54 protein-coding genes are annotated in these 54,054 nt (G+C 37.1%); 41 read left to right on the forward strand and 13 right to left on the reverse strand.

Annotation, left to right across the window (positions count from 1 at the left end; all coding sequences use genetic code 11):
- Positions 1 to 472 precede the first annotated feature (472 nt).
- Positions 473 to 1,624 carry a transposase gene (locus tag IEV09_RS11505; protein WP_229731716.1) on the reverse strand — a complete coding sequence of 384 codons (1,152 nt, stop codon included), beginning with the start codon at positions 1,622 to 1,624 and terminating at the stop codon, positions 473 to 475.
- A gap of 295 nt (positions 1,625 to 1,919) precedes the next feature.
- Here IEV09_RS11505 and IEV09_RS11510 point away from each other — a divergent pair, with 295 nt between their 5' ends.
- The 10 genes from IEV09_RS11510 (at position 1,920) to IEV09_RS11555 (ending at position 12,208) form a co-directional block, all read left to right on the forward strand.
- On the forward strand, positions 1,920 to 2,234 hold the full coding sequence (locus IEV09_RS11510) for a hypothetical protein (protein ID WP_188368460.1): 315 nt from the start codon (positions 1,920 to 1,922) through the stop codon (positions 2,232 to 2,234).
- A 405-nt stretch (positions 2,235 to 2,639) separates the two neighbouring features.
- Positions 2,640 to 3,623 (forward strand): hypothetical protein, encoded by a 984-nt coding sequence (locus IEV09_RS11515; RefSeq protein ID WP_188368461.1) that lies wholly within the window; start codon positions 2,640 to 2,642, stop codon positions 3,621 to 3,623.
- A complete protein-coding gene (locus IEV09_RS11520) occupies positions 3,610 to 4,269 on the forward strand; it encodes an ABC transporter ATP-binding protein (protein WP_188368462.1) in 660 nt (219 codons plus the stop codon). The genes IEV09_RS11515 and IEV09_RS11520 overlap by 14 nt, the downstream gene beginning before the upstream one ends.
- Positions 4,270 to 4,421: 152 nt before the next feature.
- A complete protein-coding gene (locus IEV09_RS12860; protein WP_188368508.1) occupies positions 4,422 to 4,712 on the forward strand; it encodes an ATP-binding cassette domain-containing protein in 291 nt (96 codons plus the stop codon).
- Positions 4,713 to 5,114: 402 nt separating this feature from the next.
- Positions 5,115 to 5,540 (forward strand): hypothetical protein, encoded by a 426-nt coding sequence (locus IEV09_RS11530; RefSeq protein WP_188368463.1) that lies wholly within the window; start codon positions 5,115 to 5,117, stop codon positions 5,538 to 5,540.
- Positions 5,530 to 6,267, forward strand: coding sequence for a putative glycosyltransferase family protein (locus IEV09_RS11535; protein WP_188368464.1), 738 nt, complete (start codon positions 5,530 to 5,532; stop codon positions 6,265 to 6,267). The genes IEV09_RS11530 and IEV09_RS11535 overlap by 11 nt, the downstream gene beginning before the upstream one ends.
- A 386-nt stretch (positions 6,268 to 6,653) precedes the next feature.
- Positions 6,654 to 7,208 (forward strand): hypothetical protein, encoded by a 555-nt coding sequence (locus IEV09_RS11540; protein ID WP_188368465.1) that lies wholly within the window; start codon positions 6,654 to 6,656, stop codon positions 7,206 to 7,208.
- Positions 7,209 to 7,374: 166 nt separating this feature from the next.
- Entirely contained in the window at positions 7,375 to 8,589 is a 1,215-nt protein-coding gene (locus IEV09_RS11545) for a metallophosphoesterase family protein (protein ID WP_188368466.1), read from the forward strand.
- Positions 8,564 to 11,221, forward strand: a complete 2,658-nt coding sequence (locus tag IEV09_RS11550) for an ATP-binding protein (protein ID WP_188368467.1) — start codon at positions 8,564 to 8,566, stop codon at positions 11,219 to 11,221. Before IEV09_RS11545 ends, IEV09_RS11550 begins: the two co-directional genes overlap by 26 nt.
- 42 nt (positions 11,222 to 11,263) lie before the next feature.
- Complete coding sequence (locus tag IEV09_RS11555; protein WP_188368468.1) at positions 11,264 to 12,208, forward strand: 3'-5' exoribonuclease YhaM family protein; 945 nt, start codon at positions 11,264 to 11,266, stop codon at positions 12,206 to 12,208.
- Positions 12,209 to 12,311: 103 nt separating this feature from the next.
- On the opposite strand, the gene IEV09_RS11560 is transcribed toward IEV09_RS11555, so the two are convergent.
- From IEV09_RS11560 to IEV09_RS11570, 3 genes are all read right to left on the reverse strand, one after another.
- Positions 12,312 to 13,310 (reverse strand): peptidylprolyl isomerase, encoded by a 999-nt coding sequence (locus IEV09_RS11560; RefSeq protein ID WP_188368469.1) that lies wholly within the window; start codon positions 13,308 to 13,310, stop codon positions 12,312 to 12,314.
- A gap of 121 nt (positions 13,311 to 13,431) precedes the next feature.
- The gene (locus IEV09_RS11565; protein ID WP_188368470.1) at positions 13,432 to 13,785 is read right to left on the reverse strand and encodes a YtxH domain-containing protein; all 354 of its coding nucleotides are present in this window, start codon (positions 13,783 to 13,785) and stop codon (positions 13,432 to 13,434) included.
- The gene (locus IEV09_RS11570) at positions 13,786 to 14,211 is read right to left on the reverse strand and encodes an HIT family protein (RefSeq protein ID WP_188368471.1); all 426 of its coding nucleotides are present in this window, start codon (positions 14,209 to 14,211) and stop codon (positions 13,786 to 13,788) included. It lies immediately after the preceding gene.
- A gap of 168 nt (positions 14,212 to 14,379) precedes the next feature.
- Between IEV09_RS11570 and IEV09_RS11575 the strand changes: the two genes are divergently transcribed.
- The 4 genes from IEV09_RS11575 (at position 14,380) to IEV09_RS11590 (ending at position 19,107) form a co-directional block, all read left to right on the forward strand.
- Complete coding sequence (locus tag IEV09_RS11575) at positions 14,380 to 15,186, forward strand: CppA N-terminal domain-containing protein (protein WP_188368472.1); 807 nt, start codon at positions 14,380 to 14,382, stop codon at positions 15,184 to 15,186.
- Between the two features lie 149 nt (positions 15,187 to 15,335).
- Positions 15,336 to 16,337, forward strand: coding sequence for a serine hydrolase domain-containing protein (locus IEV09_RS11580; protein WP_188368473.1), 1,002 nt, complete (start codon positions 15,336 to 15,338; stop codon positions 16,335 to 16,337).
- A 38-nt stretch (positions 16,338 to 16,375) separates the two neighbouring features.
- A complete protein-coding gene (gene manA, locus IEV09_RS11585) occupies positions 16,376 to 17,323 on the forward strand; it encodes a mannose-6-phosphate isomerase, class I (protein ID WP_245329692.1) in 948 nt (315 codons plus the stop codon).
- A 491-nt stretch (positions 17,324 to 17,814) separates the two neighbouring features.
- Entirely contained in the window at positions 17,815 to 19,107 is a 1,293-nt protein-coding gene (locus IEV09_RS11590) for a globin-coupled sensor protein (RefSeq protein WP_209651436.1), read from the forward strand.
- Positions 19,108 to 19,235: 128 nt separating this feature from the next.
- Here the strand turns inward: IEV09_RS11590 and IEV09_RS11595 are convergent, their stop codons facing one another.
- Positions 19,236 to 20,255, reverse strand: coding sequence for a LacI family DNA-binding transcriptional regulator (locus IEV09_RS11595; RefSeq protein ID WP_188368474.1), 1,020 nt, complete (start codon positions 20,253 to 20,255; stop codon positions 19,236 to 19,238).
- A 56-nt stretch (positions 20,256 to 20,311) separates the two neighbouring features.
- Positions 20,312 to 22,576, reverse strand: coding sequence for a maltose phosphorylase MdxK (mdxK, locus tag IEV09_RS11600; RefSeq protein WP_188368475.1), 2,265 nt, complete (start codon positions 22,574 to 22,576; stop codon positions 20,312 to 20,314).
- 157 nt (positions 22,577 to 22,733) lie between these two features.
- On the opposite strand from mdxK, the gene IEV09_RS11605 reads away from it, so the two are divergent.
- From IEV09_RS11605 to IEV09_RS11615, 3 genes are read left to right on the forward strand one after another with little or no spacing between them, the layout of a single operon-like run.
- Positions 22,734 to 23,612, forward strand: a complete 879-nt coding sequence (locus tag IEV09_RS11605; RefSeq protein WP_188368476.1) for a phosphotransferase family protein — start codon at positions 22,734 to 22,736, stop codon at positions 23,610 to 23,612.
- A 38-nt stretch (positions 23,613 to 23,650) separates the two neighbouring features.
- Positions 23,651 to 24,463 carry an endonuclease/exonuclease/phosphatase family protein gene (locus IEV09_RS11610; RefSeq protein ID WP_188368477.1) on the forward strand — a complete coding sequence of 271 codons (813 nt, stop codon included), beginning with the start codon at positions 23,651 to 23,653 and terminating at the stop codon, positions 24,461 to 24,463.
- 13 nt (positions 24,464 to 24,476) lie between these two features.
- Complete coding sequence (locus tag IEV09_RS11615; RefSeq protein ID WP_188368478.1) at positions 24,477 to 24,809, forward strand: DUF3221 domain-containing protein; 333 nt, start codon at positions 24,477 to 24,479, stop codon at positions 24,807 to 24,809.
- Between the two features lie 70 nt (positions 24,810 to 24,879).
- Here the strand turns inward: IEV09_RS11615 and IEV09_RS11620 are convergent, their stop codons facing one another.
- From IEV09_RS11620 to IEV09_RS11630, 3 genes are all read right to left on the reverse strand, one after another.
- Positions 24,880 to 25,545, reverse strand: a complete 666-nt coding sequence (locus IEV09_RS11620) for a type 1 glutamine amidotransferase (RefSeq protein WP_188368479.1) — start codon at positions 25,543 to 25,545, stop codon at positions 24,880 to 24,882.
- A gap of 1 nt (position 25,546) precedes the next feature.
- Positions 25,547 to 26,890, reverse strand: a complete 1,344-nt coding sequence (locus tag IEV09_RS11625) for a Mur ligase family protein (protein ID WP_188368480.1) — start codon at positions 26,888 to 26,890, stop codon at positions 25,547 to 25,549.
- A gap of 393 nt (positions 26,891 to 27,283) precedes the next feature.
- Positions 27,284 to 28,693: a TrkH family potassium uptake protein gene (locus tag IEV09_RS11630; RefSeq protein WP_188368481.1), complete on the reverse strand. Its 1,410-nt coding sequence runs from the start codon at positions 28,691 to 28,693 to the stop codon at positions 27,284 to 27,286.
- A 176-nt stretch (positions 28,694 to 28,869) separates the two neighbouring features.
- Between IEV09_RS11630 and lepB the strand changes: the two genes are divergently transcribed.
- The 10 genes from lepB to glyA all read left to right on the forward strand — a co-directional run bounded on the left by lepB (position 28,870) and on the right by glyA (position 36,595).
- The gene (gene lepB, locus IEV09_RS11635; RefSeq protein ID WP_188368482.1) at positions 28,870 to 29,439 is read left to right on the forward strand and encodes a signal peptidase I; all 570 of its coding nucleotides are present in this window, start codon (positions 28,870 to 28,872) and stop codon (positions 29,437 to 29,439) included.
- A 58-nt stretch (positions 29,440 to 29,497) separates the two neighbouring features.
- Positions 29,498 to 29,884, forward strand: coding sequence for an OsmC family protein (locus IEV09_RS11640; RefSeq protein WP_188368483.1), 387 nt, complete (start codon positions 29,498 to 29,500; stop codon positions 29,882 to 29,884).
- A gap of 12 nt (positions 29,885 to 29,896) precedes the next feature.
- Positions 29,897 to 30,463: a GNAT family N-acetyltransferase gene (locus IEV09_RS11645; RefSeq protein WP_188368484.1), complete on the forward strand. Its 567-nt coding sequence runs from the start codon at positions 29,897 to 29,899 to the stop codon at positions 30,461 to 30,463.
- 217 nt (positions 30,464 to 30,680) lie between these two features.
- Positions 30,681 to 31,151 carry a DUF2975 domain-containing protein gene (locus IEV09_RS11650; RefSeq protein WP_188368485.1) on the forward strand — a complete coding sequence of 157 codons (471 nt, stop codon included), beginning with the start codon at positions 30,681 to 30,683 and terminating at the stop codon, positions 31,149 to 31,151.
- Positions 31,152 to 31,165: 14 nt separating this feature from the next.
- Positions 31,166 to 31,378: a helix-turn-helix domain-containing protein gene (locus IEV09_RS11655; protein WP_188368486.1), complete on the forward strand. Its 213-nt coding sequence runs from the start codon at positions 31,166 to 31,168 to the stop codon at positions 31,376 to 31,378.
- Positions 31,379 to 31,477: 99 nt separating this feature from the next.
- Positions 31,478 to 32,056: a thymidine kinase gene (locus tag IEV09_RS11660; RefSeq protein ID WP_188368487.1), complete on the forward strand. Its 579-nt coding sequence runs from the start codon at positions 31,478 to 31,480 to the stop codon at positions 32,054 to 32,056.
- Positions 32,057 to 32,073: 17 nt separating this feature from the next.
- Positions 32,074 to 33,147, forward strand: coding sequence for a peptide chain release factor 1 (gene prfA, locus IEV09_RS11665; RefSeq protein WP_188368488.1), 1,074 nt, complete (start codon positions 32,074 to 32,076; stop codon positions 33,145 to 33,147).
- Positions 33,140 to 33,970, forward strand: a complete 831-nt coding sequence (gene prmC / locus IEV09_RS11670) for a peptide chain release factor N(5)-glutamine methyltransferase (protein ID WP_188368489.1) — start codon at positions 33,140 to 33,142, stop codon at positions 33,968 to 33,970. The genes prfA and prmC overlap by 8 nt, the downstream gene beginning before the upstream one ends.
- A gap of 203 nt (positions 33,971 to 34,173) precedes the next feature.
- Complete coding sequence (locus tag IEV09_RS11675) at positions 34,174 to 35,193, forward strand: L-threonylcarbamoyladenylate synthase (protein WP_188368490.1); 1,020 nt, start codon at positions 34,174 to 34,176, stop codon at positions 35,191 to 35,193.
- Between the two features lie 160 nt (positions 35,194 to 35,353).
- A complete protein-coding gene (glyA, locus tag IEV09_RS11680) occupies positions 35,354 to 36,595 on the forward strand; it encodes a serine hydroxymethyltransferase (RefSeq protein ID WP_188368491.1) in 1,242 nt (413 codons plus the stop codon).
- Between the two features lie 74 nt (positions 36,596 to 36,669).
- On the opposite strand, the gene IEV09_RS12865 is transcribed toward glyA, so the two are convergent.
- Positions 36,670 to 37,062: an HIT family protein gene (locus IEV09_RS12865; RefSeq protein WP_188368492.1), complete on the reverse strand. Its 393-nt coding sequence runs from the start codon at positions 37,060 to 37,062 to the stop codon at positions 36,670 to 36,672.
- 269 nt (positions 37,063 to 37,331) lie between these two features.
- On the opposite strand from IEV09_RS12865, the gene upp reads away from it, so the two are divergent.
- Entirely contained in the window at positions 37,332 to 37,961 is a 630-nt protein-coding gene (gene upp, locus IEV09_RS11690; protein WP_188368493.1) for a uracil phosphoribosyltransferase, read from the forward strand.
- A 76-nt stretch (positions 37,962 to 38,037) separates the two neighbouring features.
- On the opposite strand, the gene IEV09_RS11695 is transcribed toward upp, so the two are convergent.
- Positions 38,038 to 38,277, reverse strand: coding sequence for a hypothetical protein (locus tag IEV09_RS11695; protein WP_188368494.1), 240 nt, complete (start codon positions 38,275 to 38,277; stop codon positions 38,038 to 38,040).
- Positions 38,278 to 38,549: 272 nt separating this feature from the next.
- Here IEV09_RS11695 and IEV09_RS11700 point away from each other — a divergent pair, with 272 nt between their 5' ends.
- From IEV09_RS11700 to IEV09_RS11710, 3 genes are read left to right on the forward strand one after another with little or no spacing between them, the layout of a single operon-like run.
- Positions 38,550 to 39,734: an FtsW/RodA/SpoVE family cell cycle protein gene (locus IEV09_RS11700; RefSeq protein WP_188368495.1), complete on the forward strand. Its 1,185-nt coding sequence runs from the start codon at positions 38,550 to 38,552 to the stop codon at positions 39,732 to 39,734.
- Entirely contained in the window at positions 39,731 to 40,090 is a 360-nt protein-coding gene (locus IEV09_RS11705) for an arsenate reductase family protein (protein ID WP_188368496.1), read from the forward strand. Before IEV09_RS11700 ends, IEV09_RS11705 begins: the two co-directional genes overlap by 4 nt.
- Positions 40,087 to 40,425, forward strand: coding sequence for a glycine cleavage system H family protein (locus tag IEV09_RS11710; RefSeq protein ID WP_188368497.1), 339 nt, complete (start codon positions 40,087 to 40,089; stop codon positions 40,423 to 40,425). Before IEV09_RS11705 ends, IEV09_RS11710 begins: the two co-directional genes overlap by 4 nt.
- Before the next feature lie 127 nt (positions 40,426 to 40,552).
- On the opposite strand, the gene IEV09_RS11715 is transcribed toward IEV09_RS11710, so the two are convergent.
- Positions 40,553 to 41,143 (reverse strand): 50S ribosomal protein L25/general stress protein Ctc, encoded by a 591-nt coding sequence (locus IEV09_RS11715; RefSeq protein WP_188368498.1) that lies wholly within the window; start codon positions 41,141 to 41,143, stop codon positions 40,553 to 40,555.
- A gap of 350 nt (positions 41,144 to 41,493) precedes the next feature.
- On the opposite strand from IEV09_RS11715, the gene IEV09_RS11720 reads away from it, so the two are divergent.
- The 3 genes from IEV09_RS11720 to udk all read left to right on the forward strand — a co-directional run bounded on the left by IEV09_RS11720 (position 41,494) and on the right by udk (position 43,643).
- Positions 41,494 to 42,213, forward strand: coding sequence for a pseudouridine synthase (locus tag IEV09_RS11720; RefSeq protein WP_188368499.1), 720 nt, complete (start codon positions 41,494 to 41,496; stop codon positions 42,211 to 42,213).
- 30 nt (positions 42,214 to 42,243) lie between these two features.
- Entirely contained in the window at positions 42,244 to 42,927 is a 684-nt protein-coding gene (locus tag IEV09_RS11725) for a YjjG family noncanonical pyrimidine nucleotidase (protein WP_188368500.1), read from the forward strand.
- An 83-nt stretch (positions 42,928 to 43,010) separates the two neighbouring features.
- Positions 43,011 to 43,643 (forward strand): uridine kinase, encoded by a 633-nt coding sequence (gene udk / locus IEV09_RS11730; RefSeq protein WP_188368501.1) that lies wholly within the window; start codon positions 43,011 to 43,013, stop codon positions 43,641 to 43,643.
- Positions 43,644 to 43,860: 217 nt separating this feature from the next.
- On the opposite strand, the gene IEV09_RS11735 is transcribed toward udk, so the two are convergent.
- Positions 43,861 to 45,162: a Mef(A)/Tet(V) family efflux MFS transporter gene (locus tag IEV09_RS11735; RefSeq protein ID WP_188368502.1), complete on the reverse strand. Its 1,302-nt coding sequence runs from the start codon at positions 45,160 to 45,162 to the stop codon at positions 43,861 to 43,863.
- Positions 45,163 to 45,343: 181 nt separating this feature from the next.
- Between IEV09_RS11735 and IEV09_RS11740 the strand changes: the two genes are divergently transcribed.
- The 7 genes from IEV09_RS11740 to mutL all read left to right on the forward strand — a co-directional run bounded on the left by IEV09_RS11740 (position 45,344) and on the right by mutL (position 53,602).
- Positions 45,344 to 46,297, forward strand: a complete 954-nt coding sequence (locus IEV09_RS11740; RefSeq protein WP_188368503.1) for a Gfo/Idh/MocA family protein — start codon at positions 45,344 to 45,346, stop codon at positions 46,295 to 46,297.
- 108 nt (positions 46,298 to 46,405) lie between these two features.
- Complete coding sequence (locus IEV09_RS11745) at positions 46,406 to 47,182, forward strand: HAD family hydrolase (RefSeq protein WP_268234676.1); 777 nt, start codon at positions 46,406 to 46,408, stop codon at positions 47,180 to 47,182.
- A 23-nt stretch (positions 47,183 to 47,205) separates the two neighbouring features.
- On the forward strand, positions 47,206 to 47,628 hold the full coding sequence (mgsA, locus tag IEV09_RS11750; RefSeq protein ID WP_188368504.1) for a methylglyoxal synthase: 423 nt from the start codon (positions 47,206 to 47,208) through the stop codon (positions 47,626 to 47,628).
- A 277-nt stretch (positions 47,629 to 47,905) separates the two neighbouring features.
- Positions 47,906 to 48,703: a TIGR00282 family metallophosphoesterase gene (locus tag IEV09_RS11755; protein WP_188368505.1), complete on the forward strand. Its 798-nt coding sequence runs from the start codon at positions 47,906 to 47,908 to the stop codon at positions 48,701 to 48,703.
- 12 nt (positions 48,704 to 48,715) lie between these two features.
- Positions 48,716 to 49,084 (forward strand): YlbF family regulator, encoded by a 369-nt coding sequence (locus IEV09_RS11760; RefSeq protein ID WP_229731717.1) that lies wholly within the window; start codon positions 48,716 to 48,718, stop codon positions 49,082 to 49,084.
- 1 nt (position 49,085) lies between these two features.
- The gene (gene mutS, locus IEV09_RS11765; protein WP_188368506.1) at positions 49,086 to 51,632 is read left to right on the forward strand and encodes a DNA mismatch repair protein MutS; all 2,547 of its coding nucleotides are present in this window, start codon (positions 49,086 to 49,088) and stop codon (positions 51,630 to 51,632) included.
- A gap of 14 nt (positions 51,633 to 51,646) precedes the next feature.
- On the forward strand, positions 51,647 to 53,602 hold the full coding sequence (mutL, locus tag IEV09_RS11770) for a DNA mismatch repair endonuclease MutL (RefSeq protein WP_188368507.1): 1,956 nt from the start codon (positions 51,647 to 51,649) through the stop codon (positions 53,600 to 53,602).
- Positions 53,603 to 54,054: the final 452 nt, after the last annotated feature.

Genomic DNA, 54,054 nt, shown 5'->3' on the forward strand with positions numbered 1-54,054 from the left:
TCTCACGATAAGAGATTGCGTAATCTAAAATATTAGTTTTTGTTTTTAACACTGTCTACTTGACAGGGAGCACTTCATATTAGATTGGTGGGGTATTATTTTTCCTTCATAAACATAATCTTAAAAAAATTTTCTATTTCTATAAGACTGTTCATTAATTTTTCTAAAAAAGAAAAGTGTTATAAAACCCGTAAGAAAATTAGATGTTCCAGACATTGGGATTTAAGACAATACTAGAAAAACGAATCGAATTACACAAACTGTGATGGTTACGGATGGACATTGCAACTGACTATTAATGAGCGTAAAGTATGCTACTAATTAGTAAATCTATTTTTGTCACTTTCTGATATGTATATGTAACCCTTGATTACCACGAATTAACAATATCTGAACCAATTTCATAACTCTATTTTCAAAAAGATAAACACTCATCTAATTTCAAATCGTTCATTTTTTTGAAATTTCATGACTATTTCTTTTCGGCATTCCTCTTAGAAAGACGTTGATTGACAAAAGTTTTGACATTATAAGTAAGTTGAATCAGATGATAAAAGACAATGGCTTGGGCAGATTTGTAAAAGCGTGTGTCATTGAGCTGATAATTCTCCTTTAGGTAGGTATTGACTCGCTCAACGCTACTTCTTTTTTTATACTTGGTCTCCCAAGCTTTTGTTCCTCGAGCGGGGTGATTGTATTTTCTTTGATCATTCATCTGCTTGATTTTTATGACTTTTTGACAGAGACCTTCTCGTTGTAAAGGGCAGTTTTGACAGTGGATTTTGGGTTGAACATACTTAAGTGCACCGTAACGAGAGTCATAACTATCGTATTGATAGCTGTGTTCTAAAAGACAAATAGGTGCGTAATAAGCATCCACTTCCCCGTCATTTTTTGGGACAAATTTTAAAGGAATGATGGGTTCAAACCCTAAATCATGGACTTCTTGATAAAGTTCTTGGGCATCATAGCCTTTATCAAAAGAAAAGTAGGTTGGTTCCTTCTTCGTAGACAACAAAGGGACCGTTTGACGAATCGTTGGAATCGCCAAACTGACATCTGAGGCGAAGGCCGATGCGATAGCCATACAAAGAATATACTGGCTCTGGGTAGAAACAGCCAATGTTCCTTTATAGCCAAACCAAAAATTGTTCTTTCCTTTACTATTCTTTTTGACACCCCAAGCAGGATATGTCGGGATTAAAGTGCGAAGTTCTTCTCTTGTCATCGTGCGTTGTTCTTTCGTTGACGGTAATTTTGGATTCTTTGTTTTTACAGGTTTGGTTCGTGCTTCAATGGCCGTGACATCAATAGCCACGTTTTCTTCAAAAATGTCCAATTCATCATTGATTAACTGAATCAGCGATTGGTTCATTTGTTCGATAACCGAAAGATTGGCTGCCAAAACAGCCATCGCACGAGAGTAGGTAGCCTCAGAAGGAATTGTTTCAGAGTAAAGAAAACCAACATTTAATTTTAAGCGCAAGTCACTTTTTAAGCGGCTAATTAAAGCTTTTTGTGTCGGAATTTTTTCCATAATGCGAACTATTAAGGAACGCAGTAGTGCTTCATAATTAACTGTAATGGACGGTCCAACACGAGTTTCTTTTTGGAATAAGTTCAAAACGATTGTCCAATCGAGTGGGGAGAAGATTTTTTTATATTTCTCCTGAATATCCAATTTTTCTAAATAATCAATGTCAATAAGGTCGGTTGTTGTATAATGGACACAGGGAATCCCTCCTGTGAGTACTTGTCTGTCGTAGACAACCTAATTGTACCATATGGGGAGGTTCCTTTTTTTCGTCTTTTGAAAGAGTGGGTGTATCAACGGATTGAAGACCTAAATAATTATGAAAAGTGTATATACATCTTTTAGGAGATTTATATAGAAAATATTAATAAGGAGGAGAAACAGTATGAAAAAAGGTAAATTTGCATTATTGCTATTGGTAGCAAGTATGACTGTAACTACTATCGCCTTTGCAGCAACATATCAACATCCCGGAGGTAGAGGCTGGGCAAGAAATACAGAAAATTGGCATATGTTAAGCTATTTTGGAGAAGCGTATGCTCATAGTGGAGGTGTAACAAAAATTACTTATACTGATTCGAAGGGTGTAGTATTAGGAACGAGGACAGCACAAGGAAACGCCGACTATAAGTCTATTACAGTCTATGACTCTCTTAATCCCTTTGCTAATAAAACAGAATTTTATTGTTACTTCTATTAAGTTTTTCTGACTTATAAATCGTTTAATAGCATTGAGTGATTTCAATGCTATTAAATGATTTTTTATTAAATAATCTTATAATTAAATAGAGGAAAATAAAATGAAAAAAAACAACAAATTGTTATTAGCAATCCTCAGCATCTATACAGTAGTGTTATTCAGATTCCTCTTACACGGGGAAAGTTCAATCCAATCTATTTTGTTTCTTATATTTATAGCCTTAGTCAATCTCACTGTTTATTATATGCTGATTAAATCAAATGAAAAAGAAATTAAGGTGCATTTGATTGTAGGTAAGTCAATAAAAAAAGAACTCATGGATCAAGTCAGTGTTATTGGAAGCACACAGTTGTTAAGTCTCATTTTTTTAGAATTTATTATTTCGAATAGTACTGGAACAGTCGATTGGTTTATAGTGTTTTGGTTGTTATTTATTCTATTGAGTCTATTGGTGTTACAAATACTGATTCTATGGCTGTTCATAAGGAAGGTATTATGAAAAAAATAAATTTCATGATTTTTAAAAAAAGGTTTTATTTATTTTTCTTGTTATTTTTCACTGTATTTTTTATGAATTTATTTCTATGGAACGAAACCAAACAATTAATTCAGGAATTTCCTCGTCTAATGATGTTAAAGAGTAACATTTCAGATGAAATCTATGACATTTCTTATGTTCCACCATCTTACGATGATGGTCTAGTAAAAGATTATAACCCAGAATCGAAGGAAAATATCGATAATTTTTTAATAGAAAGTTTTTATGATACAGAGGGGAAAACAAAAATATATCTTGGAAAAGAAAAATATTTAAATTCTAGTAAGAAAGATAAAGAAAGTTTACTAACGCCTATTTCAGTAACTCAACTCAAAAATAAACTTAAGATAGAAGTACTGGATCCCGAATTTTTTTCAGATATTATTATATTTGATTTAAAACCAGAAGAGTTAGAAGTGATTAAGAAAAAAGCTAAAGAGTTAAATTTTGATATATATATTTATTCTTTACGAGAGTCTTTTCAAAATGTATGGAATTATTATTTCGGGAATTTCATTTTTGGTTTAGTATCATCGGTTATTTTCATGAGCTTTAGTCTATTCATTATTTACTTAATTATTACATCAGGTTTAAAAATATTTCAGCAAGAAATTCGCATTTTGCGAATTGTTGGATTATCAAAAATAAAAATAGAAAGAAACTTTAATATTTTGTTAATTTTTCCAATTATTTTAACATTACCATTGTTTTTTATTTTTGTTCAATCAATTGATATGATAATAACTGTATCTGACGTAGCTTATTTATTAGCAAGTAATACGATTTTAATTATATTTTCACATGTATTGATCAACAAAAAAATTAGGAGGAAAATGAATGCTGACTCTTAAAAATATCACTAAAACTTATAAAGATAAAAAAGTATTCCAAAATGCTAAATTTGAAGTGGAACCTGGAGAAATCGTCTTGCTTACTGGGAAATCAGGCATTGGAAAATCAACGTTACTAGATATAATCTCTGGTATTAAGAAATATGATTCAGGTACTTATTATTATCAAGGAATAGAAATCTTTCCACAAAATGATGAGAAAATGAGTGCTTTTAGAAATCAAGCTATTGGGTATATCCTGCAAGACTTTGCCTTAATTGAAGACTATACAGTTATGGAAAATATTTTATTACCGACACTTTATAATAATAAAATGGATAAAAAAATGGCTGAAAAAAAAGCGAGAGAGTTAGCCAGTCGTTTTGACCTAATCGGGCTATTTGGTAAAAAGGTGAAGAAACTTTCTGGTGGACAAAAACAACGAGTGGCGATTATTCGAAGCCTAATTCTTGATCCACAAATTATTTTAGCAGATGAACCCACAACTAACTTAGATAGTGAGAACTTCGAATTCATTATGGAGATATTTAAAGAATTAAAAGAGTCTAGAAAAATTGTTATTATAGCAACCCATGATTATCGTATCCATGAAATTGCTGATGTTGTTTATCAAGTAGAAAATTATAAATTGGTCAAAGATGTATAATTTTCTATCTGATAAATTCGGGTTCTGTTGCAAAGTTTTAAGTTCACTATCAATAAGGTAGAATAATAGAAAAAGGTAGGCTGTTCGATTTTCCGCCTACTAAAAACACTTCGAGTGTAGGAGAAGAGCACCAATTTTAGCATCATACTCAACTGTATTCTCAAGGAGCTAATTTATCAGAAGGACAAAAACAACTAATTTCATTTTGTAAAACCTTAGTATCAAATAAAAAAATTATGATTTTTGATGAAGATACATCACATCTTGACCAGGAGACCGAAGAAAAACTATTAGATTTTGCCTTTAACCATTTTAAAGAGCAGACTTTTATTTTTACTTCTCATAGTGGTAATGTCAGAAAGAAATGTGATAAAGAATTCAATATTAATTCTAATAAGATGACTTTATTAGAGAAAGGAAATAGTTATGAAATTATTAGGTAAACTATTCGTAACAATGCTGCTTCTGTTTTTATTTTCAGGTTGTGTAAAGATGCAAAGGATACAAATAAAGATAAGCCGAGTTCGTATGAGGGCTCTTATTTTAGTATAGAGTCTATTGTTGGGAAGATAAATAAAGAGGATTTCTCAATTAAAAACGGCGTATTAACTTCTAAAGAGATTACTGGAAGTATAAATGAACGCACGATGAAGTTAGTCTCTGATACAAAGAAATACAAGGTGAAATATTCAGAAGGTGAATTGACCCTTTTTGATAAGGAAGAAAAATCAGTTCTGATAGGATATAAACAAAATACTTCTAGTTTTAATCATATTGATAAGATATATGGCACGTATTTCCAATAAATCGTACCTAAATACCAGGATATCGTGCGAGAAAATGAAATGGAACTAAAAGAAGGGACGTATAAAAATACCAATATTAATTCTTTTGTGACGTCTATGACGATTGTCGGTGATGAATTAATGATTAATCATCGAGATGAAGGGGAAATAAAAAATATCACTATCCATTTGAAAGAAATTTTACTAGATGAACCACATTTTGGTTATGATGATGAAGAAGAAATAGACGCCAAAATAATTGAATCTTATTTAAGTGGGCAAACGATTACGGATCTGACCGCACTTACAGGGTTTAGTTTGAAATACACTTTAGATGATTTTGAGGAAGAAAATTTAATTTTACATTTTGCTAAAGCAAATGCTACGGATGAGTTATTTTCTGTGATCGGAATAACATTAGTTAGTGAATCCCTTTTAAAGAATGAAATAGTCGATGATACTTTTGAGAAGATTCATGATGAATAAAATTCTTTTCGATAAAAAATATCCTGCTGTTATTTTGTTGGTCGCGTTTATGTTTATTTCACCTCAAATAATAACCCAAAATATGGTCATAGGTTCCGATGCCATTTTTCATTTTAATCGTTTTTTTGACGTATCGGAGCAAATAAAAAATAGGAATTTTGAATATTTTATCTCTATTTATGGTTTTCAGCAGTCTGGTCGAATTGTTAATGCACTTTATGGTCCTTTCCTTGCTTATTTCCATGGATTACTAGTATTAATATCTAAAAATTGGTTCGTTTATCAAATTCTTTCAAATTTTATTCTATACAACTTAGCGGGATTTTCGATGTATAAATTTCTTGCTTCTGGGAATATTTCCCACAAAAAAAGTTTAATGGGATCATTGCCGTACATGTGTACTTTTTCCATTCTCTATTGGTCAACGAGGCAAGGGTTTTCTAGTTGGGGAGCGGCTGTAATGCCCTTGTGTCTCTCATTAATCTTTTACGTTCTTGAAGAAAAGAAAGTTCCGAAATTTAGATTAGGTATATCGGTCGCTCTTTTATTTCAAATACATACACTCTCAGCCTTCATGTTAGTTTTAATATTTATGCCAATTTTTATGTTTGCTTTTTGTAAAAGTAATCAGAAATTTTCTTTTTTTTTGCGCTATGATAGCAGAAATTGGTTTATTTGTTTTGTTAACGATGAATATTTGGTATGTGTTCATTCGAGTGACTGGTAAAAACCAATTAATTACACCATTCATCAATCAGACAATGAGCTTAAATACGGTGAATAGGAATAGTTTTTATTGGCTCGTAAACCCAGGATCGCTATTGATCATACTGATGATTGTTATGCTATTTTTTATAAAAAAATGGAAAGCACAGGATGTTGGTAGTAAAATTATGTTCATAACAATGACCATTTTCTTATTGTTATCGACAAGTATTGTTTCGTGGAATTTTTTGATTCAAAAACAATTCTTTTTAGCAGAAATAATTCAGTTCCCTTTTCGATTTTTACACCTGTAACGATTTTTGCGATTTATCTTTTTTTGAAAATTACAAATTTCAAAAAAATATCAGAGGTTTTTTTTATTTAGGGATATTACAAGTAATTATTCTCATGTTTGTTGCGCTGAGTACATGGAACAAACAGGAAGATTTTATTTTATCAGGATCTAAAACAGTTTTTAGAGAAAGCGACGTTGAAAAGATAAAACAATCATTCTACTCTCAGAACAAAGGCGAGGCTTTGGAGTTAGTCATGAAATCGACACCCGATTACTTGCCTCTCTACGATGATGATCGTTCTACGGGCTTTTATGAACTCTATAAACATAAAATAATTGATAATAATCCCAATTTTGAAAAATCAGTTATTGGAAGACAGTTAGTCGTTCAAAACATTCATTTAACTGAAGAAGTGATTGAATTTCCGGTTGTTATCTATACAGGTACTTCTATAACAACAATGGGAAATAAACTTACAAAAGAACAATATTCTTTAAGTACAATTGGAACGCCGCTAATTAATAAAAAATATATCCAGAATAATCAAATAGAGATTGCATTCAAACATAAATTTTCAGATATATTGATTTACCTAACCGTCATTTTTTGGTTTCTATTGATTGTCGTTTATCTTTATTGCAAGACAAAAAAGATAAACATATTTTAAATGGTCATCGAATAAGCGTTTCGATAACTATAAAAAATAAGCCCCATAAAAAATCGTTTTTGATTTTTTATGGGGCTTATTTTGACGTGATACGAACAAACTTTCGTATCTTGCTGACTTTTTGCCTTTCCAATGGTAAAATGAAAAGAAAAAGGGAGGTTTTCAAGTGCTACGTTTTTTACATTGTGCAGATTTGCATTTAGACCGTTCTTTTGAAGGCCTGCAGTTGATTCATGAGAATGTTACACATTTACCCGAAGTCAATGAACGAGTGTTAGAGAACATTGTGACATTGGCTTTAGCAGAAGAAGTTGATTTTGTCTTGTTGGCTGGTGATACTTTTCATCAAAACCGTCCCAGCTTAAAGACGCAACATCATTTTTTTACACAAATGAAACGTTTAGAAGAACGGGAAATACCGGTTTATTTAAGTTTTGGGAATCATGATTATTATGATGCGTCGCGTTATTGGTTTGATTTTCCTGAAAACGTCCATTTATTTAAAGAAGAAGCGGTTGAAACTTTTTTTGGAACGTCAGCATCAAATGAAGACTATGCCATTAGTGGTTTTAGTTATCGCGATAAGTGGCTGTCAGACGCCAAGGTAGCCGAATTTCCAACACGTCAAGCGAAGTATCATATTGGCATGTATCATGGTGAAATGGGCAGTGAGCGTTATGCACCTTTTACAGTTCAAGAGATGAAGCAAAAAGCCTATGATTATTGGGCGCTAGGGCACATTCATGTGGCGAGTGTTTTATCGATGGAACCACCGATTGTCTATCCTGGGACGCCGCAAGGACATACGAAAAAAGAACAAGAGACGCCAGGTGTCTTACTCGTGACTTTGAGTGAAGGAACGCCTATTTTTGAAGCGCATGCTGTCCAAGAGATTACTTGGGACGAGGTAACTTGTTCGCTCGCAAATGTCAAAAATCAGCGTACGGCTTTGGAGAAAATATTGGCACTATTTACAAAGTCTGAAAAAAAACTCATTAAAGTTCAATTGACACAAACGGATTCCTTGCCTAAAAATTGGTTGAATCCAAAAGAAAAAAGTGAATTATTGGCGTATTTAGCCAATGAACTGGCCCAACGAAATTTTGAGCAACGAATTTATCAATTAGAAGAAATCGGTCAAACAATCGATGAAAAAGTTGAATTACAAGCGAGTCAACTTTTGCGTGACCAATTGTTTCAACCGTATGAAGAGACAGAAATTTTTCAACAAGCAATCGAAGAATTATTACAACATACGATTGCAAGTAAAGTCATGGACGTGACGGATCTACAACAACAAGTTTTAAGAAGAAGTAAGCAAGAATTACAGGAAGAATATTATTGGAGAGCAGAAAATGAAAATCATTCGCGTAGAGATTAGTGGATTTGGTCATTTCCGTCAAAAAACAATTGAATTTTCTGAAGGAAATCAATTATTCTTTGGCGAAAATGAAGCAGGGAAATCAACGTTGTATCATTTTATTCAAACGATGCTCTTTGGTTTTTCACAAAAAAGTAAAAAAAAGCGAGATTACACGCCGACAGATGGAGCGGCTTTTGGTGGGAAGCTATGGCTTTCAATTGATGGTTATGAGGAAATCCGCATTGAACGTTTTCGTTCCATTCAACGGGGGAAAGCGGCGATTTATGTAGGAGAGCAAGAAGGCGATGAGCTTTGGTTACAAAAATTATTGGCACCTTTAACGCTAGAAACATTCCAAGAAGTCTTTACTTTTCAGCAAGAACAGCTGACTGAAATTGATCGTTTACAAGAAAAAGAGCTACACGGGGCGCTGATTTCACTAGGAATTAGCGGGAGCGTACAAGTCATGAATCAAATTCAACAATATGAGCGTAAAACCCAAGAATTGTACACACCAAGAGCTCAAAAGTTACCTTTAAATCAAAAACTGACGCAGTGGCAAAGGCTCAAAGAAAAGATTCAACAAAAGGAACAACAAGAAGAGCAAGTCCAGCGTGGGTACCAACAAATCGCCCAATATCAAACACAAGAGACACAAAGTCATGAACAACGTGTTGCGTTGCAAGAACAACGCCAACGGATTGAACAACAGCAATTAAATTGGCCGTTATACGAAGAATGGCAACAATTACAATTGATTGAAGAGCCACAAACATCGATTGAAAATAAACAAGAATTGCAAACTTTTTATCAAGAATACCAAAACATCAATGATGCCATTCATAAAAAAGAGACAGAACTTAGTCAATTAGAAAGCGACCCCGGTTCTGATCGTTACTTTTTTTATTTGGATCAAGAGGTGACTGTTCAACAAATTTTACGTGAGAAAGTTACGATGGTACGTCAATTTGATGAGTATCAACGCACGTCCCAAGTATTTAATGAATATCAAACAAAACAACAACAAATCCAGCAAAAACGTGGTTGGGGTCATCAAGCACCCCCTTTAAGTGATCCCAAAATTCTTGATGCGATTGATTCACTACAAATGCATGAAGAAGAGCAGGCGAATGCGACTTTACGCCAGAAATGGTTGAGCGAGCAATATGAGCAATTATTGGCAGAAATTCGTGAGATGGAGCAAAAACAACCGAATCTGTTTGCCAATCATAAGCAAAAGCAGCAACGGAGTTATGGTTTACTTGCAGGAGGCGTATTCTTTGCTGTCTTAAGCCTGTTATTATCGGGGAGTTTGCAATGGTTACTATTGGCTGTGGCCGTTGTCCTATTTGGTACAGGGATTTTCTTCCAAATCCAGCAAGCTAAAATCCGTCAAAACATCCCTTTATGGCAAGAGAAAATGTTTAAAAAAGAGCAACTGGATCTTGAGTTGACTCAGCAACAAACATTGGTTGATGGATTAAACCAAATAATTGTCCGTGAAAAACAACAGTTGCAAGCCGGCTTTGGTTCAGAGACGGATACATCGAAATGGCTGCAAATGGTAGAAGCCTATAATCAAGAGGTACATGATTATCGCTATTTACTAGAAGAATTAGCAAAATTAGAACCGAAACTACGTCAATTAAAAGAACAGTTGCGTCTTTTCGACCAACAATTTGAAATCTTTGAAGAATGGCTACCACTACAAGGGAAAAATGTCAGTGATAAATTAGAAATTTTAGAGACGTTTCACTTAAAAATGCAAGCGACAAAAATGAAACGCCTGCAACAATCGAGTACGATTTTAGTCCAACAGTTAAGCCAATTGAAAAAAAATCGAGAAGAGTTATTTGAGCAATATAAGAATCTGCTCTGGACGTTTGGTTTGACGCATCCGAATGAAATTCCTCTGTGGAGTAAGCAGTGGGATGAAAAAGCACGTGCGCAGGCGCGCAAAGCGGAACTTTCGCAACTATTAACGCCTTTATTTCCGAAGAAGACGACCAAACAAATGTTAGCTGAAGCATTAGAAGCGGTTATTGATCAGGAGCGTACATTGCAACAAGGCTTTAATGTTGATTTAGAAGAAAGAAAACGTCTAGAAGTTCAAATCGAACAACTTCAAAAAGATGGGACGCTCGATCAGTTGTATCAAGAAGAAACTCAGTTACGATCAGAAATAGAAGAAGCGATGATAGAATGGAGTAAAAACCGTTTACTCGGACAATTTTTAACTGATTTAGCAACAGAATTGTCCGAGCAACAATTGCCACAATTATTGCAACAAGCCTCTCACTATTTTTCGATTTTAACCAAAACACGTTATGAGCAAGTATTATTGGAAAATGGCGCACTTTTTGTTAGCGGCCATGATGAAATCCAATCGATTTATCAATTGTCGACAGGAACGAAAGACCAATTAATTATGGCGATTCGTTTTGCCTACTTAAATTTACAACGCCATCAAATTTTAGCACCAGTGATTATCGATGATGGATGGCTGCATTACGACGCGTTACGAAAAGAGCAACTCGCTCAGTTATTAGCAGAATTTGGTGAAGATTATCAAATCATCTGTTTGTCTTCTGACCAAGAAATGGTAAGCTATTATCAGGACTTCAATCAAGAAGTGAAAATGCTTAAATAAAGGATGTGAAGCACGTTTTTGTAACAACAAAAACGTCATTATATGAAAAAATTACGTGAATTAGCTGTTGATGAAGAATTTCAAATGTATACTTTAATTAAAAGTGCCGATGTTCGTATGGCCAAAAACGGTAAAACATTTATTGCTTTTACCTTTCAAGATACGTCAGGTACGATTGATGGCAAGTTTTGGGATGCTTCAGCAGAAGAAGTTGAGCGATTTGTAGCTGGCCGTGTCGTCGCATTATCAGGAAAAAGAGAAGTCTATCAAGGCAATCCGCAAGTAAAAATTACCCAACTACGCTTAGCAAAACCAGAAGAACCATCTGATCCAACGCAGTATATGGAACGGGCACCAATGAAAAAAGAAGACATGGAAACGGAGATTAATCAGACGTTGTTTGAAATTACGAATCCTCATTGGAATCGTATCGTACGCTTCTTATTAACGAAATATCAAAAAGAATTTTTTGACTATCCAGCAGCTAAACGCAATCACCATGCCTATGCAAGCGGCTTAGCCTTTCACACAACGAGCATGTTGCGCTTAGGGAAATCGATTGTTAAAGAGTATCCAGAGTTAAACGCGGCACTGCTTTATGCAGGAATTATTTTGCATGATTTAGGTAAAGTAATCGAGTTAAGTGGGGCGATGTCAACGGAGTACACATTGGCAGGGAATTTGGTTGGACACTTGGTTTTAGTTGACGAGGAGATTACTAAAGCTTGTCTATCGTTAAAAATTGACGACCAAAACGAAGACGTGATTATTTTACGTCATATGGTTTTAGCTCATCATGGGTTACTAGAATATGGTTCACCGATTCGTCCACGAATTATGGAAGCAGAGATTTTACATCAAATCGATAATTTAGATGCCTCAATGCAAATGATGTTAACTTCGATTCGCCAAGCAGAGCCAGGTGAATATACCGACCGAATTTTTGGAATGGATAACCGAAGTTTCTACGTACCAAAAGATATTTAATCATCATAAAAAAAGAAGCCTGCGAAAAGAAATTTTTGCAGGGCTTCTTTTTTGTCGAAAGAAAAAACGCCCAAGAAAATATCTTGAGCGAATCTTGTTAAACTTATTTAGATGTTGAATCTGTTGTTTCATCTGTTTTTTCTTTATCTTTTGCTGAGTCTTTTGTATCTTCTTTCTTATCTTCCGATGAATCACTTGCTTTTGGAGGATTTGCTGCATCAATAAATGGTGTTAAAAGTGTCGCAAACGCTTCGTCTTTGACTTTAACGTTGGCTTTGATTAACTCTTCACCAATTGCTTTATTAATGAATGCTTGGTCAGCCAATTTAGCAGTTGTTGCCGCTTCTTTGACTTCTTTTTCGAACTTGCTCATGTCGTTGCCTTTATCCTGGTTTTTAACCATTTTAACAACGTAATAAGTTGTTCCGTATTGAGAAGCAACTGGAATGGCTTCAGAAATTTCACCGTCTTTTAATTCAAAGGCAGCTGCTTTAACTTCAGCAGGCACAACGCTTGCATCAGTTGCAGAATCAAACGTTACTTTTCCGTTATCTTCTTTTGAAGAGTGTAAAGAATTTTCTTTGGCTAATTTACCAAAGTCAGCATCTTTTTCTTTCGCTTTTTTAATCATTTCTGCGGCATCTTCTTCAGATAATACAGAGATAATTTGCGCTTCAACTTCTGGGTGGAAAGCTTCCCAAGCCGCTTTTAAATCAGCATCCGTTAATTTAACATGTGAGCGTAGACCTTTATCGTAAGCCATACGGTCGCGAATTAATTTATCCGCTTCTTTGCGTGTTAAGTTGCTTTGTTTTAACGCTGCATCTAAATCGTCGCCAAATAATTCTTTTAATTCTTTTTCAACATCTTTGTCAGTAATTTCATCACCATAATGTTTAACGAAAACATTTGATAAAATTAAGTCAAAAACAATTTGTTGACTGCTTTGTTGCGTACGTGCAGTGTCGTAAAAATCAAGAGCGGTAATTGTGCCGCCTTTCATTGTTGCGATTTCTGTATTTTTTGGCTCATTCGAACATGCCGCTAAAGCTAAAATACTCATTGATGTTGCTAGGGCTAAAATAATTTTTTTCTTAGTCATGGATATTTGCACTCCCGTTATTTTAAATTCTTTAGATAATGAACAATTCTTACTATACCACACTCTTTTTTATAAAAGAACGCATTCAAAAAATCTTTTGCGAAAACTTCAAAGAAAATTCTTATTCTGTGGACTCTTCTTTAGAAAAAGAAGATAAATGAGCTTGAATCACGCTTAATTGTTCGTTAATACGAGCGATTCGTGGTTCTGCTTGGAATTCGAATGCGCGGACGGATTTTTCCATTGATTTTTGAAAATCAGGAATGAGCATTTTCGCTAAATCTTGGAGTTCATCTGCTTTTTCTATCACAGTTTGATAGTCTTTTTTAACGGATTGAACGTCATCTGACATCAAGTGAAGGGGCTCTGCGAATTCTTCACGTGTTTTTTGACCTTTTTGAGGAGCAAAGAGCAAACCGCCAAAACCACCAACAAGTCCGCCAAATAAGAGACCCTTAAAGAATCCTTTTGCCATCTATTTCACCTGCTTTGCAATTTTTTCAGCAATTTCAATCAATTCTTCGGGCGTTTGTTGACCCATATGGTTGCCAAAGTGCATCGAGAAATCATCTTCTTTTGTATAACGTGGGATGAGGTGGATATGTGAATGAAAGACTGTTTGATAAGCCAATTCTTTATTGTTATTAACAATGTTCAGTCCTTCCATTTCAGGAAACGCTGCTTCTAGCGCACGAGCAATTTTGGGTAAGCGTGAAAAAAGTTTTTCAGCTAAAAGATGATCATAACTAAAGATGTCTGGTACATGTGTTTTTGGAATGAGTAAAGTATGTCCAGGGGTCGCTTGCCCAATATCTAAAAAGGCATAGACGTCCTCATCTTCATAGATTTTATAGCTAGGAATTTCTTTGTTAATAATTTTACAGAAAATACAATTCTCCATTAAAAAAAACCTCCTTGAAAAAATTTGACTACTGATTACTATTGTATAGGATAAGTTGTTGAAATTGCAAAAAATATTCATATTTACCTGATTACTCTAGGTTTTTAGTTGCATAAAAGGGCGTTCCTAAGTACAATGATTTGAGAAGTATTAGAGAGGAAGTTTTGAATGTCTAGTTTTATGTTAGGAAGTACGGCACTTTTAGAAACGTTAACGATTCGAGTGAAGAATCGTAACAACATGATTCAGTTTTATCAAGGCATTTTAGGGTTTAAATTAAAGCAAGAAGAGAACGCACTAGCCATTATGGGGACAGTCGATAGCCATTTGGAACAACTGTGGTTAGAAGAAAGTCCACGTGCTCGTGAGCACTTTGGTGAAGTTAAAAAATTAGTAAATTACACAATTGAGATTAGTCATGTTGCAGAACTAGCGAGTATTTATCAACGTTTAGTACAAGCAAATCATGATATCTTATCAATTGATTTTACACCAGGAACAATTGACATTTGTCTAATGGATCCTGAGCAAAATCAGTTGATTTTAACGACTCCGCAAACAACGACTAAGATTGAAACCGTTGAAGCGCTGGGGGAGCAAGGAAAGTTAGAGACTGTCTTAAGTGCGAATACACGTGTGAAGGCCCTAACACTAAACGTTCCGAATAAAGAAGAAGCACGTATATTCTTTACTGACGTTCTAGGACTGACAGCCAGTCATTTACAAACGACTCATGAAAAAGCGTTATCGTTAGCCTTAGAAGAGTCTGACGAAGAAAATATCCTCACTCCAACACATGAAATTTTAGGCATTGATTTCTTGAAATTTACGATTTCAGAAGCTGATTTACTCGCTTTAGAAGCCCATCTAGTGGCACAAAATATCGAGTTTTTCATTGATAAAAAGAAAAGTATTTTAACCATTTATGATCCAGTCGGTGTTGAATGGTGGTTCACGAAAGAAAAAACGAAATAATTCTTTCGATTAAAATGAGCAATCAAAAATGCGTGTCAGATGAAGATAGACAACCATAGCAAGACAATCGGTAGAGCCTTTTTCTACCGATTTTTTTTACGGCTAAAAATGCCGTCTAAATGAGTCAAGAAAAGGAAGGGGGAAATCACATGTATCCCAAAACACAAAAATGCATTGAACTAAAACGACAAGCGGGTGTTTTCTCAGGTGTTGCGTATCAGTTCTTTGACGGTCAACAAGAGGAACAGCACATTATCGGAGAGGCAGCGATTGAACCAAAACTGGAGAAGCTGACAAAGGATCATCTCTTTGATGTGGCATCGTTAACGAAGGTGATTTGTACGACGAGTGTCATGCTTCGTTTGATGGAGCAAGGAGAGATAGCAGTCGATGCCTCACTCGCAACTTATTTACCTGGTTTTCAGGATGAACGGATTACGATTCGTCATTTATTAACGCATACATCGGATATCGTGACTTGGATTCCCAATCGTGATCAGCTCGATCAACAAGCATTACGTCAAGCCTATCTTCAGCTACAAGCTGGTGAGGGCTTGGGGCAAAGTGTGAAATACACCGATGCCGGTACGATTTTACTAGGGTTTTTAATTGAAGAATGGTATGGAGAAGATGTGACAACCGTTTTTGAACGTGAAGTTTTACAACCATTAAAAATGAAACAAAGTTATTTTCCACCACTCTCAAAACAATTAGCTGTTGTACCAACGGAGCGCTTGATGGATGGTACCCTTCTTAAGGGCATCACGCATGATCCAAAAGCAAGAGTGTTAGGTAAGCATGCAGGGAATGCTGGATTATTTAGTACAATCGATGACATCGCGTTATTCGTGCGAATGTATTTAGACAATACTGGCGATTATTTGAAACAGTCAACGATTGCCTTGCTACAAAGCGATCAGACACCCAATCGTCAAGGGACACGTTCACTAGGTTGGGATTTAAAAGGGGAGTGGCTCTTTCATACAGGTTACACCGGTACGTTTATTTTAATGAATGTCACTAGAAAAAAAGCCATGATTTTTCTATCGAATCGGGTTCATCCTAATGATTTTCGTGAAGCATATATCGAAGAGCGAGATGCAATAATTGCGACATATTTAGATGAAATCGCATTTGAAAACGTGTTATAATATAAAAGTAATCAGTTTTTATGAAGAGGAGATTAATTATGCAACCATTATTTATGAAACCAGTTTTCCAAGAAAAAATCTGGGGCGGTAGTCGTTTACGTACGGTTTTTGGCTTTGATATTCCAAACGATAAAATTGGAGAAGATTGGGCAATTAGCGCGCATCCAAATGGTGTAAGTGTGATTGAAAACGGTCCCTATAAAGGCCAAACACTCGACCAATTATGGAAAGAGCATCAAGAATTATTTGGTCATTCAACGGAAGATGTTTTCCCGTTATTAATAAAAATTTTAGATGCAGAAGAAGATTTATCTGTTCAAGTTCATCCAGATGACGTTTATGGCTTGAAAAATGAGGGTGAATTAGGAAAAACAGAATGCTGGTATATTATTGCAGCAGAACCAGGTGCTGAGATTATTTATGGACACAACGCACAAACACGTGAAGAATTAGAAGCAATGATTCGTGAAGGACGCTGGGATGATTTATTAACACGCGTGCCAGTTAAAAAAGGTGATTTCTTCTATGTACCAAGTGGTACGATTCATGCCATTGGTAAAGGGATCATGATTTTAGAAACACAACAAAGTTCAGATACAACTTACCGTGTGTATGACTACGATCGTAAAGATGATAGTGGACAACCACGTGAATTACATATCCAACAATCGGTTGATGTGACAACAGTACCTTCAAATCGACCAGAAGTCACCATTCAAGAAGTTAAAAAAGGCGATTCAGCCATTATTACATACGTTAAAACAGATTTCTTTAATGTTTACGAATGGCAAGTAAAAGGAAGCTTGAGCTTCACAAAAACAGCACCTTATACATTAGCAACGGTCATTACTGGTTTTGGTAAACTCGTTGTAAATGGTGAGACACATGAGTTAAATATGGGAACAAGTTTCATCTTACCAAATCAAATTGACAGCTGGGAAATTCAAGGAGATGTAACAATCATCGCCTCTGAACCAGGACAATAAACAAAATAAAAAGACCAGAGAAATGATAAAAAATTTCTCTGGTCTTTTATTGCAGACAAAGGCATTATCCTAAAGGATTGGATCCTATTTTTAATTTATTGTGTTATTTTTCGTTTTCGTTCGAATCTATTTTTGAGAATTAACACATCGAATAAACTTTTTTGGGGTTAAATTCAAGGAAGTTGATTGGATGTTTATTTTGGTGCGCTTAACTTTTGAATGTATCTAAAAATGAGTGGAAAGATTGTTAAATTAGTAATGATAGAAGTGTATTTTGGATGTTGAGTCTGAAATTCAGAAGATGTTCACTCAGTTATAAGTCAATTGGTAAACGAAAGATAACTGTGATTTCAGTTGTAAACGATAAGAATATTTAAAATAAAAGAATAAATGACGATATAATACTATGTTATAATATCAAGAATCTCTTGTATTTCACGGCAGTTGATTTTTGAATTTTTGGCAATAATTATTGAGTTAGGAGAATTTCATTGATTTGTAAAAAATGTAAAAAAACCAAAGAAAAGAAATTAAACAAAGATGTAAATGTTGAATGGAACATCCCAAAAGGAATTGATGCAGAACATCAAGTACAGATGATTGGTTTGACAAAAGAGGATCTTCGAATTATTCATAATTTACAACCATTTGTTAATGAACAAATTGATGATATTGTGAATCGATTTTATGAAAACTTAGAAAATGAGCCATCATTACTCGACCTCATCAACGATAACAGTTCGATTGAAAAATTGAGAAAAACGCTTAGAACGCACATTACTGAAATGTTCAACGGGGTGATTAATCAAGAGTATTTTGAAAGAAGAATTCGTATCGCACATATTCATGTTCAAGTCGGTCTTAAAACAAAGTGGTATTTATGTGCCTTTCAGGACCTTCTTCTTTCATTGATAGGTATTATCGAAGAAAATTTTGAAGATAAGGAAGAATACTTTTTGGCAATCAAAGCGGTATCCAAAATCTTAAACCTAGAACAACAATTAGTGCTTGAATCCTATGACATTGAAACGGAGCGCATTCGAAAAAAAGCAGAAGATCAAAAAATACTAGTAAGAAACAATGTCGCAACGGCATCTGAAAATCTGGCTACTATATCTGAAGAAACGAGTGCCTCTTTTCGTCAATTAATTGAACAATCAAATGAAGTGGTTTATCTTGTTAATAAAGAAACCGAATTGTCACTTCTTGCTGAAAAACGAGCGGAAGAAGGGAAAGAACAAATCAAAAAACAAAACGACAATATGGGAAATATCAACCATTCGGTGAATGATATTTCTTTTGATATAAAGATGTTAACGGAAATATCGAAACGAATGCAAGAAATTGTACAAATTATAACCAGCATTGCCAATCAAACGAATCTCTTAGCCCTTAATGCAGCAATCGAAGCCGCACGTGCAGGAGACGCTGGAAAAGGTTTCTCTGTTGTAGCTGGGGAAGTTCGTAAACTTTCTGAAGAGACGAAGCAGTCCGTTTCAAGCGTATCTAATTTAATCGCTGATACCAATTCTCAAACGGAAAAATTAATACTTTCCATCGAAAAAATAGGGGAAGCGGTAAAAGTTGGGGACGATAGCATGAAAGAAACAGATGAGTATTTTAAGCAGATTTTAGAAACGATGGATGAAACGAAATTCCAAAATAACAAAATTGAAAATGAACTTTCTTCTTTTGTGAGTGTGATTAATGAATTAGGAAGAGCGTTCGAGGAAGTCGCCTTGTCGGCAGAGAGTCTGACCAAGATTACAGATGAGATGAACTAGCAGATCGTCCGTTTTTTTTACATTGTTGGAGCATTTAAGTTCATTTTAGTAGAGTAGAAATAAGCCTGCCTTTTCAATGAAAAATAAACGACCAGAGAAATTATAAAAAATTTCTCTGGTCGTTTTGATTACTTAAATTTTTTATTCAAAACCGTTTCTCGTTGAATGAGTTCATGCGGTACGACAACCCGTAAGCTGCTGTGCATTTCTTGATTCGTTAGCTGCGCCATCAATTGCTGAGTAGCAATTGAACCAAGCGAGGCCACATCAATATCAATACTCGTTAAATAAGGATGTGTCAATGTCGTGAAAATGGAGTTGTTAAAACTGATTACCGATAAATCATCGGGGACTTTGTAGCCTAAAAGTTGGGCTAATTGAATAATTCGGACAGCAAATAAATCATCAATCACAACGAGTGCCGTGGCTTTGGTTTCTTGTAAGACTTCAAGAAATTCGGGATAATCTTGGGTTTCTTCAAAGGATACAACCGGAAATAAAGGTAAATTCGCCATCATTAACGCTTTTTGATAACCAAAATAACGTTCGAAATATAAATTTTCATGGGTTGTATTTGTAATAAATAGAATCCGTTGATGGCCTTTATCAATTAGATGATCCGTCGCTTGCTTACCAAGCAGTTGATTGTCATTATCAACATACACGATGCTTTCTTCTTGTGTGTAAGGCTGACCAATCAAGGTAAAGGGAATCTTTTTTTCGATAAGATAAGTAATGATTGGGTCGTATTTATCTGAATAAGTCAAAATAAAGCCATCGACTTGTTTTTGGCGATGCATCTGTTCGACATTGGCCAACAAAGTGTCAAAGTCACGAGCTGATGCAACAGCCACCGACATATTGAATTTTCGGGCTTCTTCATTGATGGTCTCAATTGTTTCTAAATAAAAAGGATTTCCTAAACGCTCTTTTGTATTTAAAGGCGGTAAAACAACACCAATTGCACTCGCTGTTTTTTTGCCTAGATTACGTGCTGCCAAATTGGGTGTATAACCTAATTCATCCATGACTTTTCGAACTTTACGTTTTGTTTCTTCTGAAATGCTTGGATGGTTGTTAATGACTCTTGAAACGGTAGAGGTTGCGACTCCTGCTTTTTTTGCGACATCTTTTACAGTGATGCTCATGTCTTTCCACTCCTTCCCCTAACGAAAATCATCGTATCATAAGACCACAGTCAATGCTAGCGCAGAGGCAGACGAATTTGATCGGTTAATGTGACATGTTCTTGATAAACCAGCATTTCAAGTGGTGCTCCTTTTAATAAGTCGAAAGTTACGGCTTCCGAATCGACTTTGACAAAGATTAAACGCCCGCGATAGTTAATATGAAAAGCATAAGTCTGCCAAGCTTTTGGTAAGAAAGGTGCGAAGCTTAATTGTTGATTCGCGGTTTTCATTTGGGCAAAGCCTTGAACGATGGCTAACCAACTACCTGTCATGGACGTAATGTGTAAGCCATCTTCCGTATCGTTATTGTAGTTGTCTAAGTCTAAACGCGCCGTACGCTCATACATTTCAAGCGCTTTGTCTTCCATCCCCAGCTCAGCGGCTAAAATCGCGTGGACACTTGGAGAAAGAGACGATTCATGAACAGTCATCGGTTCATAAAACTCAAAATTGGCTCTTTTTTCTTCCAAAGTAAATTGCTCGTTGAAGAAGTAAATCCCTTGTAATACATCGGCTTGTTTAATAAAGCAAGAGCGTAAAATATGATCCCACGACCAATTTTGATTGATTGGTAAGTGAATCGGATCAAGTTCGGACACAGGCATTAATTCTTTGTCTAAGAAGGTATCGTGTTGCACGAAGACACCTAATTCCTGATCGACAGGGAAGTACATGTTCTCGATAATGGCTTGCCACTGCGCCTGTTCGCTTTCACTAATTTGAATTGTTGCTTCATTTTTAAACTTGCGATAATTTTCAAGTGTATAACGCAAGACCCAAACGGCAATCGTGTTCGTATACCAATTGTTATTGACATTATTTTCATATTCATTCGGACCAGTCACGCCATGTAACATGTATTTTTGGTGACGTTTTGAAAAATGCACACGGTCCGCCCAAAAACGAGCAATTTCGGCTAAGACTTCTAAGCCTTCTTTTTGTAAGTACGTTTCATCACCGGTGTAGTTTGTATAATTGTAAATCGCATAAGCAATGGCACCGTTGCGATGAATTTCTTCAAAGGTAATTTCCCATTCGTTATGGCATTCAATCCCTGTGAAGGTAACCATCGGGTATAAGGCACCTTTTAACCCTTGTTGTTGCGCGTTGTGTTGTGCTTGTGGTAACTGATTGTGTCGGTATTTTAATAAGTTTTTAGTCACATTTGGTTCAGCAAGAGCTAAGTAAAGCGGGACTGCGTAGGCTTCGGTATCCCAATAAGTGGCGCCACCATATTTTTCACCGGTGAACCCTTTTGGACCAATGTTTAAACGCTCATCTTCGCCGTAATACGTTGCAAATAGTTGGAACAAGTTGAATCGAATTCCTTGTTGGGCAGCGTCATCGCCTTCGATTAAAACATCCGCCAGTTCCCAACGCTTCTTCCAAGCAAGAAGATGTTCCGCTTTTAAAGTCTGATAGTCGTTACCGAATGTTGCAAATAAGTCATTTAGTGTGGCTACTTGCTCAGCTTCAGGGATATCCCGGCTCGTTAGCACGATGACTTGTTTTTCAAGGGACATCTTTTGATTGGTCGTTAAATGAAAATCAAAGGTTTGTTCCGCCGTCAAAGGTGTGTGGCTCGTATCGCTGGCACTCAAATTGTGTTTCATTCCAGTCGTCACAACGAATTGTTCAATTTCAAATGGATTCGGGATAGTCTGTGCGGTGACATAACTGACCTCAGGTGTCGCTACTTGATTCCTTGCTTGCCAAAACATTTCGTCATAGTTGCTATCTTCGTTTTGAATCGTGTTGTCTAATTTCGATACCACACGAATCGTTGCTTCACCGGCTAATACCGTCGCATTCATTTGAATCATCGCCAATTCTTTTTTGACGATACTCAAGAAACGCTCAAAACGAAAAGCAACGGTTGCTCCGGCTACAGTGACGGTAAACTGACGCGTCAGTAAGCCTTTTTCCATATCTAGTTCCAAATAAAAATCTTCCGGTTTAAGTACGGCTAAATCGACGGGTTGATCGTTAATAAATACGTCCATTGCGATGAAATTTACCGCGTTAATGACTTTACCGAAATATTCGGGATAGCCATTTTTCCACCAACCAACACGTGTTTTATCGGGATACCAAACGCCGGCTAAATACGTACCAAGGTGATGATCGCCAGAGTAGTGTTCTTCAAAATTGCCACGCATACCCATATAACCATTACCAATACTCGTTAAAGATTCTTGTAATCGACGATTCTCGATGTCTAATGCCTTTGTCTTAATTTTCCACGGATCTACTTCGAATAAGCGCTGAATCGATTTCATAATGAGACCTCCAAATAATCATTTTTGTTAATCATATCATAAACGCAATCGGTTGCATAGTAAAGCATTATTGTTGCAAAAAGTCAAAGCGTGTTATACTTAAAAAGAATCGTTTAGGCCGTTCTGAAATGAAAAGTCAAAAAGGTGTGAAACCATCATGGAAGAGAAATTAAAAGATTACATCCAAACAATCAATCAAAATCAAATACTTGCGTCCGACGTGCTTAAGGCGAGGCCGTTAAGTGGTGGCACAGCAAGTAATGTCTGGTTATTAAGTGATAGCAGTCAGCGACAATATGTATTAAAACAAAATAGTCAGGTGAATGAAGAAGTCACCTATTTAGAGGTATATAAAAAGAGTCGCTACTTGCCCAAGGTCATATTTTTTGATCAAAGACAACAATTTTACGTTTATGAATATTTACCAGGAATCATTCAACCATTTATTGCGGATAAACAAACCATGTTACTGGAATTAGCCACAGATCTATGGTCCCATGCGGTTTTAGTGCCTCCGTCAAAATGGGGTTGGACCATCAGCCCAACCAGTAGTTGGACGGCATTTTTACTGGCAGAAATAGCGGATGCTAAAGAAACCAATTCGTCTATTTTGCCTACCGATTCTGATGGATTTGTTTTTCAACTTGCACAAAAGCAAAAGGGGCCAGCGCAAGCGTACTTACTACATGGCGATTGTGGCATACACAATCTCTTGCAAATCGATCAGCAAGTCGTATCAGTTATTGATCCAGAACCCTTATACGGGACTCGTTTATTTGAACTTGTTGCGACTTTTTGTTCATCGCCGGAGCAGCTAACAGAAAACACGTTAAAACCAGCTGTTGAATTATTGATAGGCACGTATGATCGTCAAACGGTCATTGAAGAAGTGTTAATCGGTTTGTATTTGCGTATCTATCGCTGTTATTGGCATCACCCAACCGACCTGTCTGATTATTTGATCGCATGGGCAGCTTGGTTTGAAAAATATCAAAGTTCTCAGAAAGAAAAAACATTTGGAATGAGTCATAAATAATCGATTGTTTCCTACAAAAAGAAAGGGTTAAGACATACATGAAAATTTTAACGTTAAATTGCCATAGTTGGTTAGAAGAAAATAAAGAGGAGAAGTTTCAACAACTCGTTGATAAAATTGTCGCAGAAGACTTTGACGTGATTGCGCTACAAGAAGTCAATCAAACACAAGGGGAAGAAGGCGGAATTTTAGACGAATGGTATTGTTTGAATAACGATACGTGGCCAATATTAAAAGATAATTTTGCGTTGGCATTATCTGAAGCCTTACAGATCGAAGACAAAGAGTATTATTGGACATGGGGATTTAGTCATTATTCGTATGGTCGTTTTGAAGAAGGATTGGCGTTGTTTTCAAAAGAGCCACTTTTAGCGAAGGTCACACAAGTTTCTAAGTGTAGTGATATCAACGATGCTCGTCGTCGCATTTTAGTCAGTGCCGTGACAGAAAAAGAAGGCCAATTACTAACGGTCGGAAGTATTCATCACTCGTGGTGGGCCGATGATGCCTTTAAGATTGAATGGGAAGGCTTGGAAAAAGCTTTTGAGGAAAATCAATATCCCTTGATTCTTGCGGGTGATTTTAATCAGATTGCGGGAACCATCGGACATGAACTGGTGTTAAACAGTCGCTTAAAATTAAAAGACAGTTTTCAAATTGCTGAAAATGTCATTGGTGAGGCAACAATTGAAGGACCGATTGACGGTTGGAACGATCATAACGGCTCTTTACGAATCGACTATGTTTTTGTCAGTGAGGGACTAAAAGTTAAAAATCATACCGTTGTCTTTGATGGGGGGAGAGAGCCGTTGGTCAGCGATCACTATGGGATTGTGGTTGAAGTCGAGTAAGGAGGACGTGTTGGTGAGTAAAATCAAACAACGAATTCTTGTGCTTGTTTTTATATTAATCGCTGGTTTTATTTTCCTTCAATTGCTATCGAATCGGCGTAATCGTGACATTGTGGGAACCGTAACGGAAATCCATCAGCAGCGTGTGACCGTTTTGACGGACGATTATCAGCAAGAAAATGGGGGACAATCCCAAGGTGATTTGGTCTTTACTTGGGAGCGAGCGGATGAATTTCAAATCGGTGATCGATTGAAAATCACAATCAAAGGTCCTGTATTAACCAGTTTTCCGGAACAAGCAACCGTCACAAAAATCGAAAAAATAAATGAAATCAAAGAGAAATAAAAAACACCCTCTGATAGCAAAGCTCTCACGTCTTGTGAGTCTTCGCTATTAGAGGGTGTTTTCGGTAAGTTTATGAATTGCCGTATTTCTTGTCTAATGCAAGCTTCAAGAGGCGGTGTGCCAGGTTGACGTTACGTGCCAGAATCGGTCCGTGGAAATAAGAACCATAAACGTTACGATAAATGACGCCTTCACCTTGGTCTTCACCGTTATTGCCGTTGCCTTCAAGGACGGTTCCTAAAGGCTGCTCGTTTTCACCTAGGAATGTTCGACCGTTATGGTTTTCAAAACCAACATACGTTTCATTGAAGCTTTCATTGAAAATTTTGACATCGCCGATGAAACGGTTATTGTCTTGACGAATCGTGTAATGATCAAGTGCACCAATACCTGAAATTTTATCGCCATCAGCCGTTTCGTAATAGTGACCGAGCAATTGATAACCGCCACAAATCGCTAATAAAACACCATCATTTTCGATGTATTTAATCAATTCATCACGTTTACTTTTTAAATCAGCGGAAACAATTTTTTGTTCATAATCTTGACCACCACCAAAAAAGACAAAATCATAATCTTCAGCTTGGAAAGGTTCATAAATGCTGACGATTGAAATATCAAACGCGACATCCATTTTTTTTGCAAGATAATTTAACACAAGTAAATTCCCGTTGTCACCATAAGTATTGAGTAAATTACCATAAAGGTGGGCAACACGTAGTTGGCGTTTTTCCATCTTAGTTGCCTCCTTTCAAAATACCTTGTTCGGTTAATTTTTGGCGTAATTGTAAAACAGCCGTATAAGTCGCTAAAATATAAACATTTTCGGTCGGTAGTTCAGCAATTTTTTGAATCACTTGATTCAATGAGTCAAGCTCCGTAATTTTTTCATCCGGAATACCGGCAACTTGTAAGCGGAAAGTCATATCTTGACGGCGATCGCCACCAGTTAAGACTTGTGGAATCTCACGTTGAGTTAAATTCTCATACGTGCCATCCCAAATCCAGCTAATATCGATGCCATCTGCATAATTGGCATTGAGTAAACAAACAAGTGAGAAATCTTCGGGTGATAAGTTCATTGTGTCGATGACTTGGTTGAGTCCGACTGGATTTTTTACTAAAACAAGGGTACATTTTTTGTCACCGATTTGGATGACTTCTTGACGGCCAAAAATCTTTTCATCATAACCAAGACCGTGTCGGATTTGATCAGCGGTTAAGCCGTAATGTTCGCCAACTGCAGCTGCGGTTAAGGCGTTGTAGACGTTATAAAGTCCACCAACTTCAATCTTATAATCGTCCGTACCAATCGTAAATTCAGATGAAACATTCGTCATTTCTCCAAGGTGCGTCAAGCGATAATCCAATTCTGGACGCTTGAAGTCACAATGAGGACAGTAATATTTACCTAAGTTGGCATAAGTAATCATTTGATAATGTAAAATATGTTGACACTGCGGACATAAAACGCCATCTGTGTTTGGATGTGCCATTTGTTCTTCATCAGGTAAATGATCAAATCCATAATAAATTCGTGGATTCGGTGTCGCTTTGGAATTAAAAATTGGAGAATCACCATTCGCCAAAATTAATGCTTCCGGTGCATGGGCGGCACCATCTAAAATCATTTGATAAGTCGTATAAATTTCGCCGTAACGATCCATTTGATCACGAAAAATATTCGTGAACACAAAAAGTTTCGGTTTAATATAAGTCGTTACTTTTGCAAGACTGGCTTCATCAATTTCTAGGACAGCAAATTTCTTTTGTCCTTTCTTTGTTTTGGCGCTTAAAAAAGTCGAAACAATCCCTTGTACCATGTTGGCCCCTGTCGGATTCGTTAAGACATTATCAAATTTTTGTTGTAAGATTTTAACAATCAAAGCGGTCGTTAATGTTTTACCATTTGTACCAGTTACGACAATCACTTCGTAATCTTTCGCTAAATGATCAAGAATTTTGGGGTCAAGTTCGAGCGCGATTTTCCCTGGATAACTTGAGCCGCCTTTAAAAAAGGTCTTTAAGACCCATTGAGCCGTTTTGCCGACAGATGCCGCAAAATAATGTCTGATATTCATTTGAAACCTCCAATTATTGGGAAAGGTTAAAAACCATCCAAATTCAACTAATCATACCATATTCAAGAGAAAAGATAAAAAAGCTTTTACAAATTTTTAATAAATCGGCAAGAAAGAAAAATCAAGAGGCCAGACATCTGTCAGAGCCTCTTGATGAACGGTATTTCTAAAGCTGACACTCGGAAATAAGTCGATCTGTGAAAAAATGAAAATCCCATTTTCTTCCCAGATGCGTTCTTATTTCTCGTGTCAAATCGCTTTATAAATAACCTTATGATGAACGGTATTTCTAAAGCTGACACTCGGTCATAAGCCAAAACCTCCCAAAAGTAAAGCGCACTTTCGGGAGGTTTCTTTTCTTATGACTCGTGTCAACCCGCTTTATAAATAACCTTAGCCGATAATAATTTTTTCTGTTGGGTACTCATATCCTAGGTCGCGAGTTTCTTTTGGTACGAATAACAGTAAGGTATAAAGCATGCCGATTCGGCCGATAAACATTAACATACCGATTACTAATTTCCCGAAATTTGAAAACTCTGGCGTAATGCCCAGTGACATTCCGGTTGTTCCAAAAGCGGAAGCGACTTCGACGACGATAGAAATCAAGGAGAAATTTTCAGTCGCGGTGAGTACGATAACGCTACTGAAGCACATCGCCAGTGAGAGCATAAAGACGATGACAGCTTTTTGAACATCATTGTTGTCGATTTGACGCCCAAAAACATTGACTCTTGATTCGCTTTTTAAAAAAGAAAACAAATACAAACCAATGATCATGACGGTCGTTGTTCGAACGCCACCCCCAACGGAACTGGGGCTGCATCCGATGAACATGAGTAGTGAGAAAATAAGTAAGGTTGTTGTTTGAAATTCACTGATGTCGTGAATTTGTAAACCGGCATTTCGTGTGGTTACGGAATAAAACATACTCGTCACAAGTGTTTCTGAAAAAGAACTTCCTTGAAACATGTGGTTTTTTTCAAGTGCAAAAATCGCTAATGTTCCACCGATAAACAAAATCACGAAAGACAGCACCGAAATTTTTGTAAAGAGTGAAAAACGAAAAGGCAGTTGATGCAAGGTTTTCTTTTTACATTTTTGTAAGAACCAGGAACGGAAATCCATAATAACTGGAAAACCAATCCCACCGATGAAAATTAAAAACATAATGGCGAATAAAAAAGCATAACTATCCGCGTAAGGTAAAATCGAATGACCAGTCACATCAAATCCAGAGTTTGTCACGGCTGAAATCGCTTGATAAAATCCATTAAATAATGCATCACTCCAACGACTATAAAAACCGTTTGTTTTAAAATAAATCCCAAAAATAATTCCACCAATGACTTGAAAACTAATTAGAATTAAAAAAGTCGTTCGAATGAGATTGACGATGCCACTCAGTCGCGGTTGATTCATATCGGTCATGATCAATTGTCGTTGTTTTAAAGAGATTCGTTTATTTGAAACGATAAAGAAAAAGGTTGAAATCATCATAATCCCAAGTCCACCAATTTGAAATAGGATCGAGAGTAAAACCACACCATTTTTATTGAAGACCTCATTGATTGGGAATGTTGACAGACCAGTCACGCTAATCGTGCTAACAGCCATAAATAAGAGGTCAATAAACGAAGCTTCACTTCCTGGTTGTCTAAAGATCGGTAAGTAGAAAAGTCCGAGAGCGACAATCGTCATGAGAATATAATAGCTGACGATAATTTGAATGGAAGACACGCGCTGATAAATGAATAACCGATTTTTTCTAAGAAACAACCGGATGTTTCGTTCCAAAGACATGAATGTTCCTCCTATAAAGAAATAATAAAACTAGTATAACAAATTTTGACATGGAAGTACTTGAAAGTCACAAGAACTAAAAATTTTATGAATAATAATTGATGGTTAAAGCTTAGAATCAAAAGCTATGTTATACTGATTTCAAATAAAAGATTACAAGTGAAGGAGGGAACAAATTGAAAAGCTTCGTAAAAAACTGGGGGCTCTTCCTACTCGTATTAGCAACGTTTATTATTTTACGAGTCTATTTTTTAACACCTGTTTCGGTGAAAGGTCACTCCATGGATCCCACCTTAAATGATGGTCAAAAATTATTAACACTTAAAACAGATGATGCGGATCGTTTCGATATTATTACGTTAAAGGAGCCAGATGATTTAAGTAAATTGGCTGTTAAAAGAGTCATTGCGCTACCTGGCGAAACTGTTGAAATGAAAGATGATCAATTAACGATTAATGGCGAAGTTGTATCAGAGCCATATTTAGAGGAGTATCTAACGCTGTTTAAAGCGGGTGATTTAGCTGAAACTTACGCTTACAATCCTGATTTTCAATCGATTGCAAGCAATGCTTCAAACTTCACTGATGATTTTGTTTTTACAGTACCTGAAGATGAATATTTTGTGCTAGGCGATAACCGTTTAGTTTCAAAAGACAGCCGCTATTTCGGTTTCGTTAAAGATTCGTATATTCAAGGGAAAGTCATCTGGCGCTATTGGCCATTAAATGAGATGGAAGTCTTCTAATTATCAGATACAGCATCAAATTGTAGCGTGCTAAATGAATCAAAGGAGCGATAAATAAATGGAAAAATTAACCATCAATGTCAAAGAAACGTCACATACATTACCAATTGAAAATGGCTCATGGATATTAAAACGAGAAGAAGGCTATTCACCGGTTCAAATGTTAGTAGCGGCTGTCGCCAGTTGTGGTGGCTACGTTTATGCCTCTGTATTACAAAATTCCAACATTCCTCATGAAATTGAGAAAATTGAAGTTAATTACTTACGTGATGAAAAACGTAAAACCAATCCTGTATCCGCGATTGATTTAGTGATCCATGCAAAAATTGATACAGCATTCCATGAAAAAGCGGAACGTTGCGTAAAGCTTATTTCACCTAACTGTCCCGTAATTCAATCGATTGACCCGCAAATTGTTGTGACAGAATCGGTTTTATTTATTTAAAGGAGAATGTTTATGCGTGGCAAACAAGTTTACTTAGCAGAACTGCGTCCAGGTGACAGTGAGTTGTTTACCGAATGGCAGTGGGATAAAACCTTTATGAAAGGCATTAGTGAGGATGTGTTTCATCCGTTCACTTTAGATGATTGGGAAAAAATGTTCAGTGACACGATGAGTAACGAAAATTTTTATTTTACGATTCGTCGGACAATTGATGACCAGTTGATTGGTTTTATTTCGCTAACAGATGTTTATTTCAAAAATCGTCATGGGGCGCTAGGAATTGGTATTCCACATGCAGATAATCGAGGGAAAGGCTATGGAACGGAAGCGGTCGAGTTATTGCTTCGGTTTGCTTTTGATCATTTGGGCTTACATAAAGTCCGCTTAAGTGTGCATGAATTCAATCAAAAAGCAATTAGGGTCTATCAAAAAATCGGCTTTGTTCAAGAAGGTGTGAATCGTGAAAGTGTCTACCAAAGCGGTAAATGGTATGATCAACTTGATTTTGGCTTGCTACAAACAGAGTGGCGTATTAATGAAAATAATAAAATTCGCCGTTTTGAACGCGAATTAGGTTAAGTAAAAAACGAGGTCATCACAAATCGATGGGCTCGTTTTTTTGATGATTTTAAGCGAATATCAAAAATTATTTGAGTCGATGCATCCTGTGTTGGTGTGTTCAAGTGTAGTGAAAAATTAAAAAGGGTTTAATTTTTATTGTTTTTCGATAAATATACATTGATAATCAATTCGTTTGATTCTATAATTACGACATTAAATAAAGAGGTGAACAATAATGAAATTAAAAACTTTTGTCTTTAAAGGCGTTCTTTTACTATTAACAATCATACTATTTTTTGTGACATTTTTGATTACAATCCAGATGGTAACAGGTGAGAAATTAGAGCTGACGTTAGCGATGAAGATTTTTTATGGGACCATTCTTTTGACGGATGTCTTTGCTCTGAGTGCGCTGAGCTCGGTCTATCGAATGGTTACGCTAATTGGTCATAAACAAGCCTTTTCGCATCAAATTTTACCGTTAGTCGCAAAATTAAACCGCCAACTATTACTAATGTCCCTATCTTTTTGTGGTATTTTACCTTTTGTCTATCAGATTGTGCAAAATGAAGATGCACCAGGTGTAATGATTCTTGGTTTGATGCTCGTAGCCATTCCGTTTTCACTGGTGGTCTTTGGAAAAATTGTCGAAGAATTATTTAAACAAGCGGTCAACTTAAAAAAAGAGCAAGATTTAACGATTTAAAGGAGGACGTTACCATGGCTATTTTAGTTAATTTAGATGTGATGTTAGCAAAAAGAAAAATGAGTGTAACCGAGCTATCTGAAAAGGTCGATATCACAATGGCCAATATCTCCATTTTAAAAAATGGAAAAGCGAAAGCGATCCGTTTTTCCACGTTGAATAAAATTTGTGAAGTGCTGGAATGTCAGCCGGGAGATTTGTTGGTTTATGAGGAAACGAGTGAATGATTCAAATGAAATCTTAAACTTATTTATCCTGTGAAAGAATTTACTGTAAAATTTTGACGTTTTCAAGTATAATACCAAAGGAGCAAGTGGAGGAGAAAGATGGCACAATTATTTTTTAAATACGGCGCAATGAACAGTGGGAAATCAATTGAAATTTTGAAGGTTGCCCACAATTACGAAGAACAAAATAAACCTGTCGTCTTGATGACGAGTGGCATTGATACACGTGCCGGTATTGGTAAAGTCGCGAGTCGCATTGGTATTGAAAAAGAAGCGTTACCGATTCATGAAGAAACGGATATTTTTAAGACCATTCAAGCACTTGATTACACACCTTATTGTGTGTTGATTGATGAATCGCAATTTTTAGCAAAACACCACGTATTATCTTTAATGAAAATCGTGGATGAACTAAATATTCCAGTCATGGCTTTTGGCTTGAAAAATGATTTCCGTAATGAATTGTTTGAAGGCTCACAATACTTGTTATTGTATGCCGATAAAATTGAAGAAATGAAAACCATTTGCTGGTTTTGTCATAAAAAAGCAATCATGAATTTGCGTTATGTCAATGATGTTCCTGTTTATGAAGGGGAACAAGTTCAAATTGGTGGAAATGAAGCGTATTTCCCAGTTTGTCGTCAACACTATTTTAATCCAAAAATGAAAATTCAATAGAGAAAAGGAGTCTTTCTATGTACGATCAATTACAGTCGGTTGAAGACCGCTATGAAGAACTAGGGGAATTATTAAGTGACCCAGAAGTTGTTTCCGATACGAAACGCTTTATGGAGTTATCCAAAGAAGAAGCGAGCACACGTGAAACAGTTGCTGTGTATCGCCGTTACAAAGTAGTCGTTGAAGGCATCAGCGAAACTGAAGAGTTACTAGGTGAAAGCTTAGATGCGGATATGGCAGAAATGGCCAAAGAAGAATTAAGCGACTTAAAGAAAGAAAAAGAAGCTTTAGAAGAGCAAATTAAGATTTTACTTTTACCAACAGATCCAAATGATGATAAAAACATCATTATGGAAATTCGTGGGGCAGCAGGTGGCGATGAAGCAGCCTTATTTGCCGGCGATTTATTTGAGATGTACCAACGTTACGCGGATGCTCAAGGTTGGAAAGTCGAAGTAATGGACGCCAACGTGACTGGAATTGGTGGTTATAAAGAAGTGATCATGATGATTACTGGTGAGAATGTCTTCTCGAAATTAAAATACGAAAGTGGCGCTCACCGTGTACAACGTGTGCCATCGACAGAATCACAAGGACGTATTCACACATCAACTGCGACGGTCGTTGTTTTACCAGAAGCCGAAGAAGTTGAAATTGATTTAGCGGAAAAAGATATCCGTACAGATATTTACCACGCATCCGGTGCCGGTGGACAGCACGTCAACAAAACGGCTTCAGCGGTTCGTTTAACGCACATTCCAACAGGGATTGCGGTAGCGATGCAAGATGAACGTTCGCAAATTAAAAACCGTGAAAAAGCGATGAAAGTTTTACGTGCCCGTGTGTATGACAAGATTCAACAAGAAGCGCGTAGTGAGTATGATGCGAACCGTAAATCAGCAGTGGGTACTGGGGATCGCTCAGAACGTATCCGTACATACAACTATCCACAAAACCGTGTAACCGATCACCGTATTGGTTTAACGATTCAAAAGTTGGATCAAATTTTAACTGGGAAACTCGATGAAGTGGTTGATGCGTTAATCATGTACGATCAAACGTCGAAATTAGATGAGTTACAAAATGGCTAAAACCTATCGAGAAGTCCTCTTTTGGGCTTCTTCTTTTTTAGAAGCATCGGGCGTTGATGGACAGCATATTTTATATGTCTTTTTGAGACGTAAAAAATGGAGCCAGACCGATTGGCTCTTAAACTGGAATAAAATGATGCCAGAAGAAGAAGAAGTACAACTCAAAGAAGATTTAGAACAATTGAAGAACCATTACCCACCTCAATATCTTTTAGGTTTTGAAGAATTTTACGGTCGCTTTTTTAAAGTGAGTGAAGAAACATTAATTCCACGGCCTGAAACAGAAGAGCTTGTAGCCCTTTGTCTCGAAAAAGGGACGAAAGAAGCAGCTTACGTGGTTGATGTCGGTACGGGGACGGGTGCGATTAGTCTAACCTTGAAACTTGAACGACCGAATTGGCACGTAGCAACAGTTGATTTATCAGCGGGAGCATTAGCGATTGCTAAAGAAAATGCTGACCAATTAGGCGCTAACGTTGATTTTTATTTAGGTGATACCTTGGGTCCAATCGAACAACCGATTGATATTCTGATTTCCAATCCACCGTATATCGGAGTGGAAGAATGGGAATCGATGGATGAGAGTGTCCGAACCTTTGAACCGAAAATGGCGTTATTCGCGGAAAATCAAGGCTTAGCGATTTACGAGCAGTTAGCTAAAGAAGCTCAACAAAAATTATCGTCTACTGGGAAAATCTTTTTAGAGATTGGTTATTTACAAGGAAAAGCGGTTCAAAGTCTCTTTCAAAGGTATTTTCCTGGAAAAAAGGTGAGCATTCACCAAGATTTAAGTGGTCAAGACCGGATGATTATGGTGGAATAGTTATCCACAGGATTGTGGATAACTAATATTTTTTTGGCCTTTAAATCTTAAGAAAACCTTGAGAAATCAATAAATAAAGCCTTTTAGTGAATTACCCACAGAGAAATCCACACTTGACAAAGAAGTTATCCACACACTGTGGGTAACTTTGGTGGAAATGTTGATAACTCACCAACAGTTAGGAAAAAGGATGTGCATAACTTGTGGAAACAAAAAGATTCAATCAACAAGAAATAACAGAAGCAGCAAAAATTTTACGTCAAGGTGGATTAGTTGCCTTCCCAAGCGAAACCGTTTATGGCTTAGGTGCAAATGCAACATTGGAAGATGCTGTTAAACAGGTTTTTATCGTTAAAGGGCGTCCAAGCGATAATCCCTTGATTGTTCATGTAGAGAATTTTGAGCAAGTCAAACAATACGTGGATGTTTTTCATCCACTGACTGAAACGATTGTTGAAAAATTTTGGCCAGGGCCTCTGACCTTGATTTTTAAAATTAAATCAGACGCGTTGCCTCGTGTCGTTTCGGCGGGATTATCGACGGTTTCTTTCCGAATGCCTGATCATCCATTAACGTTAGCGTTGATTAAAGAAGTTGGAGCCCCGCTTGTCGGGCCAAGCGCCAATACTTCTGGGCGTCCAAGCCCAACGCAAAGCGAACATGTCTACCATGATTTAAATGGTAAGATTGCAGGTATTTTAGAAGGTGGATCAACGACAATTGGTGTAGAGTCGACGGTTTTAGATATTAGTGATCCCACACAACCACCGATGATTTTACGTCCTGGAGCAGTGACGAAAGAAGCATTAGAAGCTGCACTTAAGGTACCGATTTTAGTCGATCAACACTTAGTAGAAGAAAGCCAAGCGCCACGCTCACCAGGAATGAAATATAAACACTACGCACCTAAAACAACGGTCTGGATGGTTCATTCAGATGATTGGCAAGCGGCTTTTGACTGGGCGACTTCCAATCATTTTAAAATCGGTGTTTTAGCGAGTCCTACGCTTCAGGAGCGCTTTTCAAATCAAATGACAGCAATCTATCCATTAACAGATGAAACGGTCACAGCCGCAGCAAAAGGCTTGTTTGCGGGACTGCGGGCACTAGATGAAGAGCAAGTGGATTTAATTTTTGCCCCAGTCTTTTCTGAAACAGGATTAGGTGTTGCTTATATGAATCGTTTGAAAAAGGCAGCTAACCAGCATTTTTTTAAACCGTAAAATGAATAATAAAACAAAGAATGCTGATTATCGTTCGTCTTTGATCAGTTTTTTTGTTATTATCAATAAAATTTTCAACTTTTTAGAGTTAAAAGTTTCAAACCTCGAATGATATGTGCTACAATCGAGTTATCTTATTTTGAAGGGATGTTTGTGTTAGATGGACTACAAAGATTTTGATAAAGAATTATGGCAAGCAATTAAAGACGAGGGGAATCGTCAACAAAATAATATCGAGCTAATCGCTTCTGAGAACATTGTATCTGAAGGCGTTATGGCAGCTCAAGGCAGTATTTTAACGAATAAATACGCGGAAGGCTACCCAGGACGTCGTTATTATGGTGGCTGTGAGTTTGTTGATATCGTTGAAGATTTAGCAATTGAGCGCGCGAAAGAAATTTTCGGTGCGAAATTTGCAAACGTTCAAGCACACTCAGGTTCTCAAGCCAATACAGCTGCTTATCTATCATTAGTTGACGCAGGTGATACGATTTTAGGAATGGATTTATCAGCCGGTGGTCATTTAACACACGGTTCGCCAGTTAACTTTAGTGGTAAAACATATAACTTTGTCCCTTACGGTGTCGATCCAGCAACAGAAGTGATCGACTATGAAGTGGTTCGCATTTTAGCACGCAAACATCAACCGAAATTAATCGTAGCTGGCGCAAGTGCTTATTCTCGTACGATTGATTTTTCGAAATTCAAAGAAATTGCAGATGAAATTGGCGCAAAATTAATGGTCGATATGGCTCATATCGCAGGACTTGTTGCAGCAGGCGCGCATCCAAATCCAGTACCATATGCTGATATTGTCACTTCAACAACTCACAAAACATTAAGAGGTCCACGTGGCGGCTTAATTCTAACGAATGATGAAGCATTAGCGAAAAAAATCAACAGTGCCATTTTCCCAGGTATCCAAGGTGGACCATTAGAGCACGTGATTGCCGGTAAAGCAATTGCCTTTAAAGAAGCATTACAAGATGACTTTAAAGAATACTCAGCACAAGTGATTAAAAACGCGCAAGCAATGGCAAAAGTATTTAACCAATCAACAAAAGCACGTTTAGTATCTGGTGCAACTGATAACCACTTATTATTAATTGAAGTAACTGGATTTGAAATGACTGGTAAACAAGCTGAGCAGTTATTAGATACTGTTAGCATTACAGTAAACAAAAACTCAATTCCATTTGAAACATTGAGTCCTTTCCAAACAAGTGGGATTCGTGTTGGAACACCAGCGATTACAAGCCGTGGCTTTAAAGAAGAAGCGGCAACCGAAGTAGCGAAACTAATTATCAAAGTTTTAGAAAACAAAGATGATGAAGCGGTTCTTGCAGAAGTCAAAAAAGAAGTTTTAGCTTTAACGGATGCTCATCCATTAAAAATTAAATAATTGCTGACAAGCAAAAATCGTATGCCCTTTATTTCTAATGAAATTTGGAGGCATACGATTTTTTTGTGGATTATTTACAACAGGGCTAACTTTTTTATGAGTTGATTCAAGTCGATTTTGGTCGGTAGAACTTTTTGATGCTCCCAAAATTGATCATCGGTATATCTGGGGACGATGTGCGTATGAAAATGTGTTCCAACATCCATGACTTTTCCATTGTTTTGAATGACGCTAACACCTAAAACGTCGAATTCATCTTCTAGTAAGGCAATCATTTTTTTCTCTAATTCTAGCAAATCGAGTAGAACAGCGGATGGAATTTCACGAAGATTCATGTAGTGTTCTTTTGAAATCAGTATTAGATGTCCTTCTTGAATGGGATCGATATCTAAAACAGCAAAAAAATGGGGACTTTGAGCTAAAATATTTTCAGGTTGGATATCCTGGCAAAAAATACAATGCGTCATAGGCAGACTCCTTTTTTTATTTAATGATAGCAGTTTTGTTTCAGAGTTAAAAGGATAGAAAAGTGTCAGGTGAACACGGTGACTTTTATTTTTTTTAACGCTACAACAAGAAAGGTTTACACGAAAGGTAACATCTAACGAAAGAATTGTCTGAAATTGTGAGAAAATAAGGAAAAATCGTAGGGAACTTGCGAAAGATAGCGAAGTTTCCTTGTCTGAAAACCCAATTTGCTTTACAATAATAACAACAAAGAAAAGGAGCGATTCAAATGGGAAAATTTCAAGTAATTGATCATCCGTTAATTCAACATAAGCTAACGATTATTCGTGATAAAAACAGTGGCACAAAAGTCTTTCGTGAGGTTGTTGATGAAATCGCAATGTTGATGGCTTACGAAATTTCACGCGATTTACCAGTGGAAGAAGTTGAAATCGAAACACCAATGGTTCGTTCAGTCCAAAAACAATTATCTGGCAAAAAAGTAGCGATTATTCCAATTTTACGTGCAGGATTAGGCATGGTTGATGGGATTTTACAATTAATTCCAGCAGCAAAAGTTGGTCACGTTGGTTTATATCGTGATGAAGAAACATTAGAACCACATGAATATTTTGTGAAATTACCAGATGATATTGCGAGCCGTCAATTATTAGTTGTCGACCCAATGTTAGCAACAGGTGGTTCAGCAGCGATGGCTATTGAAGCACTAAAAAAACGTGGCGCATCAAACATTAAATTTGTTTGTCTTGTAGCAGCACCTGAAGGAGTTAAAGTTTTACAAGAAGCTCATCCAGATGTTGATATTTACACAGCTGCTTTAGATGAAAAATTAAATGAACAAGGCTATATCGTTCCAGGTCTAGGCGATGCTGGAGACCGTTTATTCGGTACAAAATAAGCAGTTAACAAAAAAGACGTGTCAAAAGCTTAAACGAAATTTCGTTCGAGCGTTTGACACGTCTTGTTTTTATTTATTAACTAATTTTTTGTAATTCTTTGTAGTTGATAATCATTACACCATTACTTCTTACCATCAAATCGCGATTTAGATCCGTCTCATTAATTTGAACGACTGCAGAGTTTTTTAACTGCTTTGTCACGGTACCTGTTTCAGCTTGATTTTGGATAGTAAAACGAACCGGTGTTTCTGCTGTAAACTCTAAACCAAATTCCGACGGGACAATAGTTGTTTCAAACTTGCCAAATGTTGCCATGTTCCAAAAAACCTCCCTTTTATATAAATCTATTATAGCACACATTCACAAAAATGAGAAATTTTCAAGAAAATACTCAAAATTCTAACTAAAATTTTTGTTTTTAATTGATTTAGTAGTAGGATGAGTGTTTTTAGAGGCTGTTTATCAGAGTTGTGGACTGTAAGTGAGTGCAATTATCTTAAAAAAGTTTGAAAGTCAGAAGCTTTCCTTTCTTTTGTTAGTAAAAAATTCTATAATGGAGAAGTATTTCTTAAGAAAAGAGAGAAGAGATGAATAAAAAAAATATATTTAGAAATGATAATCGAATCGATTATGGCGTTATTTTACCTGTTTTTTTATTATGTTTAATTGGGATTACTTCTTTGTATGTCGCTTATGATCAGTCGCCAATGTTTACGGGAAGCCCGCTGCGGGAGTCGATAAAGCAAGCCGTTTGGTGTGGTGTTGGAATGATAGCCGTAGCGATTATCATGCAAGTCAATGTCAAATGGCTGTGGAAATTAACCCCAATCTTATATTTAATTGGTTTAGCTGTGATGGGACTGCTAATTCAGTTTTATGATCGTGCAACCTTTGAATTAACAGGCTCTAGGAACTGGTTTCGTTTTGGTGTTTTTAGTTTCCAGCCGGCGGAATTAATGAAGATTGCGGTTATCCTGATGCTCGCTTACGTTGTTACGAAACACAATAGTAAGCATCGAAAAAATAAGAGCTTGAAAACCGATGGGCTGCTGATTGCTAAAATGTTAGCGGTTATCTTACCTGTCATTATTTTAATTATGATTCAAGACGACTTTGGAACGATGCTTGTCTTTCTTGCAATTTGGGGCGGTGTCTTTCTAATGTCTGGTATTTCTTGGAAGATTATTATTCCAACGATTGCGGCTGTCGTGCTGATTGGTAGCGGAACGATTTTCCTCGTTTTAAGTGATACGGGTCGGGAATTCTTATATTCAATTGGCTTTTCAAATTATCAATTTGCTCGAATTGACTCGTGGATCGATCCTTTCCATGACGTTCAAGGAAATTCTGCTCAAGTTGCGAACGCATTGATGGCGATCGGATCGGGTGGGATGACTGGGAAAGGTTTTAACGTCAGTGATATTTACATTCCGGTGCGAGAGTCCGATATGATATTTACAGTGCCTGCTGAAAATTTTGGTTTTGTCGGTGGCAGTTTTATCATTTTACTTTATTTTGTTTTGATTTATCGTATGTTACGCGTGTGTTTTGATACAAACAATGAATTTTATGCGTATATTGCAACAGGGATTATTATGATGATTTTGTTTCACGTTTTTGAAAATATCGGCGCAAACATTGGTCTACTCCCACTAACCGGAATTCCATTGCCTTTTATTAGTCAAGGAGGTTCCGCGCTTTTAAGTAACATGATGGGGATTGGCCTAATTTTATCAATGCGTTATCAAATGGAAAAAGGGGCAGCAGTATGATTACGTTATATGGTTATACAAAGTGCAGTACTTGTCGCGATGCAAAAAAATGGCTTGAATCAAAAGGGTTTGAAGTTGAATTTATTGATCTTGTCCAAGAACCGCCACAAGTGGAGTTAATCCAACAATGGCTTAAGAACAGTGATTTACCTATTCGACGATTTTTCAATACGAGTGGTCAATTGTACCGAGCGGAAGGTTTGAAAGATTTGATCGCTGACTATACAATAGAGGAAGCTAGTCAAAAATTGAATAGTAACGGCATGTTAATCAAACGTCCAATTTTAGTAAAAGACAATCAGTTTCTAGCAAATGGCTTTAAAGAAGAAGTTTATGAAGGGATTTTGTTAAAATGAAGCAGACATGGTTGAAGAAAAAAGATAATCTATGGATTTTATTTAATGGTAGTGAGTACGTTGTCGGATTAACGAATGAAGCTCAAGAGGAGCTAGGCGATATCACTTTTGCTGATTTGCCAAGTGTCGGTCAAGAAGTCTTTCAGGGCGATGCGTTACTAGAAGTTGAAGCGGAAAAAGCGGTTAGCGAGTTTTCAAGTCCCTTAACAGGCGTAATTTCGTCAATTAATGAAAAAATCGATGATGATATTACGGTTTTAAATGACAGCGATGAAATGAATGCGTGGGTCATGAGCTTTAAAAATGTCTCAAAAGAAGAATTTCAAGAATTATAATATAGAAATAAAAAGCAGAGATCAGCCAAAATCTCTGCTTTTTATTTTTTTATGAATCGAATGACTCTGTAAATTTAAAAAAACCGTCAGAGGAAAAGTCCTCTAACGGTTTTGATGATTATTTATATTATTCAGCAGCTGGTGCTTCTTCTTCTGCTACTTCTTCTTTCGCACGTGGCTCACTGATTGCTACGATTTGCTCGATTGGGTCAGTGATGATTTCGTAGTCGCTTGAAACTGGTAAATCAGCAATTGTAATTGATTGACCAATATCTAATTTCGAAATATCAACTTCGATACGCTCTGGTAATTTATCAGGTGTTGCTGAAACGATAACGTTATACAAGTTTTGTGTCAACGCGCCACCGATACGAACACCAGGTGCCGTTCCGATTAAAACAAGCTCAGCTTCAACTTCTGTTACTTCAGACATGTCTACTGATAAGAATTCAACATGGTCGATTTCTCTTGTAAATGTATCTGTTGTAAATTGGTGAATTAAGGTATTGTAATTTTCACCGTCGATTGTTAATTTAACAACACTGTTCAAACCTTCTGTTCTTAAAAGACGTTTGAAATCGTGACCGTCAACTGAGATTGGTGTACTCTCAATTTTGTACCCATTAATAATTCCTGGGATTTTACCTTCGTGACGTAATTTGTTACGTGTTGCGCGTGGGCGCGTACTTCTTTTACTTACTTCCAATGATACTGACATAACTCAATTCCTCCTAATTTTTCTATCCGAAGATAGTCATTTCGAAGTAAATCTTTGTTACTCTTGCACATTACAAGGGTTAGGGGTGCGCACAAAAAAATGTGCGTAAAAGGCAACAATAAAGCTACCTAGAAAGGGGATTAGTCACTTTCTCCACCAGTTCATAACACTGTGTGTAGTTAGAAACAGCTATTTACTTTACCTCTTAACCATAGGACGAATAAACGTTTATGTCAAGGTATTCACTTTTGGTTCTCATAATCATAAAGAAAAGTTACGATCATTTCGACTTTATTTTCTTTTTCCAAGTGAATAATTACGGTATAATTATTTCAGAAAGAAGGGCGTTTATGCGATTAGATAAATTAATTGAAGAGCAACTCCAGACTTCGCGTAAAGAGATGAAGCGCCTTTTTCTCAGAGGAAAAGTACGAGTGGATGGTCAAGTGACTTTAAATGAAAGTCAGAATGTTGATAGTCAGTTGCATCGAATTGAAGTGGACGGGCGTATGCTTTTGACAAAAGAGAGGTATTATTTGTTAGCCAAACCGAAGGGAGTCGTGACGGCCAAGCGGGATGCGCAACACCAAACGGTTTTTGATCTTCTTAGAAAAGAACCGATGGTCGAACAATTGGCTCCTGTGGGTCGACTGGATCGAGATACAGAAGGCCTGCTCTTAATGACAAGCAATGGGCAGCTCGTTTATGATTTGCTTCATCCGACGAAAAAGGTCATCAAAGTCTACCAAGCATCCATTAATGAATGTGTAACAGAAGAGGATATCGCGGATTTTGCTAAAGGGATTGTCTTTTTAGATGGTACAACTTGTCAGCCGGCCGAATTGACGATTCTTTCACACGACGCAGAGGCAAATACCAGTGAGGTCGAACTCACAATTTCTGAAGGAAAATTCCACCAAGTGAAAAAAATGTTTCTTGCTTGTGGAAAAAAAGTAACGGCACTAAAACGAACGAAAATGGGGCCGCTAACTTTAGAATCGCTTGAGATCGGCAATTATCGCGAGCTGACGTTTGTTGAGTTGCAACAGTTAAAACCTTATTTTCGTTAAAAATAAAGAGAGATTAGAGGAGAAGTGAGCATGCGTTATACGACACTATTATTTGATGTAGATGATACCTTATTGGATTTTCAAGCAGCAGAAAATCAAGCACTACGCGCGTTGTTTCAACAAGAAGGTATAGAGCTAACAACAGACTTAGAAAGAAATTATAAAGAATTAAATGAACGACGTTGGCGCGCATATGAATTAGGACAGATGTCACGTGAAGAAGTCGTTAATGAGCGTTTCGGAGAATTTTTCAGTTTATTGAATCGAAGCGTGGATAGTTTAGCTATGGAGTATCGTTACCGTGAGCTTCTGGGTCAAGGGCATCAGCTCTTAGGAAATAGTTTGGAAATTGTGGCTGATTTAGCCAATAAAGCAGATTTATATATCGTGTCGAATGGTGTTTCGACAACGCAGTACCAACGTCTAGAGGCTGCACAACTACTGCCGTATTTTAAGGAGATTATTATATCTGAAGACACGGGCTATCAAAAACCGATGCTTGGTTTTTTTGAGTATACATTTAATAAAATTCCACAATTAAATAAGGATAAAACAGTTATCATTGGTGATTCGTTAACATCAGATATTCAAGGGGGACACAATGCGGGAATTGATACCATTTGGTTGCATCCGGTTGTTGAGAAGAAGGATTTAATTGTTCAACCCACGCATCATATTCAACAATTAGAAGAAATTTATGAAATTCTTAAGTGAAAATGCCTGTTTCAGCTAGAAATTTTCAAGAACTTGGCTATAATAAATAAAGAATAGAAATCAGGGAACGAGGAACGATTGCAATGACTAAGAAAAAACCGATCATTATCGGAGTAAGTGGTGGATCTGGTAGTGGAAAGACGAGTGTTAGCCGCGCGATTTTGGACCATTTCCCGACACACTCAATTATGATGTTAGAACACGATTCGTATTATAAAAACCAAGACCATCTTGAATTTGAGGAGCGCTTAAAAACCAATTATGACCACCCGTTTGCATTTGATACTGACTTGTTAATTCAGCATTTAGAGCAATTGCAAAATTATCAAGCGATTGAAAAACCAGTCTATGATTACGTTAATCATACACGTAGTAAAGAAGTGATTGTGCAAGAACCGCAAGAAGTGATTGTTTTAGAAGGTATTTTAATTTTAGAAGATGAAAAGTTACGTAATATGATGGATATCAAAATTTATGTCGATACCGATGATGACACACGAATTATTCGTCGAATTAAGCGTGATATGGAAGAGCGTGGTCGTACACTTGATTCCATTATTGAGCAATATTTAACGGTTGTGAAACCAATGTATCATCAATTTATTGAGCCGACGAAACGTTATGCTGATATTATTGTTCCAGAAGGCGGCGAAAATTACGTCGCAATTGATTTAATTAATACAAAAATAAAATCGATTTTTGAAAATAAAGACTAGATTTTTATAAAAGACTGTGCTATAGTTCTCTTTATGCGATGAGTCGAGGAAGACTAGTTTTAACTAGTCCATTCAAACAGAGGCACATGAAGAAATTCAACTACCGGATTGTAGGTGTCGGAGGCTTTTATTGTGGAAAATAAAGTCTCTACTAGCAATAGTACTGTCAAAAACCCCCTTAAGTATTTTTACTTAAGGGGGTTTTTTTAGGTTTTATTTATTGAGGAGAAGAAATTTCTTCGCTCGTTGCTTTTTCTGCTAATTTTTTTTGTAAGAAAAGGTCGTAATTCCTTGCTGCAGGAATGAAAATATTGGCGACCCCACAAAGAATCGTACCGATGCCTGCGATAATGAATAGTTTTTCGACACCGATTTTATCTGCTAAGGGACCGGCAAAAATTAATCCAACGGGACCTGTGATACTCATGAGAGAATTGAGTACCCCTAGGACACGACCAAGGTATTCGGGTTCATAACTTTGCTGAATCATCGCCATTAAGAGCGTATTGAAAAAAGGAGCCGATAAACCAGCGATTGCATTTAAGGCAATAAAACCTAGGAAGCCTGTTTGGTTACCAGGTAAAAAACCACTGATTGTAAATGTCACACCGATTACAAAATAAGAAATTAAGACGGGAACCATCCGGTTTTTCCATTTCCCAAAAACACCAATGACAACACCGCCGAGTAACATACCAACAGAAAAGACGACTTCAATGATACCGGCTTGACCGACTGTGCCTTGGAAATAATCCATCGTCATCAAAGGATACATGCTGACTGCCGGCATGAAAATAAGTGTAAAGGCGGATCCTAGTAACGTAATGTACCAAAGGCCTTTATTTTTGATTAATAATGAAAAGCCCATTTTTGTATCGGTTAACACATGAACTTGCTCGCCAATGGCCTGTGTGATTGGAATGCGAACAAACAATAACAATGCAATCCCTAAGATGGCACCTAGAACATCGAGTAAAATTAAAGCATTCATAGGAACGACAGCAAATAAGAAGGCGCCTAAAGCCGGTGCAATAATCATATTCGCGGATTGTACCATACCGAGTTGTCCGTTGACGCGCGTAATTTCTTCTGGCGGTACCATTTGTGGCAAAATCGATTGAATGGTAGGCATTTGAAAAGTTTGAGCGATGGAGCGCATAAATAATGAAACAAAGACGAGCCATAGCGGAAATTGATTCGAGAGGGTTCCGACAATCGCTAAAGTGAGTGCGAACAAGGCAACAATCACATCGGTGACGATTAAGAGTTTTTTCTTATCGAGACGATCGACAAAGGGACCGACGAATGGACTGAGTAAGACCATTGGAATCATCCCGAGTAGCGTGGCGAAACTTAAGACTGTCGCAGAGCCTGTTTCTTTGGTTAAATACCAAATGATGGCGTATTGAACGACCATACTTGTGATACCGGATAAAAATTGTCCGGTTAGAAAAAAGCGAATGTTTTTTTGCCAACCCGTTAAGTCAAAAGACGGGGGCATTGTGTGTTGATTTTCCATAAATCCTCCAAATGAAATGATGGCAATTGCCGATTTTGTGCGTGAGATAGGCTTATTTTACACTAATTTAAGTAGAGAAAATATGTATTTGCTCATTTTTTTAGTTTATTGACAGAGGATACGCAGAAGTTTGTTAAAATGTTATAATTGAGAATGACAAAGGTTTTATTGGAGGAGAAAAATGATTAAATACGGTATTGTTAGTACAGCAAGTATTGTTCCGAGATTTGTTGATGGCGTTCGGGCAAGTGAGCAAGGTGAAGTCGTCGCGATTGCTGCAAGAAAATTGGAAAAAGCCCAAAAAATGGCAAAAGATTTAGCGATTCCAAAAGCTTATGGCAGTTATGTAGAATTATTTGCAGATGAAGCAATCGATATCGTCTATATCGCGACTTATAATAAAGGACACTATCCAGTAGCTAAAGAAGCATTGCTTGCAGGCAAACACGTTTTACTTGAAAAACCGTTTACTTTAACCTTGGATGAAGGAGAAGAGTTATTCGCTTTAGCACAAGCGCAGCAATTATTTATTATGGAAGCACAAAAAGCCGTCTTTTTACCAATTACGCAACAAGTCAAAAAATGGATTGCCGAAGGTTTCATTGGATCGGTGAAATACATGAAGGCGTTTATGGCTTTTCCAGCTGGACACGCCATTCCGTGGTTTCATTCATTGGAATCAGGTGGTGGGGCACTTTATGGTTCAGGAAGTTATCCGATTGAATACATGCAGTATGTGACGAATGGCAAAATTGAAGAAGTCGCAGGGACGTCTGTGATGAAACCTGGGTTTTCGGATAGTCAATGTGATGTCAGCATTCTTTTTGAAGATGGGATGCAAGGCAATATCTTTATTACAACGAATTTTGCAAGCAATAGTGACCTCGTGATTTATGGTGACAAAGGCCGTATTCATATCCCGCATTTTTGGCGTGCACAAGAAGCAACATTGACGAATGACAACGAAGAAAAAACGATTCATTTACCGCATGAAAATGAATTTGTTTTTGAAGTGGATCATGTGAATGAGTGTTTGACAAACCGCTTGTTGGAAAGTCCAATTATGACAGAGGATTTGACGTTACAAACTGTTGAATTAGTTGAGAAAATGTATCAACAATGGGAACAAGATTAAAGAATAGGCGAATTTTTAAAGAACTATTTCAAAAAATTTGAAATATATCTCTTTCTATGATTAAGTAGAAGGGAACAAAATTGAAGGAAAGAAAGTGAGTTTTACAAATTGGGAAGTAGAAAATTATTAGCTTTTGATATTGATGGCACGATGCTTGACTCGAATAAGCGTCCGTTGGAAAGTACTGTAGAAGCGTTGAAAGCGCTACGAGAGGCAGGGCACTTTGTCACAATCGCAACCGGTCGTAGTCGTTATTTAGCAGAAACAGTGATTCGCGAGCTTGATTTTGAAAATTACATTTTGTGTAATGGTGCCGCGGCCTTTTTAAATCACCAGCAAGTATTTAAACAAACATTGGCAACAGATGGTTTACAACAACTCATCGAAGCTTGTCATGGGTTGCAAATTGATACTTCTTTGATTCATTTGGATTCATCGAAACGCTTAACGAGTTTTGATATGGGGAAAATGGAAGAAGCGATGACTTCTTTTGGTTCACAAGCATCTGAATTAGGTGAATTAGGTAGCGAGGAAGACGTTTATCAAGCGCTCGCTTACTTTGATTCTAGTTTCGATCATTTATTTGAGGGGAAATACCCTGACTTTAATTTTGTTCGTTGGCATGAAAAATGTGTGGATGTGGTTCCGACAAGTGGTTCCAAAGCGCGCACAATTTTAAATCTTGCGGATCGTTTATCGATTCCCCGTGAAGATATCATTGGTTTTGGTGATGGTCTAAACGATCGTGAAATGTTGCGTGAAGCTGGTATTGGTGTCGCGATGGGGAATGCTTTAGATATCGTGAAGCAAGAGGCGGATATTGTAACGAAAGATAATAACAGTGATGGAATTTGGCATGCACTACAAGAATTGAAATTAATCTAACGACGGATACTTAGGAGGGTTTTATGAAAATTGCACTGATTGCTCATGACCGAAAAAAAGATTTAATGGTAAAACTAGTGACGGCTTACCGTCCAATTTTGGAAAAACACCAACTCTTTGCAACGGGGACCACGGGTAGCCGAATTGCTGATGCAACCGGGTTACCGATTCATCGCTTCAAATCAGGACCATTAGGTGGCGACCAACAAATTGGTGCAATGATTTCAGAAGACGAGATGGATATGGTGATTTTTCTACGTGATCCATTAGCGGCGCAACCACATGAACCGGATGTGACAGCGTTAATTCGTTTATCAGATGTATATGAAATCCCATTAGCAACGAATATTGGTACGGCTGAAATTTTACTACGAGGGCTCGATGCAGGCTTTGCTGATTTTCGTGACGTCGTTCATGAAGGCGACCGTCGTCCAATTTCAATTTAAGATAAGAAAATGTCTCGACTTTCTCGATAAAGTCGAGACATTTTTTTTCGATAGTTGCCATTGTCAGAGCGAGAGATCAATGCCAGGCAACGCAAGTGAATACTGGGTGATAAACTGCCTTATGACAAAAATGAAAGAGTTGTTTTTTCGCAAGGTATTTTTAGGCCTCGTACCATGCCGCTCTAGAAACAGCCTTATTTTATCACCTCTTTTTTTTCTTTGTTAAAACCGATATAATGAACAAGAGATCTATAATGTTAAGAGAAGAGGAATTTTTTTGCGAATTTTATTTATTGGTGATGTTGTCGGTTCGATCGGCAGACAAGCCATTTCAGAATATGTACCACAATTAAAAAAGAAGTACCGTCCACAAGTGACGATTGTTAATGGTGAAAATGCGGCCTCTGGTCGTGGCATTACGGAGAAAATCTATAAAGGATTTTTACAAGATGGAGCAGATGTTGTGACGCTTGGTAATCATGCTTGGGACAACCGTGATTTATTTGAATTTATTGATGATGCGAAGAAACTCGTCCGACCAGCCAATTTCCCTGGAAGTGTACCAGGTGTCGGTGTGGTCTATACAAAGGTCAACCAATTGGAATTAGCGGTGATTAACTTACAAGCGCGCACCTTTATGGTTGCTTTAGATGATCCCTTTACAAAAATGGATGAGATCTTAGCGCAAGTTGGAGAGCGTACGCCTTTTATTTTCGTTGATTTCCATGGTGAAGCAACGAGTGAGAAACAAGCGATGGGTTGGTATTTAGATGGTCGCGTCTCTGCCGTTGTAGGCACACATACACACGTCCAAACAAATGATGCACGTATTTTGCCACAAGGCACGGCTTATTTAACAGACGTTGGTATGACGGGGCCTTATGATGGCGTGTTAGGTATGAAAAAGGAAGCGGTAATCGAGAAATTTATCACGGCATTACCTCGCCGTTTTGAAGTAGTTGAAAGTGGTCGTTCGCTATTATCTGCTTGTGTGATTGATTTAGATGATCAAACAGGGAGAGCGAAAAAAATTCAAGCATTTCAAATTAGTGAAGACCGTCCATTTATGATGTAAGGAGGAGCAATCGTGGGTTATTTAGAAGAAGAGCAAGCACTACAAGCGGAAGTTGATAAGATGTTATCTTTATTAACGACGCATGAAAGTGTTCAAACATTTAAAGACATTCAAGGAAAAGCACAAAACCATCCAGGGTTAAAAGAGCTTGAAGAAAAAATTAAACGTGCGCAAAAAGACGCGGTTGCTTATGCGCATTACGATAAACCAGAAGCGGAAAAGCAAGCCGTACAAGAAATTAATGATTTGAATAAAGCGTACAAAACCCATCCGTTGGTCGAAAATTACCGGGATCGCTTAATTGAAGCAGACGAATTATTACAACACGTTTCAACCATGATCCAAAAAGAAGTCAATGAACGTATCGAAGGAGAGGAATAAGATGCCTCAAAAAACGAAACATACACCGATGATGGAGCAATATTTTGGCATTAAAGCCACGTATCCAGATGCCTTTTTATTTTATCGTCTTGGCGATTTTTATGAATTGTTTTATGAAGATGCGATTGAAGTTTCGCAATTACTTGAATTAACTTTAACGAGTCGTAATAAAAATGCGGAAGATCCGATTCCAATGTGTGGCGTTCCTCATCATGCCGCGAGTGGTTACATTGATACACTTGTCCAACAAGGTTACAAAGTCGCAATTTGTGAACAAGTTGAAGACCCGAAAACGGCTAAAGGAATGGTTAAGCGAGAAGTCGTTCAATTAGTCACACCGGGAACGGTGATGGAAGGTCGTGGGTTGTCAGCAAAAGAGAATAATTACTTAGTGGCGTTAGCTTATGAGGCGTCCGCCTTTCAATTAGCGTATGTTGATTTAACGACGGGCGAGTTGAAAGTTGCACGCTTAGCGACAGAAGAAGATGTCTTAAATGAAGTCGCTGTTTTGAAAGCGCGTGAAGTTCTTTTAACGAGTGCTGTTCCAGAAACAACGACAGAATTACTCGAAAAGCGTTTGGGGTTAATTTTCTCATTTCAGGAAGAAAGCGAAGAGACAACGGAATTTCGTTTTTTAACACAAGATTTAAGTGATGCGTTGGCACCTGTGACGTTTAAGTTATTGACTTATTTAAGTCGTACGCAAAAGCGTAGCTTGGATCATTTGCAAAAAGCAGTGGAATATCAAGTCGATCACTTTTTAAAACTGGATTATTATTCCAAGTTTAATCTAGAGTTGACGCAATCGATTCGTACCGGTAAAAAACAAGGAACGTTGCTATGGTTACTTGATGAAACAAAAACGGCGATGGGTGGACGCTTGTTAAAGCAGTGGATTGATCGTCCATTAATTAATCAAAGTCAAATCGAAACCCGTCAAAATCAAGTTGGCTCTTTATTGAACGCCTTTTTTGAGCGTGGTGATTTACAAGAAACACTCAAAAAAGTTTATGATTTAGAACGATTGGCTGGGCGAGTGGCCTTTGGTAATGTCAACGGACGGGATTTACTGCAATTAAAAACATCCTTACAACAAATCCCATTTATTCGTCAAATTTTGACAGGATTAAATGAAGGAGAGTGGGATGCGTTACTTGCTCATATTTCGCCGATGGAAGAATTGGTTGCCTTAATTGAGCGCGGTATTCATGAAGATGCACCGTTAGCTATTACGGAAGGGAATGTCATCAAAACAGGATTTAATGAACAGTTAGATCAATACCGTGAGGCGATGTCTTCTGGTAAAAAATGGCTAGCAGAATTAGAAGCGAAAGAACGCCAAGCAACAGGGATCAAAAATCTGAAAATCGGCTTTAATCGTGTCTTTGGTTATTATATTGAAATTACCAAATCAAACTTGAGTAATCTAGAAGAAGGGCGTTATGAACGTAAGCAAACATTAGCAAATGCCGAGCGTTTTATCAGTCCAGAGCTAAAAGAAATCGAAACCCTCATTTTAGAAGCGGAAGAAAAATCGGTTGATTTAGAGTATCAACTCTTTTTAACGATTCGTGAAGAGGTTAAACAAAGCATCGAGGCCTTACAAGTATTAGCACAAGCTTTAAGTTCGGTCGATGTTTTACAAAGTTTTGCAACGATTAGTGAGAAATACCAATACATTCGTCCGAAATTCAATCAAAAACAAGAATTGAAGATTATTGAAGGTCGTCATCCAGTTGTCGAGAAAGTGTTGGGGCATCAGGAATACATTCCAAACTCGATTGAAATGGATGCCAAGACGATGATTTTACTGATTACGGGTCCGAACATGTCTGGTAAGAGTACGTATATGCGTCAATTGGCTCTAACGGTTATTATGGCGCAAATGGGTTGCTTTATCCCAGCAGAGTCAGCAGAGATGCCGATTTTCGATCAAATCTTCACACGAATTGGGGCGAGCGATGATTTAATTGCCGGTCAAAGTACGTTTATGGTCGAGATGATGGAAGCTAACCATGCCTTACAGCATGCAACACCGAACAGTTTAATTTTATTTGATGAACTTGGAAGAGGGACGGCAACTTATGATGGTATGGCGTTAGCGCAAGGGATCATTGAATATATCCATCAAGAAGTGCGGGCGAAAACACTCTTTTCAACGCATTACCATGAATTAACCGTTTTAGATGAAGAGTTAGATCAATTAAGGAATGTCCATGTCGGTGCCGTTGAACAAGACGGAGAAGTTGTCTTTTTACATAAAATGATGGCTGGACCAGCAGATAAGAGTTATGGAATTCATGTTGCTAAAATTGCCGGACTACCGAAGAAACTATTAGAGCGTGCCGACTATATTTTAATGAACTTAGAAAATAGTCATCAACACCCGGGAGCGCCAACACCACCAGTTGAGCAATTGTCACTATTTAGTGAGGGTAATGAAGCAGAAACCAAAGTCTTGGAAGAGTTGAAGTCGCTGAATGTTTTAGAGATGACACCACTTGATGCAATGAATGCTTTGCATCAGTTGCAAAAGAAAATCAAGTAGAAAGAAGGTTGCTTATGGGAAGAATCCAAGAACTATCAGAAAGTTTAGCGAATCAAATTGCTGCTGGAGAAGTTGTGGAGCGTCCCGCTTCCGTAGTAAAAGAGCTTGTTGAAAATGCCATTGATGCAGGAAGTACACAAATTGATATCCTTCTAGAAGAAGCTGGTTTGAAGAAAATTCAAATCATTGATAACGGGGAAGGGATTGCTAAAGAAGATGTGGGGAGTGCTTTTAAACGCCATGCCACGAGTAAAATTCATACGCGCAATGATTTATTCCGGATTCGAACACTCGGCTTTCGTGGAGAAGCATTACCAAGTATCGCCTCTGTGTCAGAAGTCACGCTAGAGACGGCTGTCCAAAGCGAAGATCAAGGAAGTTTCTTATCGTTAAAAGGTGGCAAGGTTGTTGAAGAACGCCCCAGTTCACTACGTAAAGGGACGAAGATTACGGTTGAAAATCTTTTTTTCAATACACCAGCTCGTTTGAAATACGTTAAATCACTTCAAACAGAATTGGCAAACGTTGGCGATATTGTTAACCGACTCGCTTTGAGTCATCCAGAAGTTGCCTTTCGTCTGGTTCATGATGGCAATCGTATGTTAACGACACCTGGTAATGGCGATTTAAAACAATGTATTGCGGGAATCTATGGCGTAGCAACTGCTAAAAAAATGCGTGAAATCAAAGCGAAAGATTTAGATTTCACGATTCACGGCTATTTTTCGCTACCTGAAGTAACAAGAGCCAGCCGTAATTACTTATCAATCATTATTAATGGACGCTACATCAAAAATTTCTTGTTAAATCGAGCAATCATTGAAGGATATGGATCGAAATTAATGGTCGGACGTTTTCCGATAGCGATTATCGAAATTCAAATGGATCCTCTATTAGTTGATGTGAATGTCCATCCAACAAAACAAGAAGTCCGTTTATCGAAAGAAAAAGAACTTTCGAACTTAATCTCAGCAACGATAAAAGAGGCGTTAACAGATGAAGTTCTAATACCAAAAGTTAATTACGAAGAAGTTGTCAAAAAAAGTCCAACAAAAAAAGAGTTAGCTGAGCAATTAAGTATGGATTTTCGAGAAGTAAATCAACCGAAAACGGATTTAAAATTTGATGCGGCCACAGGGGAGTTTTATATAAAAGAAAATCCGTCTGAAAATGTGGATAACTTTGTGGATAGTTTTAGTGGAAAACGTGTAAAACTTCAAGAGGAACAAAAAACATCCGAGGAACAACCTACTCCAATCACGTTTGATGAATCTAATGAAACGAATCAGTTTTCTGATAAAGTGGATAACTTTGTGGACAACTCTTCCTATATAATAGAAGAAACAGTGAATAATGAGTCCGTTGAAGCTCCGAAATCCTCTTTTCCGGCATTAGAATACTTCGGTCAAATGCACGGTACCTATCTTTTCGCGCAAAGTAATGAAGGATTATATATTATCGATCAGCATGCTGCGCAAGAACGGATTAAATATGAGTACTATCGAGAAGCGATCGGTAAAGTTGGGGAAGATTTACAGAGTATGCTGATACCGATAGTACTTGAGTATCCACATGATGAATGGCTTAAAATTACTGAGCGTCAGGAAATACTAGCCAAAGTCGGTATTCATTTAGAACCTTTTGGTGCAAACAGTTTTATTGTACGTGAACATCCTACTTGGTATGAAGCGGGCAAGGAAGAAGATATTACGAAGGAGATTATCGAAATCGTTCTCGAAAGCGGCCAAATTGATTTAGCTAAGTTTAGAGAAGATGCAGCCATCATGATGAGTTGTAAACGTTCGATTAAGGCGAATCACTACTTGAACGATCAACAAGCCCGAGCTTTGCTTGTTGATTTAGGTAAAACAGAAAATCCCTTCAACTGTCCTCATGGTCGGCCCGTTTTGATACAATTCACTAATCGAGAGATGGAAAGAATGTTTAAACGGATCCAAGATTCACATTAAATGGCAAAAGGACTTGAAAATTAGAAAAAATAATTTTCAAGTCCTTTTTATTTGCTACTATATAATAGCTCAAATAAAAAAACTGTTTGAAATTTAGAAAACGAATTCTTTAAAAAAGTTTTAAAACTACTGTTGACAGTTGCTATTCTAAATGGTAAATTAGACAACGTTGGCTTGAACGAAACGAAATCAAGTCGAATATAAAATAACAAGCATTTGTTTTTTTAAAACTTTATAAGTGTTGATAGATAAATAAAAAAACATTTAAAAAGTTGTTGACAAATAACATGATGGTTTGTTATTATGAATAAGTTGCAACGAAGCATTAAACAAAGAGCTCGACAAAGTGGTTTCACTTTAGTAGTATTGTAAGAAGCTGTCAAAGCAACAACGTAGACCTTTGAAAACTGAACAAAGCAAGCAAAACAAACAACAAACGTGTAGAATGTTTC

Source organism: Enterococcus alcedinis (assembly GCF_014635985.1).
GTDB classification, from domain to species: domain Bacteria; phylum Bacillota; class Bacilli; order Lactobacillales; family Enterococcaceae; genus Enterococcus_I; species Enterococcus_I alcedinis.

Coding starts and splice junctions, on each gene's coding strand:
- IEV09_RS11735 (WP_188368502.1), bottom strand. CDS start 45,162: ATGGAAAATCAACACACAATGCCCCCGTCTTTTGACTTAACGGGTTGG.
- IEV09_RS11595 (WP_188368474.1), bottom strand. CDS start 20,255: ATGAGCATCACTGTAAAAGATGTCGCAAAAAAAGCAGGAGTCGCAACC.
- IEV09_RS11580 (WP_188368473.1), top strand. CDS start 15,336: ATGTATCCCAAAACACAAAAATGCATTGAACTAAAACGACAAGCGGGT.
- IEV09_RS11535 (WP_188368464.1), top strand. CDS start 5,530: ATGATGAATAAAATTCTTTTCGATAAAAAATATCCTGCTGTTATTTTG.
- IEV09_RS11660 (WP_188368487.1), top strand. CDS start 31,478: ATGGCACAATTATTTTTTAAATACGGCGCAATGAACAGTGGGAAATCA.
- IEV09_RS11610 (WP_188368477.1), top strand. CDS start 23,651: ATGAAAATTTTAACGTTAAATTGCCATAGTTGGTTAGAAGAAAATAAA.
- IEV09_RS11640 (WP_188368483.1), top strand. CDS start 29,498: ATGGAAAAATTAACCATCAATGTCAAAGAAACGTCACATACATTACCA.
- IEV09_RS11575 (WP_188368472.1), top strand. CDS start 14,380: ATGTCTAGTTTTATGTTAGGAAGTACGGCACTTTTAGAAACGTTAACG.
- glyA (WP_188368491.1), top strand. CDS start 35,354: ATGGACTACAAAGATTTTGATAAAGAATTATGGCAAGCAATTAAAGAC.
- IEV09_RS11555 (WP_188368468.1), top strand. CDS start 11,264: ATGAAAAAATTACGTGAATTAGCTGTTGATGAAGAATTTCAAATGTAT.
- IEV09_RS11540 (WP_188368465.1), top strand. CDS start 6,654: ATGTTTGTTGCGCTGAGTACATGGAACAAACAGGAAGATTTTATTTTA.
- upp (WP_188368493.1), top strand. CDS start 37,332: ATGGGAAAATTTCAAGTAATTGATCATCCGTTAATTCAACATAAGCTA.
- IEV09_RS11565 (WP_188368470.1), bottom strand. CDS start 13,785: ATGGCAAAAGGATTCTTTAAGGGTCTCTTATTTGGCGGACTTGTTGGT.
- prfA (WP_188368488.1), top strand. CDS start 32,074: ATGTACGATCAATTACAGTCGGTTGAAGACCGCTATGAAGAACTAGGG.
- mgsA (WP_188368504.1), top strand. CDS start 47,206: ATGAAAATTGCACTGATTGCTCATGACCGAAAAAAAGATTTAATGGTA.
- IEV09_RS11625 (WP_188368480.1), bottom strand. CDS start 26,890: ATGAATATCAGACATTATTTTGCGGCATCTGTCGGCAAAACGGCTCAA.
- IEV09_RS11520 (WP_188368462.1), top strand. CDS start 3,610: ATGCTGACTCTTAAAAATATCACTAAAACTTATAAAGATAAAAAAGTA.
- IEV09_RS11630 (WP_188368481.1), bottom strand. CDS start 28,693: ATGTCTTTGGAACGAAACATCCGGTTGTTTCTTAGAAAAAATCGGTTA.
- udk (WP_188368501.1), top strand. CDS start 43,011: ATGACTAAGAAAAAACCGATCATTATCGGAGTAAGTGGTGGATCTGGT.
- IEV09_RS11605 (WP_188368476.1), top strand. CDS start 22,734: ATGGAAGAGAAATTAAAAGATTACATCCAAACAATCAATCAAAATCAA.
- IEV09_RS12865 (WP_188368492.1), bottom strand. CDS start 37,062: ATGACGCATTGTATTTTTTGCCAGGATATCCAACCTGAAAATATTTTA.
- IEV09_RS11530 (WP_188368463.1), top strand. CDS start 5,115: ATGGAACTAAAAGAAGGGACGTATAAAAATACCAATATTAATTCTTTT.
- IEV09_RS11645 (WP_188368484.1), top strand. CDS start 29,897: ATGCGTGGCAAACAAGTTTACTTAGCAGAACTGCGTCCAGGTGACAGT.
- mutS (WP_188368506.1), top strand. CDS start 49,086: ATGCCTCAAAAAACGAAACATACACCGATGATGGAGCAATATTTTGGC.
- IEV09_RS11720 (WP_188368499.1), top strand. CDS start 41,494: ATGCGATTAGATAAATTAATTGAAGAGCAACTCCAGACTTCGCGTAAA.
- IEV09_RS11570 (WP_188368471.1), bottom strand. CDS start 14,211: ATGGAGAATTGTATTTTCTGTAAAATTATTAACAAAGAAATTCCTAGC.
- IEV09_RS11715 (WP_188368498.1), bottom strand. CDS start 41,143: ATGTCAGTATCATTGGAAGTAAGTAAAAGAAGTACGCGCCCACGCGCA.
- IEV09_RS11695 (WP_188368494.1), bottom strand. CDS start 38,277: ATGGCAACATTTGGCAAGTTTGAAACAACTATTGTCCCGTCGGAATTT.
- IEV09_RS11550 (WP_188368467.1), top strand. CDS start 8,564: ATGAAAATCATTCGCGTAGAGATTAGTGGATTTGGTCATTTCCGTCAA.
- IEV09_RS11560 (WP_188368469.1), bottom strand. CDS start 13,310: ATGACTAAGAAAAAAATTATTTTAGCCCTAGCAACATCAATGAGTATT.
- mutL (WP_188368507.1), top strand. CDS start 51,647: ATGGGAAGAATCCAAGAACTATCAGAAAGTTTAGCGAATCAAATTGCT.
- IEV09_RS11655 (WP_188368486.1), top strand. CDS start 31,166: ATGGCTATTTTAGTTAATTTAGATGTGATGTTAGCAAAAAGAAAAATG.
- IEV09_RS11705 (WP_188368496.1), top strand. CDS start 39,731: ATGATTACGTTATATGGTTATACAAAGTGCAGTACTTGTCGCGATGCA.
- IEV09_RS11620 (WP_188368479.1), bottom strand. CDS start 25,545: ATGGAAAAACGCCAACTACGTGTTGCCCACCTTTATGGTAATTTACTC.
- prmC (WP_188368489.1), top strand. CDS start 33,140: ATGGCTAAAACCTATCGAGAAGTCCTCTTTTGGGCTTCTTCTTTTTTA.
- manA (WP_245329692.1), top strand. CDS start 16,376: ATGCAACCATTATTTATGAAACCAGTTTTCCAAGAAAAAATCTGGGGC.
- IEV09_RS11650 (WP_188368485.1), top strand. CDS start 30,681: ATGAAATTAAAAACTTTTGTCTTTAAAGGCGTTCTTTTACTATTAACA.
- IEV09_RS11710 (WP_188368497.1), top strand. CDS start 40,087: ATGAAGCAGACATGGTTGAAGAAAAAAGATAATCTATGGATTTTATTT.
- IEV09_RS11725 (WP_188368500.1), top strand. CDS start 42,244: ATGCGTTATACGACACTATTATTTGATGTAGATGATACCTTATTGGAT.
- IEV09_RS11740 (WP_188368503.1), top strand. CDS start 45,344: ATGATTAAATACGGTATTGTTAGTACAGCAAGTATTGTTCCGAGATTT.
- IEV09_RS11700 (WP_188368495.1), top strand. CDS start 38,550: ATGAATAAAAAAAATATATTTAGAAATGATAATCGAATCGATTATGGC.
- IEV09_RS11510 (WP_188368460.1), top strand. CDS start 1,920: ATGAAAAAAGGTAAATTTGCATTATTGCTATTGGTAGCAAGTATGACT.
- mdxK (WP_188368475.1), bottom strand. CDS start 22,576: ATGAAATCGATTCAGCGCTTATTCGAAGTAGATCCGTGGAAAATTAAG.